This is a genomic window from Spirosoma humi, from assembly GCF_054776575.1.
Genome location: NZ_BAAHBR010000005.1, coordinates 114,578 through 172,248, shown reverse-complemented (window position 1 = coordinate 172,248; position 57,671 = coordinate 114,578). Strand labels below are relative to the sequence as shown.

Sequence of the window (57,671 nt, the reverse complement as noted above, 5' to 3'; positions counted from 1 at the left end):
TTTCGACAACCTGGATGTGCTGATCAATAACACCGATATGCATTCGACCAGCACTCGCTACATTGGCAATATCTACGGCGAATATGACATCGTCCCCGGACTGAAACTGCGCAGTAGCTGGAGCATCGACTACAACAACTACGACGAATACGAATACTGGAACACGCTCACCAACCGGGGAAGCGCCAGCAAAGGACTGGCTACATCGAGTGTCAGCAAAAACACGATCTGGATTAATGAGCAGACGTTATCTTACCGAACAAGCATGGGTGCCCAGCACAATTTTGGCGCCTTAGTAGGTAATACGTTACAGGGTAACGTGTCTACTCAGACACTGGCGCAGGGCACCAATTTCCCGTCGGACGCCTTCAAACAGATTGCATCGGCGTCGGTAACAACGGCATCGTCGAATCGCAACCAGTACAATCTGGTTTCCTACTTTGGTCGGGTCGATTACAATTTTGCGAAGAAGTACTTCGTTGAAGCCAGCCTCCGGGCCGATGCGTCGTCAAAATTCGCCAGGGGGCACCAGTGGGGTTATTTTCCATCGGCCGGGGTTGCCTGGCAGCTCAAGCAGGAGAATTTCTTACGCGATGTTAATTTCGTCAGCGACTTAAAAATCCGGGCCAGCGTGGGCTGGACGGGGAACCAGAATGGGATCGGCAACTACGCGTCGCGGGGTTTGTGGGGCGGTGGCAACAACTACCTGGATAATCCCGGAACGACGCCTGTGCAACTGGCCAATCCTGACCTGAAGTGGGAAACCACCCGACAAAGCAACATCGGCCTTAACCTGGGGTTATGGAACAACCGCATTGGCGTGGAACTCAACGCCTACTCGAAATACACCTACGATCTGCTTCTGCAGGTGCCGCTTGCCCAAAGCTCGGGCTTTGCCAGTATTTACCGGAACGACGGCGAAATAAGCAACCGGGGGCTTGAGTTTGCCATCAACTCCCAAAACATCAACAAAGCGGGCTTCCAATGGAATACCAGCTTCAACATCGCTGGCAACGTTAACCGGATCGAGAAATTATCCATTCCCGTCGATGCCAGCTACGCAGCCGAGCGAATGGCGCAGGGCCAGTCATTCCACTCGTTCTACGTATACAAACAGCTTTACGTCGATCCCAAAACAGGCGATGCCGTCTATGACGATGTCAATAAAGACGGGAAGATCACCGTGGCCGACAAGCAGTTCTACGGCACGGCACTACCTAAATTTTTCGGTGGCCTGAATAACACCTTCGCTTACAAAGGCTTTGACCTGTCCGTCTTCTTCAATTTCACCTATGGAAACAAGGTCTTCAACAACAACCGCTTCTTCCATGAATCGGGCGGTACACGGGACGACCGGCGGGCTATTAACAAGAATCAGTTGACCCGATGGCAGAAAGAAGGCGATATTACGGATGTACCACGGGTCACCACGATTGGCAATAACTACAACCTCAGCCCAATCAGCCGCTTCGTGGAGGATGGCTCGTTCCTGCGGCTGAACTCGCTGGTTCTTGGTTACACAATCCCAAAATCGGTGCTTCGGCGCGTGGGCATTTCCTCGGCCCGGGTTTATTATAGCGGCTCGAACCTATGGCTGTTAAGCAAGTATCAGGGACCCGATCCCGAAGTTAACGTAACGGCCGACCCAACCACCCAGGGATTTGATTTGGGGACGCCCCCGCAACCCCGGACGGCCCAGTTTGGCCTTAATCTGACACTTTGATTCGTTAGCGCTCATTCACCATGAAAATCAAATTCAAGCTAGTTCCCTTTTTTCTTCTGCTAACGGGCTGCCAATCCTTTTTAGATGTGCAGCCTGAATTACAGGTCGATGAATCACAGGCCATTACCAATGCCAGCACGGCCGAGGCAGCGTTGAATGGTTTATACAACCGCCTGGGTAACGATGGCTATTATGGCTCCAACTTTCAGTCGCTGGCCTATCTGTCGGGTGGCGATATTCAATGGACAGGTTCACAGGGTGCGCCCCAGGAGATCACGTCCCGCAAGTTGACCGCCGACAATGGCTATGTTGGTTCGGCCTGGTCGGCTATTTATCGAACCATTCTTCAGGCCAATTACCTGCTGGAAACCGTGCCGACCCTAACAGACCCTGTCCTGACCACCGACCGGAAAAATCAGATTCAGGGAGAAGCCTACGCCTTACGGGCTTTGTCTTATTTCGACCTGGTCCGGGGCTGGGGTGGTGTGCAGGTGATTTTGAAAGCAACCCGTACGTCATCCGACAATACAGGTATCACCCGCGGCAGTGTCGATGACACGTATGCACAGGTGCTCAAAGACTTGACAGCGGCCGAGCCTTTACTGAGCGCCACGACCAACCGAAACAAGGTTACTCGAAAAACCGTCTGGGCGCTGCGGGCACGCTACCATTTGTACCGTCAGGAATGGGATCAGGCCGAAACCTACGCCAGCAAACTCATTGATGATACAAATTACAAACTGGCCAAACCGTACAGTGCTTTTTTCGCGAACAACGCCGTAGCCACGCCAGAATCGGTCTTTGAGATCGCCTACAGCAACTCGTTTAAAAATGGCCATTACAACTGGTGGCTGCCGCCAGCCCTCAGCGGCCGCCGGGAGTGGGCGCCCAACGACAAACTCGTGGCGCTGCTCAATGACCCCAATGTGGGCGGGAATCGAAAAGAATTGATTGCCCAGACGAGTCCGCCGGGCAACTTATGGTATGGCAAGCTATACTACCGCACTCCGCTCGGTACCGATCCGGCTTATGTCATTCGCATTGCTGAACTGTATCTGATTCGGGCCGAGGCACGGGCGCAGCTCGGCAAAACAGCGGCTGCGCTGGCCGATCTGAACGCCGTTCGGGATCGGGCAGCCGTCCCCGCATCGCAGGCCGACACGAAAGAAGCTCTGTTGCTGGCCATTGAAACGGAACGGCAGGTCGAGTTTCCATTTGAAGCCGACCGCTGGTTCAATCTGATTCGCACGGGTCGGGTGGCAACCGTACTGGGCATTACCGATGCCAGTAAATACGTGCTGCCAATTCCGAACAGCGAAATTCTGGCCGATAAAGCATTAAAGCAGAATCAAGGGTATTAAATTGGTGTCTACAAATAACTCCTGACATGAAAAAGCAATTCATTGTACCTCTTCTCATTCTGACCCTACTCGCCGGGAAGCTTTTGGCCCAAACAAGCCAGACCGTAGGCCCTGAAAAAGGGGCACTCGTTATTGTGGGTGGGGGCAGCATGGGCCCCGAACTCTGGAATCGGTTCGTTGAACTGGCGGGTGGACCTGCCAAAGCCAGCATCGTTATTATCCCAACGGCGGGCGAAGATTCATCGGCCAATGGCATTCCGCGCGAAAAGGAAAAACTGCTTAGTCTGGGTGTTAAAGACATTACTGTCCTGCACACCCGCGACCCGAAAGTTGCCAATCAGGAGTCGTTCGTCGCTCCGCTACGCAAAGCCACCGGTATCTGGTTTGTGGGTGGTCGTCACTGGCGGCTGGCGGACTCGTACCTGAATACGCTGGCCCATAAGGAGTTCAATGCCGTACTGAGCCGGGGCGGAGTGATTGGTGGCACATCAGCGGGTGCGACCATTCTGGGCTCCTTTATGGTGCGGGGCGACACGAAAGGCAACTCGATCATGATCGGTGACCACACCCAGGGGCTGGATTTCATTCATAACGTAACCATCGACCAGCACTTTCTACGGCGGAATCGTCAATTCGATCTTATTGAGGTGATCAAAGCACGACCCGAACTACTGGGCATTGCCATTGATGAGGGCACCGCTATTGTCGTCCAGCAAAATACCTTCGACGTGATTGGCAATTCCTACGTGGGCATCTACGAAGCCGGACAGATTGCCAGTAGCACCAAATATCCATCGGGCCAGAACAGTAGCGGAGGTCCGTTTTACTTCCTGGGCAAGGGGCAGAAATTTGATTTGAAAGAACGTAAAGTAATCAGCGCGCAACCACAACGGCCCAACGAGCCCGCGAAGTAGACGGGCTCGTTTGTTCTTGGCCCGGCGTATTTCTGTAGATTCCTGAACCGTACAGCCTATCCCTAGTCCCTGAGGAGGAGCAATCCGAGTCCAGTATGCTCCTCTCCAGGGACTAGGGGTACTCGATCGCCTTATAAGCCAGGATAGAATTTACTACACTATATATTCCATAGAATTTAATCATTATGACAGTATCAACGGCCAAATCAGTTGAATCAGCGCAAACCTGGGGCAAGGGAGAGAAAATAGCCTTTCGCTTCGTCTTTATCTATTTCCTGCTTCAGGCAATTCCGCTCGACTGGCAGTTTTACCGAAACCTGTTGTCCATTGATTGGGGAGCTTACTACTACCGCGATCTATTCAATCTGGCCAGATACGCTCCCCATTTTTTTGGCCCAGCCGATACATTCGTTAACTGGGCCGTTGTCGCCCTGATCGCGCTGGTGGGCACCATAATCTGGACCATTCGGGATCAGAAACGGCTTGCTTATGACCAACTGTATTACTGGCTTCGGGTGGTTGTCCGGTATCGACTGGCGGTGGCCATCCTCGCTTATGGGTTTATCAAACTCTTCCCCATGCAGGCCCCGCTTCCATCCCTGAGCAACCTCAACACGCCTTATGGGGAATTTACGGCCTGGAAACTTTTCTCGCTAAGTCTGGGCATTACGCCTTCGTATGAATCCTTTCTGGGCATTGTCGAAATTCTGGGGGGCCTGCTGCTGCTTAACCGCAAGACAACCAGTATTGGCACACTGATTATTCTTCCATTTCTGGGTAACGTTTTTGTGTCCAACCTGGCCTACGAGGGGGGTGAGTATGTTTATAGTTTACTGCTCATTACGTTTGCGTTGCTGTTGTTTTCTTTCGACGCAATTCGACTTTTTCGCCTGGTTTCACTGGAAAAACTCGCCCTACCCAATCGGTTTAAACCCGTATTCGCCGAAACCTGGCAACGCTATGGTCGGCTGGTTCTCAAGGGTAGTTTCGTTTTTTTTGCTGTATTCTTTTACGGGTATAAGACCTACGCAGCGTATAAAACCGGTCCATATCAGTTCCCAAAAACGCCGGGGTTGCCCGGAGCCGCGGGCGTATACGATGTACAGACGTTTACACTCGCTGGCGAAACTCTCCCCTATTCCCGAACGGATTCGGTGCGTTGGCAGGATGTTGTGTTCGAAACCTGGAACACGATTAGTATCAAGTCGAACCGGCCGGTTATCGCAGATCGGTCGAACACGGAGCAGATTCAAATCGATGATGCCCATCGAACCTACGAGCAGGCGGGCACAACGGGCCGTCACTATTACAGCTATCAGATCGACGCGGCCAAACACGTACTGACGCTTAGGAATCGCAACCCGAATTACCCGAACGAAACGCTGACGCTCCGGTATCAGCAGGCTCCCAATCAACTTGTCTTATCGGGGCTCACCGAAACCCGTGATTCGGTATACGTAGTCCTGAATAAACTCAACAAAAAATACCTGCTGAACGAGGCTGCCAAAGCCGGTCGCCGGGGAACCCTTACTCTCTAATTACGCAAAACAATGGCACTCCCGAATATCAATCCCGAACGGTTGGACTTAGGCCTGGTTTCGCCCGAAGAGCTAACCGCCCCCCAAAGCGCAGACCGGCTATTTTCAGCTAAACAGCCGCCCCTGATCGATCCACAAACGGATAACTACCCAGCCTGGACACGCAGCCAGAAGATTGCCTTCCGCATTGCGTTTGTTTTCTTCATTGTGATGTCCATACCAACCAGTGCGAGCTGGTATAAAAACGTAGCCTCGCTCGACTGGCTGCATCTGCACTACCGCGATCTGTATGACGTAGCCCGTTTTCAGCCAAACATACTGGGCCGGGTAAGCTGGTGGCCTGCGTGGATGGGATACGGGGAGTGGGTTTTCATCCTACTGGTGTCTGCCGTAGTGGGCCTGATCTGGACCGCCGTGGTAGCGCTTCGGCGAACAGAGCCGCGCGATTATAACTGGCTCTACTACTGGCTTCGGGTGGTTGTCCGCTACCGGGCGGGTATCGGCATTATTGGTTTTGGCTTCACCAAACTACTACCCACGCAGTTGCCTTATCCGTCGCTCGGGTTGCTGAATACCAATTTTGGTGATCTTACCGCTCAGAAAATCTACTGGCTGTCCATCGGTATAGTACCCTGGTATGAAGTGTTTACGGGCGTGGTGGAAGTGCTGGCCGGTGCGTTTTTATTTTTCCGGGCAACTACCTTTTGGGGTGCTGTTCTGCTATTCGGTGCCCTGGCCGATATTGTCTATGTCAACCTGGCCTACGATGGTGGCGTGCACGGATACAGCTCCTATTTCGTGGTGCTGTCCGGCTTTCTGCTCGTGTATTACATCCGGGACTTGTACACCCTCCTGATTCGGGAACAGCCTACCATCCCGGTTCATTATTACCCTTCGTTTACAGGTTGGCAACAGGGCGCCCGCATCGGCTTGAAAACCGCAACCATCGGCATTTTTCTGGTTCTTCTCTTCTGGATTCAATACGTTAACTTCCGGTACGATCCGTATAAACAGCCCGCTCAGAAAGGCGTCCGGGAACTTCGGGGCAACTATGCCGTAACCGAATTCAGGATCAATAACCAGGAAATTCCCTATTCGCCCGTAGACTCCGTTCGGTGGCAGGAAGCGACTTTCGAAAACTGGTCGACACTGACGTTCAAGGTGAATCGAGCCGTCCCACTTGACCTTTCCAACGGGGGCGGCTCACCCATGCGCGACATCAACCGAACGTTTGAATTAACAGGTGTGGCCGGTGGTCAGCGAGTGTTTTACTACGATGCCGATCCGGTCAACCATGTGCTGTATTTGCAGGATAAATACCGCCCCGCCACCGGTCGGCGGGGCGAAGGTGGAGAGAGTGAAGAGGGAGCCTCAAAAAAGGCATCAACCAAAAAAAGTAAACGGACCAATGCTGATGATCAGTGGATTCCCGCTTCAGCGCTGGCCAATATTGGCCCGGAAGATCCAAAAATTGCGTCTATTGCCCGCAGTACCCGCCGTACCAAAGGCATAAGATCTGAAGCCCGGCAGGAAGACGGCTCTCGTAAACGCATGATTCTCAACTACCAGACAACTGACGGGTCGCACGTTGTGCTGACGGGTACCAACGAGCATAAAGAAGCCATCTATGTGGTACTGGACCGGATTGATCGTCCCTATGCTCTGTCGAAAAGTACCCTGAATGCGGGGGAGTATTAGATAAAGGCAACCATAGATCATGCCTACGCCGGAACACTTAAGCCGGTAACGGCTGTTATGCTCTCGATTCCTTCTCCTGCGACATGGCAAAACCTGAATATGATGCCGTGGTTGTTGGCTCAGGCCCCAACGGACTGAGTGCAGCCATCACCCTGCAACGCGCTGGCCTGTCGGTCGTGGTGCTGGAAGCCAAAGACACAATTGGCGGGGGGCTTCGCTCGGCCGAGCTAACCCAACCCGGCTTTGTGCACGACATTTGTTCGGCCATTCATCCAATGGCCATTGGTTCACCGTTTTTCCGGACCCTGCCCCTCGCCGAGCATGGACTTGAGTTTATCAATCCACCCATTGCAGCGGCTCATCCGTTCGATGGGGGCACTGCCGCAGCCCTCCGACGCTCCCTCATCGAGACGGCTCAATCGCTGGGTGTCGATGAACAGGCCTATCGAAACCTACTGGAACCGATCGTTCGTGACTGGCCGACCATGGCTCCCGATATTCTGGGGCCGCTGCGTTTCCCGAAGCATCCGATCAACATGGCTAGTTTTGGACTGGATGCCCTTTTACCCAGCACGCAGCTAGTGAAACGGTTCAAGACGAAAGAAGCGCGGGGGCTTTTCGGAGGTATGGCCGCTCATTCTATTCAGCCCCTGAGCAACCTGACCACCTCGGCTATCGCGCTGGTACTGATGACCGCCGGCCACCTCTACGACTGGCCTATTCCCAAAGGTGGTTCCCAAACCATAGCCAATGCGTTGGCGTCCTATTTCCGATCCATCGGCGGAAAAATTGAAACGGGGCGATTAGTCCAGTCGCTTAGCGATATTCCGGCCACACGGGTCGTCCTGTTCGACGTTACACCCCGGCAACTGCTCAGCATCGCCGGAGAGCGCTTTTCATCCCTTTACCGCAGCCAGTTGGCGCACTACCGCTACGGTATGGGCGTTTTCAAAATTGACTGGGCGCTGGATGGGCCCATTCCGTTCACAGCCCCCGAATGCCGACAGGCCGGGACGGTTCATCTTGGCGGTACGTTCGAAGAAATCGCCGATGCGGAACAGGCCACGTCAGCGGGTAAACATCCCGACAAACCCTACGTCTTGCTGGCGCAACAAAGCCTGTTCGATCCCAGCCGAAGCCCCGACGGCAAACAGACAGCCTGGGCCTATTGTCATGTCCCAAACGGGTCAACGCTGGATAGAACCCAGATTATTGAACAACAGGTAGAACGGTTTGCCCCCGGTTTTCGGGACCGGATTCTGGATCGGCATACGATGAATACGGCTCAGATGGAGCGCTATAACCCGAACTACATCGGGGGCGATATCAACGGGGGGATCATCGATATCGGCCAGTTATATACGCGCCCTGTTGTTAGTTTATCGCCCTACAAAACGTCGGCACCGGGCCTATTTATCTGTTCGTCTTCCACCCCACCCGGTGGTGGCGTACATGGCATGTGCGGTTATCATGCGGCTCGGGTTGCCCTGCGCGAAGGATTTGGCATGCCCTCCCCAATACAACTGGCCACTAGTTGATAACCATTGGGCTCAATTGTCTTTACAGACAACGTATCAGGCAGCGCAGGCCCCGAAAAGCAATGATTTCATATCCGGCATTTTATTTGCAGTATGGGTCTTGACGCCCATCTACTGTACCCAAATGCGCCTTTTGTTTCTTGTTCTTTTCCATCTGCTGAGTCTGCTTAATACATTCGGCCAGGGAAAAAGGCCTCTTATCCGGCAACCGGCTGAACGCCAGCACATGCCGTTCACGATTTCGGCCGTAGATGATAAAACATCGGCGGTGATAGCGGCTAAATTCACAATTCAGGCCAAGCAGGCCAAACAGAAATTCATTGGCGAAAGCAAACGGACGAGCCCCTATTCGTTCACGTTAATGCGTACAGATACCATAAACGTTTTGGCCAGTGCCCCCGGCTACTATGAAGTCGAGGAGTTGCTGGTCGTGTCAAGCGATGGGTGTGCCGATTGTGGCTACGTGATCCGGCTTGAAAAAGAAGACCCAAAAGTCGACAGTGTGTTTCGAAACCTGGAAGTCAATCAGGCGTTTCGATTAGACAATGTCTATTTCGACCAAAGCAGCTACGTGCTCCGGCCAGCGTCCTATCCGCAGTTAGATAAGCTGGTCAGAACGTTAATGAGTATGCCTAAGCTGGTTATTGAGATTGCCGGGCATACCGATAATGTAGGCGACCGACGACTCAATCAGGCACTATCCGAAAACCGGGCCCGAATCATTACCCGCTACCTCATCGACAACGGCATTTCGGAACGACGACTACGGCATGCAGGCTATGGCAGTAGCAAACCGGCCGCCCCCAATGATACAGAAGATAATAAACGAAAGAACCGACGCGTTGAATTTGTTGTCTTATCCTTGTAGCGATCAGTTGGTTTTTCCCACACTATTTTCGAATAGACCGTGCTGAAGAACGACTTGATCACAAATGGCTATCGAGACTGTAAATCAATGCATTTCTTCGTCAAACCCGACTCAATCACTCGCCAGATATGGGGCGATGCGGACGTTATTCTTCTTGTTTTTGCCGGTTCGGCCGCCGAATTCGCGCTGAACCGGGCGGTAGACTGGTTATTTTTTACGGGCAAGCTCCCGGCTGACCCCATCGCCCGGCTCTTTTCGACGGTGCGCTACGCGCAGGATATCGTCTTCTCGTCGGATGAGAAAGCCCGGCAGGCCATTGCCCGGATGAGTGCTATTCACGGGGGCGTTGAGCAGAAGCGGGGCTATCAGATTCCCGACTGGGCCTATCGCGATGTGTTGTATATGCTGATCGATTACTCCGTACGAGCTTTCGAAACCCTCCACCGCCCGCTGACGAACCCCGAGCGGGAAGACGTATTCGCCACCTTCCGGGAAGTGGGTGCGGGGATGCATGTGCCTGATCTGCCGACGAATTACGCAGACTGGCAAATCGACCGGGAAGCCCACCTGAACCGCGATCTGGTCAGAAGTGAATTTACGGATAAGCTGTTTCAGCGGTATCGTGAACAACTGGGAAACTGGCGTTATGATCTGCTCCGGCAGGCGCAGGCCGTTTTGGTTCCGAGGCAGGTCAGCCAGCGACTGAACCTACCCCAAAAACCGTTTCTGACGTACACGATCGGCTTGTATAAAGTCCTGAACGTTCTTGGTCTCCGTTCTGTGGTGCAGCGCGTGCTGCTGCCAACGGAATACCTCGATCAAATCAGGGGTTTGGACCGGTGAGTTTACAGTAGTAGGTTTACGGTATTCGCGCACGGGTTCAGCCAACGTGGCCCGGCCCTGCGCCATCAACTTCATCAATATGACCACTTCGCCTATCACCACGTCTGTCTTCGACCTGTTTAAGGTGGGGCCGGGGCCGTCGAGTTCGCATACCATTGGCCCGATGAAAGCGGCCTTTGATTTCCGGCAACGACTGGCTCAGCTACCGGCCGACACCCGGCAGCGAGCCGACGCTATTCATGTGTATCTATACGGCTCCCTGAGTGCAACCGGGAAAGGACATGGGACCGACCGTGCGGTAGTGGCGGGTCTGTTGGGCTGGCAACCCGAAACAACGGACCCTATAGCGATGCTGAAGTTATTACGCGACCCCGCATTTTTATACCCCGTTTCGTTGGGTGACCAAACCATCGGTATTGGCGCGTCACAGATTCATTTCGAACGAAAACGGTATGAATCACCCTACGCCAACACAATGGTGCTCAAATTAACAACGGGCGATCAGGTGTTGGCCGAAGAAGAATATTACTCCATTGGGGGCGGATTCATTATTCGCAAGGGAGAGCCGGAAGCCAGTGCCAGCACCCATACCGTGCCCTATCCGTACAGTACGATGGCCAAACTGAAAGATCATCTAAACACTCATTCCCTGTCGCTGGAGGAGCTCTTGATGGCGAACGAAATGGCGTTGACCAACCGAAGCCGTGCCGAAATAAACCAGCGAATCGACCAGATTCTGGACTTTATGCACAAAGCCGTCCGGCGCGGGCTTAAGCACAAAGGCGTGTTACCGGGCAATATCAGGCTGAGTCGGAAAGCGCCTATCTTATTCCAGCAGGCAAAAGGCATGAACCAGCCGGGGGCGGCTCTCCGCTCGGACAGCTTCCTCATTTTTTTAAATGCTTACTGCCTGGCGGCATCGGAAGAAAACGCGGCAGGAGGCATCGTTGTGACGGCTCCTACCTCGGGCGCATCGGGCGTCATTCCGGGCTTGACTTTTCTGGCCAAACATCATTTTCACTACGACCGGGCGACGATGCGGGCGGGTATGCTGGCGGCCGCCGTTATCGGATTTCTGATCAAGCACAACGCCAGTATTTCAGGAGCCGAAATGGGATGTATGGGCGAAATTGGCTCGGCTTCGGCCATGGGAGCGGCTTTCCTGACCCGTTGCGCCCAGGCTGTCAGCGACATTGGGCCTATCGAAGCCGCTGCCGAAATCGGCATTGAACATCACCTCGGCATGACCTGCGACCCCATTGGCGGTTATGTACAGATTCCGTGCATCGAGCGCAACGCTATGGGGGCCATAAAAGCCTATAATGCTTATTTGCTGGCGACATCGGGGGCGGCTTCGTTTCAGAAAATTTCGCTCGATGCGGTCATTAAAGTTATGAAAGCCACCGGCCGCGATATGTCGACTAAGTACAAGGAAACATCAGAAGCCGGGTTGGCGCTGAGCGCAACCGAGTGCTAAGTAATTCTACCCATTTCGTCATGGGGTCTACCAGGACGCGCGAATAGCGAGGGCGAAAGAGAGACTGCAGTAAGCTTTTCTCTTTTTCGCCCTCGCTTCCTTTTAAGGTTGCCAGTGCCTTGAGTTAAACAATTGCCTGTATTTATTACTTTTTTAATAAATACGCTCATTAATGTGGCATTACGCGAACCTATGAATACGATTTATACACCCCAGCAACAACGCATTTTACTAATTACAAGCCTGATTATTATTGCAGGCTTCATTATTTTCGGCTTAAGTGGCTACATATCGGCTTTTCTGGGAGCTGGCATTCTCTATGTAGTTTTCCGCCCCTGGTTTACGGCCCTGGCCATTAAACGAAACTGGAATCGGCCCCTGGTCACTACGCTGCTGATCATCTTTTCTGTCGTTGTGATTATCATGCCTTTCCTCACGCTAAGCCTGCTGCTGATTGATCGCATCCAGTACTATTCACAACATACCGAAGACATCCTGAACCTGGCCAAGAAAGCCGAAGAGTTAACCGGTTACCAGATTACCAGCCAGCAAAACATCCAGGCCATTCTCCGGCAGGGCGGTACGTATGCCAGTCGGCTGCTACCATCACTGGCAGGTGGTGCCCTGGATTTCATTGTCATTTTGGGCCTGATGTTTTTCACGATGTATTTCATGTTTGTGCAGCAGGAAGCCTTTCAGAAAGGGCTTAGAAAATACCTGCCGTTTAAACACGACACACAGAAAGAACTTGGGGAATCCCTCAAAAACAACGTTAACGCCAATGTGCTGGGACAGGCGCTGGTTAGTTTTGTGCAGGGCTTGCTGACAGGCGTTACACTGTGGATATTTGGCGTTCCCGATGCGCTATTCTGGGGTACGGTCGCTTTCTTTATGGCCTTCATACCCGTTTTGGGCACGCCCCTCGTCTGGGGACCAGCCGGACTGATTCAGCTATCGCAGGGCAATACAAGTCAGGGCATTGGTATTTTGGTGGTGGGCGTTGTCGTTATTATCAACATCGACAACCTGCTTCGCATCATGCTGGCCAAGCGCATGGGCGATATTCACCCACTGGTCACCCTGGCGGGCATTGTGCTGGGCGTTCCTATTTTCGGCATTCTGGGGCTAGTCGTCGGTCCCTTGCTCCTCTCCTACTTTATCGTGTTGATCAACGTATTCGAACGGGAGAATAAGCAGCAGGAAAAAGAAGTAGCTGTAGCCCAGGAGCGCGTAGAAAAAGAAGCCGAGTTGAAGAAATAGGTCGTCTCTGAAAGCTCAAAAAAGAGATAAAACACAGAGGCACGGAGAACACAGAGATCGCTTGTTACATAAAGTAAAACGGTGATGAAATCTCTGTGTCCTCCGTGCCTCTGTGGTTCAAAAAAATATCTGGTTCGATAAAATTTACGATTCATGAAAACGCGATGTATCTGAATGTCATTAATTCAGACTGTGCGAAGGATGCGCGGTTGGAAAAATCACCAGGGCATCGTAACCCAGAATCGTTCTGCGAAGATCAACATCATCGATGTTGATCTTTTGCTTTTGTAATGCTTTACGGATAGGCAACAGGTTGAAAACAACCCAGCTATCCGTGGGCGTAGCGTCAAAAAATGGCTTTACAAACTTTAAATCCCCATTATCAGGATCTAATTTCCGGGCAGGCAACGCCTTGAATGGACTTCCCTGGATGCCGTTTTTCCCGAAAATGGCTATGTGATACGAGCTCTTATACTCGCTCTCAGCCAGGTTGCTAAGCAGGTTTCCGCAGTCATATACAGTCAGGTAACTCTCCCCACGGGCGCAATGCATGGCACCCAGTTTAACCAGCACCTTCTTGTCTTTTATAGCCGACGGAAAGGCCGCCATAAGCTGGTGCTTCATTAACTGTACGCGTAGAGCATGGCTCTGGGTCTTGTAAATACGGGCTGATAGTTGAACCGCGTCCAGTATTTCTTTCTCCTGAGCCGACAGGGGCTCCTTTTTTAGAGCGGCAACATCCTCCTCGAAAGCTGCACTTTGCATGTACATGGGGTGGCTCAAATTCAGCGCGGCTTTGTTAGCCGAGACCTTAGCCCGTTCGCTCATTGCGGTATACCGCTGGCGTGTGCTGGGTCGGGCGGCTCTGTGTGCCAGCTCATCGTAAAGTAGCGGGTCCGACATCATCATGATCTGATCGAGACCGATCAACGATGTGTGCCTACGGCTTGCTTCCCGAAGCATGTGAAACTCTTCCTGCAAGCTGTAAAATGAGAGTGCCGGCCCGGCCTGAACGGCCCATTTCATGAGTGACGCCGTATCTGTCTGAGCAAGCTTTTGGTTCAGTAGCTGCGCAATGTAGGGATCTACTTCCAGCGCGAAGGTGTTGAATGGAGCCGTCTTCAAAACCTGCTCGGTGAAGTAGGGAATTTCAGCCATAAAATGATCTTCCCCAATCAGTACATATTGGTTGTCTTTAACACCCGCCTGAATCAAGTCCCATCCTCTTCCCGTAAAACCGGCTGGACCCGGTTGTAGTAACAGCGTATTCTCCTTCAGCAGGCGCGTCCATAAGGTATCAGGCTGTTGGGCATAGCCTGTCGAGAAAGTAACTAGAGAAGCAATGAGTATTAGTAGATGGTGAGTTCGAGACATGAGTAGTTTATATTTGGATTAATTTTCTTCGTCTCTTTACCCCTACCCCCCTGAAGGGGACTTTACTCACTTGTGAACAAAGTCCCCTTCAGGGGGGGGAGGGGTAAAGAGACCGACAAAAAAGTACGGTTACTGGCTCATTTGAGTTAATTTTTCCGTGAAAAACGGCTGCAGAACTGGCCGGTTTGTCTGGAAATCCTAAACAAAGCCCCGCCACTTCTGCAGCCGTTTTCAAGATAAAGCAATCGTTACTGACGAGTCACTTTGCTGGCACCTGACGTTTCCGAATCAAGTGATCCAACATGACCAAGTGTAGCGTGGCTGGCCCCGCTGGCATCCACCGACGCTTTATCGATATTCAGCCCGGTAGCTTCGATTTTACTGGCCCCGCTCAAATCCGCTTCCAGTTGATCGACATGACCCCGCAACACGGCATTCGATGCGCCCGATAGCTGAATCGTCAGCTTCTCCACCGTCCCGTCGAAAACCGTCCGGCAGGCACCGCTCATGTCGATGTACAGGTTTTTGTAGTTACCGAAACCAACAAGGCTCGCTTTGGAAGCCCCCGACAATTTCAGTTCGTCGATGTTTGGCACGGTGATGGTCAGGCCGACCCGTTTGCGGTTGTTCCAGTCGAACAGGCCTCCTTTCCGATCAATTTTCACTTCCAGCGTGCTCCCGTTTACCCGAACGTCCATGTCACTCATGTCATCCTCACGACCGTCGGCAATCACTTTGTAGGTATCTCCTTTACGGAAACGGACCACAAAGGCACCGGCTACGTTTACTTTCGAGAAGGCGGTTATATTGAACTGGCGCGTATGGTCACTGATGCGGTCAAAATCATCACCCAATTCACTGGCAACGGCACTTTGTACATCGTCGGTCAGATCGGTTACGTCGTTGTCTTCATCGTTGCCATCATGGTCTTTTTCGCGCGGGTAATTGATACAGACGAGACCATTCTCCTTGGTGAATTTCCAGAGGCTGGACGACATGCGGTCCAGTTCACGTTGACCAAACTCGTTCCGGATATAGCGGGCGAAATCTTCGGTCATCCGAAATGGCTTCTCGTACGGAATCATCAAATCCATATCGAGGTCCTGCCCCCTGAAACGCGCTTTGGGCAACAACTCCATCGAATTATCGAACCGCACAACCGAGTCCTTGATGGCATAAACATAACGAATCTGCTTCGCGTTGGCCTGTGCTTCGGCACGGGTACGCCCCTGTGCCCGAAAGGATTGGACAAGACTCAGCGTCGCACCTTCGTATCCTTTCAAATCAATTGACGGACGGTCATTCCAATTGTCGCTGTCATCATCGACATCATTCAGGGCGAACAGCGGGATGGCCGCCGGCACGTTCAATACTTTCGTTTCTTCGACCGTTCCCCGGCGCTGAAAGCTGCTGATCAGTGGCGTTACCGTTCCCCCGAAGACAACCAGCCCCACAAGCCATATACCGCCCAGGGTAAGGGCCGTACGCGTGGTGATGACGGCCCGCGTGGTGATCAGCATGATGCCCAGCACCGCCAGCGCGAAGGCAGGAATAATGCCTACCACAATTCCCGACAGGACCATCGGAGCCGTTACGTCGGCCCGAATCAAGTCGGAAGGAAACCCACCGGGGCCAAAGCCTGTGCTTGACCAGATCCCAATGGCCGCCCCGATAAAGGCGAGACAGGCGATCATGAACGAAAAAGCCAGCAGGAGCATAATGACCCCGGCAAAAACCCGGATCAGCGACACAACACCATTCAACAGGGGTCCCAGCGCCCGGCCAAGGCCGCCAATGACCGTTGCAATGGCTCGAAAGGGAAACAGCAGAATGCGTGTCAGGGCGCTTTCATTCGTTGCCGTTTCGTTGATATTCAGGTTTTGTTTGATGCTGTTCTCGATATTAGACAACGTGATAGGCTGGCCCTGCATCTCCATTTTTTCGGTAAGCGTATTGGCCGTCGGCGCGATCATCCAGAGAACCAGGTACAACAGAAAACCTACGCCAAAAAACACAATACCCAGCACAAACAACAACCGAACAATGCCCGTATCGATGCCGAAGTAGGCAGCAATTCCGGAAGCGACGCCCCCCAGTACTTTATCTTCAGGGTTACGGAAAAACTTCTTGACCGTTTTGTCATCTTCAATCGTCACGACGCCGGGCAGGGCAATCCACATGGCAATGTAAACAATGAACGTAAACCCACTCAGGCCACCGAAAAACTCACCGGGCCCGTTGGACGCTCCACTCAGAGCCGGTAAACCAATGAACAGCGCGACAAAAATGAGCCGTACCCACACCACGTCCATATTGAAATAGTGAGCTAGTCCGGCACAGACACCACCCAGCGTTTTCCGGCGCAGGTCACGCACCAGTCGGCGGGGCTCATACGATACGGCCGGGTTGGGGTTTGGCGCAAATGTCGTTGCAGAGCCGCCCGCCGGATTGCCTTTTGCCTGAGCGCTTCCCGCCGATGTTGCCGAATGGCGGCCCCCGTTGGTAACCAGCACTTCTTCTTCCTCCACGGCTTCGAAGTCCGCTACGGTACCCATAGCCGCAACGAGTTCATTCACATCGTCGAGGGACACAACCTGCTTGTCGGCCGCTTTCAGTTTCGCCAAAAGCTTTTCGGCAATCCGGTTTTCAATATCCGTTACAATCTCCTGGCTGTCTTCGTAAGTCGAGAAATACTGCTGAACCGTAGACAGGTAATTCTTCAATTTGTCGTAGCCATCCTCTTCAATGTGAAAGATGACGCCACTAATATTAATACTGATGGTCTTTTTCATTGCGGTCCGACGTTGCGGTTTTATGAAGGGAATAGGTTAAGCGTTGGCTGGAGGAATGAGTGGATCGGGTGAAGGCGAAACGGCAACAGCCCCGTTTGTAATCTTTTTATGTAGATCAACTTTTCCAATAATCGCATTAACGGATTCGGCAAGTTCCTGCCAGGTGTCGTTGAGGGCTTCCAGCGAATTGCGGCCGAGGTCGGTCAGGATATAATATTTGCGTGGCGGCCCCGATGTAGATTCTACCCATTTATAATCGAGCAGACCGGCATTTTTCAAGCGGGTTAACAGTGGGTACAGCGTACCCTCTACAACCATGATTCTGGCGGAAGTCAGCTCGTCGAGCATATCGGAGGCATATATTTCCCCTCTCGATATGATGTGCAAAATGCAGAATTCCAGAATTCCCTTCCGCATTTGCACCTGAGCATTTTCTATATTCATTGGTGTATTGGCTTTCGTTAATTTCCTGAACCAAAGGTACAATAAGGTACTATGCGATGCAAGGTACCTTATGTTTTTTCTCTCTAAATCCGTACTAATGGCAAAAATTGGGGATGAATGGTTGTGCTGTTGGCAGTTTCCAACGTAAGAGCAACAAATCATCGGAGCACTTCCAAAAATTTATTGAATTCGCTCGTCATTCAGACCGGTCCAAACAAATTCAAGCGTATAAGCCGACTCAGGATCGAGTTTTTGAAGTCCTGTTCTAAGTTGGTATTAAACAAAACCCTTTACCCAAGCCGTAGGCAATGCGACGGGTCCCATTACCTACGGCTTGGGTAATCTTTTACCTTTCAATTCACGCCAAGGCAGATAACTCATAAATCGCTCTACCGTCCAGCACCCTTAGACTAATCAATGTTTAATGCCAAGCTAATGCCGTTTTTAAGTATAAACCCTTCTTTTGGCCTGAGAAGGTTATCGCTAGCCCGTTGTGCTTATGAATAGTATCAGTCGCCGGTTTTTCTTAAAAGCTACCCTAGGCAGCGCATCAGTCGGCGTTTGGACCGCCTGTCGAAGTTCAGTTATGACTGTTCCCACACCCGCTGTTTTGCCCGTACGGTTCGCGGTTGCTTCTGATGGTCATCTGGGCGAGCCATCGACTCCATCAGACCAATATTATACGGATTTACTAGCGGCTTTACGCCTAACCCACCAGACCACACCGCTTCAATTTGTAGTCGTCAATGGCGATTTGGTGCACGAGGGGAACAATGGCTTGCTGCCGAAAGCTAAGGCCTACCTGGATCAATTGCCGGTTCCGTACTACGTTACGCGGGGCAACCACGACCGGGTTAGTGTTGCTACCTGGCAACAACTATGGGGCTATGACACGAACCATGTGGTGGAACGCGACAACGCAACGCTTATTCTGCTCGACACATCCAACGAAGCAGGCGATACGCTCTGCGGGGATGATGTCTGGCTCCGGCAAACCATGAAGTCCGTACGGTCGTCGGTGCCAGCGTTTTTGTTCATGCACATTCCCTTCATTCACAATGCCCAGGCAACGGATATCTGTACAGGCATACTGGGTGTTTTGACCGATTACCCCATTATTCGGGCAGTCTTCCACGGCCACGATCATACCCGGGATTTAGGCATTCTGTACGGCAAAACAGCCTTACTATTCGACGCCCATTTCGGAAGTAGCTGGGGAACTGCTTACCGGGGGTTTCGGCTGGTTGAGCAGTCGGGAGAGGCTTTTACCACACACCAATACGACTTTACCAATAACCAGACGATCAATAGTCTATCCTTCTGATTCACCCGATTGCCTTTTCGATAGGCAGGGTACTGCTGACACGACTCGTTTATTCCGCTTTCGGTCAATCCACCAATACCAGTGATCGGCTTTCAGTCCGCTTCGTCGCCTGTCAGTTAATCAGCTTGCCAGACCGCTTTGTTCGTGTTCAGATCGGCCTTATCGGCCACAACCTGCTTTTTAGTTTCTGCCACAGTAGCCTTTCTTGGCATCCTTAGTTTGACCTGAGTTACTAGCAGATACAGCCAGCGTCATAAAAGAAATAGAGCAGATAAGTACTTTTACTGGGCTCTCAAGAAAAGGACATCCAGACAGGTGTTAAATAAAGGGTAACAAAAATCTGGTTAACTTATTCTGACAGCTTTACGTACCATCCTATCCGGATTGGCCATGCGCACTGACTTTGTCTAAAACGAAAGCCCCGACAAGTACTTGTCAGGGCTTTCGTTTTAGACAAAGTCAAGCAGACTTATTTTTTCACTGAATCGGGCATAGCAATCTTAGCTGTATCCGTGATAACTTCCATGCTGTCACCACTTACGATCGTTTCGCTCTCGACAACTGTCGCTGTATCTTGCCCGGTTTTTTCGGACTCTGTTTTCTTGGACTGGCAGGCGAAAGCCAGCGTAAACATAGCAGCAACGAACAACGCTGATTTAACTGTTTTCATAAGATATATGTATGAGTGATGGTGAATGATTTGCCTTTAATACGGGGGTCTATAAAAAGTAACCCACCGTTAATCACAAATTAATCTCGTTGCCAGTCGCTAACCGGCCAGTAAGTATAATTTCGCATACCTTCCACTCAATTCGTAGTTTTATCGTGCTCGCAATGACGGATTACTTGCCCGTTCTGCACTTGCCTATAAAATCGTCTGATTCTGAACAATACCCTATCAGCTCTGTTCTCATCCTTTAGAGCCATTGGCTTAGAGTGATTTATGAACAAAGTAGGGGTGATTTGTGTGGTGGATGACCAAGCCGATTTTAGATTCATTGTACAGAAACTGTTTAGCTTATCGTTTCCGCAATATCCAGTAATCCTTTTCGAACATGGCCAGGCCCTGCTCAATGCACTCCCACAACTGGAGCAGTTGCCTTCCCTGATTCTGATGGATCGGCACATGCCTGTGATGGATGGTTACCAGACGCTACTTCAGTTAAAACAAAATCCTGCCTATCAACTTATACCAGTTGTGATGATGAGTGCGGAGGCTAATTCGGATGAAATTCGGGATTGTTACCGAGCCGGAGCCAACTCGTTTATTCGAAAGCAGGTTGAGTTTAAAAACCAGTTGGATATGATTACCCAAATGGGCCAGTACTGGCTGCAAACCAATTTGCCCAGCGAATAAGATCCCGCTAGACTAGTCAGGTTTGGCGGGTGTGATGGTATCATCGATCTGATTCCGCTCGGCCAAAAACTTTTTCAACTCCTCTTCAGTAGCAAACAATTTGGGTTCCTTGATGGGTAGATCGAGCTTGATGGGCGTACTCGCTAAGTCCTGGTCTTTGCCAATTGGTTTGACCACATAAATGGCCGTCCTGATATTCATTTCGTAGGACTCGACCGGGTCGGTAATCACACTAATTTCCTCTAGGCGGCCATCAAAGAAAATACGTTCTATTTCGGCTTGAAAATACTCATCTACCGGCCCTGTTTGCTGGTCTAACTGCTGACCATGTTTCTCGTTGACATAAATCGTATCGCCGACTTTGAATGGTAAGGTAACGGCTTCAAAAGTGATGGTCATATCGGATAAAGAGTAAGAAGACAAACGTCTGATCAATATAGAGCCAATTAAGCGGAGATCAATCTAAGCTAGAAGACGATCTAGTCGGAATTGTTTATAAATCGGCAGATTAGGGAGGTGTAGCCACTGGATTAGGTCTTTAGCATGGCGTGCTTGCTATTTTAATCAACGGCTTCCCGTTTTGTGGTAGCGATTGGGGAGGTTCTAGCGGATTAGCCAGTTCCAAAGCTTGCCAGACCCTCTTACTAAGCCGCTGGTTTTAATCCCTTCCCAACTCAATCCATCATACACCATGTTTGAGAGAATAAAAGCGGTAACCAGCTGCATCTTAGCAAGATATTGCCAGGAACTTATAAATTCGCGGCTATGAAACGGCCTCCTGGTTTGCCATCACTTGCCATCATTGGCGTAATTGCCATCTTTTTGCATTGTTCATGTTCATCTCGCCGGGATGAGACGACTCATACGACTGATTCCCAGAGCGACGTAACGACCGTATCGATGCCGTTATTTACCAATGCGGCCCCCATTGTTAAAGATCAAATCCGCGGTTTGGTTAGCAGCTATTTCAAGTTGAATCAGGCATTGATTGGGGATAGCCTGGCTGGCGCAAAGACGGCGGCTACTAACCTGCTGGCAACAATCGAAACAATTGATGTATCGAAACTGACAGGTGAGCAAATGGATTTTTATTTCATTCAATCATCCAAATTGAAAACGGGTTTGGTCGTGATCCGTAGCAGTACCGATATTGACCAGGCTCGATCAGGTCTTGCCGATGTCAGTGAAGCGGTGTATGCCGTTGTGAAAGCATTTCGGGCTAACAATTCTCCGCTCTACTATCAATATTGCCCTATGGCACGCAACAATCGGGGAGCAAACTGGCTAAGTGCAACCGAAGAGGTGAATAATCCCTACATGGGACAAATGATGCTGAACTGCGGCAGAACGCAGGAAAAGCTGGAATAATGCTGAAGCCAACCATCGTACCTATGCAAAGTCCACCATCGCCGACGAAAAAAGGAAATTCACCGCTAGGCAGATTCTCTTCAATCCTGGTATTGCTAGGAGTAATCCTGTTATGGTTTGGTATTTCAGCGATCAACTTGTTTCCTGAGTATGCTTTTCCATCCCCTACCGCTGTATTTCTGAGCTTTAAAGAAGAATTAACCGCAGGTCGTCTGCTGAACGATATTGTTGCCTCCCTTTGGCGTGTCGTCATCGGATTTGTCCTGGCAGTGGGTTTGGGTATACCCATTGGCTTGTGGCTGGGTCAACGTCTTCCGGTGCGCCAGGCCCTTGTCCCCATGCTTAATTTCTTTCGCTTTTTATCGCCACTGGCCTGGATTCCATTTGCCATCCTGTGGTTTCACATTGGCGATAAGCCCGCTATATTTCTGATATTTATGGCCACTTTCTTTCCAATGACACTGGCTACGATGGTCGCTGTAGCTGGCATTCCGAGTATCTACTTTCGGGTAGCGAAAGACTATAACTACAGCGGCATAGAACTCTTATCGCAGGTAACCTTTCCGGCCGTACTTCCACCAATAATTACCGCCTTGCGCATGAGTTATGGGATTGCCTGGGTAGTGATCGTTGCTGCGGAGATGGTTGGTTGTCAGGATGGGTTGGGATATGGTATCTGGGAAGCGCGGAACGGACTGCGCTTAGACTCTGCCGTTTGTTATATGATCGTAATAGGATCGCTCGGTATGGGTATCGATCGTCTTTTGGCGCAGTTAACAAAATTACCGGCTGTACGTTGGGGTTATGAGCGATAAGCAATCAAGCAAGTTGGTAGTTGATCAGGTATCTCATCGCTATGGCGAGGTAGCCGTATTGGAGAATCTTACCCTTACTGCCAAGGCTGGCGAAGTAGTTGTTCTGGTAGGCCCAAGTGGTTGTGGTAAAACAACCATATTGAATTTGCTATCGGGGCATCTAGCTCCCGTGTCCGGAACGATCAGCCGGGAAGGCACTGCCCGAACAGTATATCAACAGGATGGACTGTTTCCGTGGCTAACAGTCCGGGAGAATATCGGCATTGGCCTGCGTGCGGTGCAGGACGAGAAGCGCCGGGACAATGAAATAGAGGAACTGCTTGCGCTGGTAAATCTTACGAGTTTTGCGCATCACTATCCTCACCAATTGTCTGGCGGTATGCGGCAACGGGCGGAGTTAGCCAGGGTGCTGGCTGGTGATTCCGATATTCTGCTGATGGACGAGCCCTTCTCCGCACTTGACTATCAGGCCCGATTGACCATGCGACGGGAGTTGGTACGGGTACTGGAGAAAAAGCCGCGAACGGTTGTTTTCGTGACGCATGATATCGAGGAAGCGGCTCAATTGGCGGATCGCGTTCTGGTGTTATCGAAAAGACCGGCAACGGTTTGCCAGGAACTCCCGATTACCGCTCCTCGTCCACGGGGCTTGGCAGACGATGAGGTCGTTGAGGCCATGCGGATGATCCTGCAGGCGCTGGGCCTCGATAATGACGGTAGTGTGCCTGAATAGCAGCGCGTTGACTCATCAAACGTTTAAGAGTAATTTGCAGACAAGATGAAACGAACAGGTATAAAAATCCTTATAGGTGTAGCCGCTGTGATTACAGTCCTGGGGCTCCTTCGTTATCGGCCCTTCGGCAGTTTTTCGGGCTCTGGTGCGGCAGTTATTCATAAAGGCGGCAACAAAAGTGCCGACCGGGAGCTCACCGTAGGTTTTTTACCCGTAACCTGTCATCTGACCTGCCCGGTTACCGATTTCGCATCCAAGACAACGGCGACCAATACGAATTTTAATTCGCGGGTTTTTACCGATTTCCCGACGGTCGTCAGTGCGCTGGAAGCGAAACAGATTCAGGCCACATTTATGATCGTGCCCCTGGCAATGAAGCTACGGGAACAGGGTGTGCCCGTAAAAATTTGCTACCTCGGACACCGAGACGGCTCGGAGGTAGTGGTTGCCAAAAACAGCAAGATCCGAAGCCTCGTCGACCTTAAGGGCAAGAAAGTAGCGGTTCCCAGTCTGTTCAGCAATCAGAATTTCGTTTTTCACAAGCTGATGGCGGATTATCAAATGCAGCCTAACGACATCAACTTTGTAGTACTGCCTCCGCCTGACATGCCTACCTCGCTGGCTGCTGGCGCGATCGATGCCTACTTTGTGGGTGAGCCTTTCTGCGCGAAGGCAGAACTCGATGGGGTTGGACGCGTGCTTTATTATGCGCGCGACATATGGCCCAGTTTTATCTCTTGTGCGCTGGTTGTCCACGAAGATCTCATCAAAAGCCAGCCAGATATCGTCAAGGATCTGGTGCGTGGTATTGCCCAGTCCGGAGCATGGGCCGAAACGCACCGGGCAGAAGCAGCAAAATTGGTAGCACCCTATTACCGGCAGGATGAAAAAGTCCTGAAATATGTGCTCACGGCTGATCCCAAACGTGTGAGTTATGTAAATCTTACCCCGACCGATAAAGATTTGTCCCGCATTGAGGATATGGGGCTGAGCATGGGGCTATTGACAAAACGAACCCCAATGAATGAGCTGATTGACCGCAATTTTGTGCCTGACGTGATCAAAGAAGCGCAGATCGATGTGGCACAGCTATCCTCTACGAACAAATAGCTATATCGAGTAGCGCTATTATACGTAGAAGTATAAAGCCAACCCCTCTATGTGTGGGGTTGGCTTTTCTATTGACTAGCACTAGGATTGAACAGCCGTTAGGCCAGAAGACCTTTACTTATTCAGTAACTTCAAAATCTCTTCTTGATTGGCCAGAATCTTGTCCAATGCCTCCTGGTTTTTTAGGATAGCATCCTGGTTACCTAAAATTGATTCCTGGTTTTGAATAATGGTTTTCTGGTTAGACAGCAGCGAATCCAGACTCTCCTGATTAGACAGAATTGATTCCTGATTCTTGAGAATGTCACTCTGATTCGCCAGAATTGATTCCTGATTTTTCAGCACTTGTTCATTGGACTCCATGGTCATTTTTATTTTAGTGAAATAAATAAACGGGTAAGAAATTGAGACCCAAAGTTAAGCTAACTCTGGGCTTACTGCCTCATTATAACGTGGTAGAAGGCCTACAAACAGGTGCGATCTCGGCGGAAAAACGAATTGGTTTGAGCGAAACCCGTTCCACATTCGAACTGCCTTCCGTGATACGTAGAAATTGATTGGGACGAACGTTCCGAAATACCTGGACCGTTTTTGAGCCATGCCAGCGGATTTCAATTTTGTCGATCAGCGTGGCTTTGCCAATGCCGATTTCCCGTCGGAGCGGTGAAGCACCGAAACTTCCCCCTGAATTTACGTCACGATAAACGCTCCGCTGCACACCGTTTTCCCGAAACGTTAGCTTAACCTGCGAGCCAATAGCCATCCGGTTTGTATGAGTGCCCTCCAGCGTAAGACAGATCCAATTATTTGCACGCTGGCCGGGATTTAAGTAAAAGGAGTTTGGGTACCGGTCGCCAATGTATGCACCCCCCATTTCGATATACACATCCTGATCCCCGTCATTATCCAGATCAGCAAAGGATACACCATGCCCTTTTTGCAGATGGCCTACCCGCGCCGAGGCTGTTACGTCTGCGAAGGTTTTCCCTCCCTTATTGAGAAATAGTTTGTTAGGAACCAGCGAACGATAGTTGGGGTTGCCCGAACCCAGATACATATCCAGAAACCCATCATTGTCGATGTCGCCAAAATTACCCCCCATCGAGAAGGTTGTTTTTTGCACATCCGCTTCCGCAGAAACATTGGTAAAGGTACCATTTCGGTTGTTCCGGTAGAGGCAAATTTGGCCATTCTTGCCAACAGGCCGCTTCAGGGCTTCGGCAGCTTCATAATAAGCCAGCGATCTCTCGAATGTATAATTGCCAACAAAAATATCCAGCCAACCATCGTTATCGTAGTCCCAGAACCAGGTCGTGAAACTATTATAGGTTTCGTCATTGAGCCCTGCCAGTGCCGTTACATCCTTAAACGAAGGTATTCGTGTAGCTGAGCCTTTGTTTTTCAGCAAATATCGGTTCCCATCCATGGTGGAGAGAAAGAGATCCTTCCAGCCATCGTTATCAAAATCGCCCGACGTAACGCCCTTCACAAACCCGATAATACCGCAGTTTGCCTGCTGCGCTACTTCAGTGAAAGTACCATCCTGGTTATTCAGATAGAGCTCACAGGGATGGACTTTTCCATTACTTCGAAACCAGTTACCGGTTTCATTGCCGATGAACACGTCCAGCCAGCCGTCGTTGTTAAAATCAGCCCAGGTTGCTGTCTGGGTAGGGTGAAAGGACAGTAACCCACTGACGGTTGTCACATCGGTAAACGTACCGTCACCATTATTTTTAAGCAATGAGTTGGGCTGCTCGCCGTATTCACCCTGCCAGGCTCCCCGGAGAACAAAAATATCGGGATATCCATCGTTGTTATAATCGGTTTGCAGCATGTTCAACCCACCCGTCAGTTGGCCAAGCCCCGATTGCTCGGATTGATCCGTGAAGGTGCCATTCGCATTATTTTTAAAATAGTGCATAGGCTCATCCAGCCCCCAGGCCGACAGCGCAATGTCCAGATAGCCATCCCGGTCAAAATCCTCTACAATAACCCCACCCGCCATCGTATTAACGTCGAGGTTCAGGTGCTGAGCGATATCCTGAAAGGCATTAACCCGGTTGGTGGTATCGACCATATTCGAAATAAGCCAGGCTTTAGGGACTTCCTTCGGGTACTTGCCCAGCGTCATGTAGGCCAGGTTGAGCAGCCAGCGCGATTCGATATCATCCGGGTTCTTTTTCAGCAGGGTTTCATAGATTTCGATGGCTTTTTTCGAGCCGGTTTGAGTAGTATGAATTCCCTTTCCCTGAATAGGCAGAATGCACGACTCCGCCGAGTGATTGGCCCGGCAATTGGTCTGCTCGCCTAGCCTGAGATAAGCCAAGGCCAGATCGGACAGGGCTACCTGACTTGCTCGCGGGTTTCTAGCTTCCAGTACTTTACTAACCGTTTCCAGCAGGGGTATTGCTTTTGCCTCCTGGCCTAATTTGAGGAGCGTATTGGCCCTCATGTACATTTCCATTTCGCTGGATTCAAAATTTTTCGCTATCGAGTCCAGGTGAGCGAGTACGGATTCCGGGCTAAAATCATTCCGATAGTCCCGATGTTTATGATTGGCCTGACCGAGCAAATCGATCATTTGTTTATGGGATTTGGGGCGCGATCGAAACCCGCCAACCATAGCCAGCACGGTCGCAGCGCCAACCAGGACATAAAATATTTTTTTCATAATGCATAAGCAGTTTGGTGTCCATCAGGTTAAATGGATAAATGGTTACGGATAGCCTGAAAAGGCTTATTCCGGTTATACTGATTGATTCCTGACCAGGGGAAAGTGAATCAATCAGACATAAAGATTCCTACCGTCTGGTCTATACGCAGACGGGAACTAGCGATCATGGATAAATTACCGCAGGATCGGAAAGGACAATAAAGCCGCTTAAGCTTCTGGCGGGGGCGAGTTGACAGGAAGGACTAAGGTGGGCAGGATAGCCGTAAAGGTGGGGATTAAGACAGGCACCCTCACCGAAGGGTGACAGAAATTGATTACGAATCGAACGCCCTGATAATAATCATTGAGTAAGTTTTTGAGCAACTGATTTGCTTTCTCAGGGAGGCTATTCGAGTCGCTCTCAACTTGCTGGTTAATAAAATCGAGTAAGTTCTGTTGCCAGAAGGAGCCTTGTTTATTGGCATACCCCAGGATGAGCAACGTATCATTTTTTATTTCCTGCCGAACAATGTCATAGTAATTGTCCCGGTAGACAAATCCTTCCGTGGGGTGGGTTTGCAAGCTGTCTTGAACAGCTTGTTGATGAAGAGGAATGTAAAACTCCACCAGACTATCGACTGATCGATACACGCTCAGGCGGCTAGATAAGTCGCTTTCTTCCTGCCAGCTAATCATCCATACGACCAACATGTGGGCCAGAATATGGCACAGCAATAAGCTGAGTAGACCGATGGCAGCAATTTTTCTCAATGGAAGAATGGGTAATTTTTGTCGTTGACTATGACCCACGACCGGAGCAACAAATCCTAAACCGGCCTGATAGCCAGTTTAGGATGAAGTAACAGACTAGGCCAGTTCTTTCTCGGCCAGGGCAGTCCCCTGGATTCGGGCTTTAATTTTGGCAAACGCAATATCGCGAGCGGTGGACACATCATCGGCGAAGGGCGAAAACCCGCAATCATCGGTCGTGCCAAGCTGATTTACAGGGATGACTTGTGCGGCTTCCAGAATCAAATCCCTGATTTCTTCCGGGGTTTCAATGCGAGGATCAAGCACATTGGTTACACCCAGAAACACCCGTTGCGTTGGTTTGATATTCGCTTTAATTGACGCCAGTACGGCCTCTTTATCGGCTTCAGCGGCATATTCCAGGTAGAAGTTACCGGCATTCAGCGAGAACAAATAGGGTAACAGCTCTTTATAGGAAATGTCGGCGCTGTGGGTTGAATCATGATCGCCACCGGGACAGGAGTGCACGCCAATGCGGGCCTGCTCATCTGGACTAAAGCGATTTAAAACCCGATTATTGAGGTCGATAAAAGCCTGCAAAAGGTTTTTGCTATGGTCCAGTTTGATCGCCAGTCGAGCTTCGGTAAAATCAATCTGTACGTTATAAGCCCCCGCTTGAAGACAATGCCGGATTTCTTTCTCCGCTTCGTCAACCAGATCGGCTAAAAATGACTCCTGACTGTACCCATCGATACCATTAGCTGGATAGAGCAAACTCAGAGCTGAAATAGCAATAACAGCTTGCTTGACCGGGCGTTCGGTAAAATGCTGGGCACGTTTAAGGAACGTATCGGCGGAGGTAGTATATCGAAAAGGCCCTTTCGAGATAACGGGTAACTGACGGGTATGACCATCCGCAAAGGGAATGACTACACCATCGGGCAGTAAACCGTCCAGACCCGTAATGGGATAGGTTGCGAAACTAGGTTTCGATTGCTCCCCATCGGTAATGACCGGCGAGCCTGTCGCTTCAAAAGCCTGTATCGTTTCCTGCAGCGCCCGATCTGTGACTTGATCAAGGTCTTGTTGACTAATTCGATTATGCTGGAAGGCGTTCATGGCTTCCAGTAAGTAGGCAGGGCGAGGCACGCTGCCGATAGGTTCAGTTGGTATATAAGACATGGTTTATCAATGGGTGTGCGACGACGAACAGCTTGTATTGAGTGCAATCATTATAGCTGACAACAGACGATAGTACGTAACCTGGTAAGGCTAATCAGATACTCGCTCCGTTGGTTACTAAACGAGGATACTGCTCGTGCCCTATCTTCGCGTTGGCTTCGGGTTGCGGGCTGGGTGCTTGCTCAGGTCCCTGTCCGGCACGCGCTTGTATCCAGTATTGAAAACGCCGGTTCAGAAAAGGCAAAGCAATAAAAACCATGTAGGGAACGAGCATGCAGGTCAGGCAAAAGGCTCGAGCTATCAGGGGCCAGTCGGCTATAAACGGTAATTGTGCCAGACCATAATGGATCGCGGTGCTGTAGGGGAACATTGCCAGCCAAACCAGCAGCGCCATCTTCCACTTATTTGTTTTCATGAGATTTATAAAATAAAAAACGCCACAAATCAACACATCTTCATCAGAGCTGTAGGTATTTATTAATCAGACTAGTAAGTTTGCGGAGGACAATGTCCTCACCGGGTTAAACCCGGTGAGGAACATGGAATACCAACCTATGATAAAAAAGTATGCCGGATCAATAGGCCCTATTGATCCGGTTTTTTCGTTTTAAACGGGCTGTGCTTCATTAGCATGCACATATCCTTTTGTGGCTAGTGCCTCACCCATATCTGCGTAGATAGCCCTATCTTCAGGGGCCCAGGTAGCAAGCCCATCTACATAGCGGTTATACATACAAAAAGCGGCTGCAATCAGTACAGTATCGTGAATATCCTGGTCACTAGCGCCCACTTCTCGTGCCTGGGCAATTTGCTGAGCTGTAACCTGCTTGCCACCTTTCTGCACGCTACCCGCAATGGCGAGCAGTGCTTTCATTTTGGCTGAAACGGGTGCTGTTTCCGGATCAGCCCATGTTTGAGCAACTACCTGATTTTCCCGCCCTAACAAATAGTCAGCGGCTGCCCCGTGGCTGGTCGAACAGAAGAAACAGTCATTTAATCGGGATGTATAGGAAGCAATCAGCTCACGTTCACCTTGCGTGAGAGAATCACTGGCTCGGGTGCGGAGTAATACTTCGGCTAATTCGTTGAGAGGCTTAGTGGTCTGCGGACTAAAAGCCATTGGTCCTAAAATACCAGGTAATCCTTCGGGTAATTGAATATGTGCCATGTTTGTATTCGGAAAGAAGATGAGGATAATGGAGTAGGCAGACCAGCCGTATAGACCAATCTGAACATAACTTTCCCTAACCAATTGTTGGATGATCACAACAGCTCCGGCCAGCTCTAACCAAGAATTGAACAGCTTGAGGCATGCCCACCCTATCTTCCTGAAAATCATTCGATAACAGAAAAAGATAGAAGGGCATATCCTCAGCGCTTAGCTCTTGGATAAGCTATACGCCAGCTATAGCGAAGAGATCAAAAAATAAACTCTTGGCACCAGCTTGAGCGGAATCACCATCAATAAAAACTCAGGGAAAATAAAACGGCTACCCAGCATGAGTGCGTCATGTGCCAGGTAAGCCAAAGCCTTACGCCTGTCTGGGAGGAGGGGAAGGAATAGATGCCGAACGCGTGGTGAATCTAAAAGAGGCATCCGGTATGCGCTCGGATTGATACTTGCCAGGATGCAAAAAACAGAGTGAAATCGGGTTATTGGGGGAGTACTCTTTGAGTAGGAATTTCAGCAATAAACTGGTTTTATGACCCGTGTCTGAAGATGTCGCCAAATGATCATTGAGAAAGGCGAGTAGATCATCTTGCCACACCGAATGGTTACGCGTTTCAAGACCGGCGATGAGCAGCATATTACCCTTCGCTTCCATGCTGACAACGGTGTAGTAGCGCCCCCGGTAGCTAAACCCATCTTCTGTTGTGCGAGTTATCGACGCTCCTTCCGCTGGATCAGTCAGCGGAACTTGAAACTCTACAATACTATCCACGGATCGATACACTAATAACCGTTCCGAAAGGTCATTTTCGGCCCGCCACCAACTACTAAACCCTACAATAGCACTGGCTAGTGTATGGCATAGCAGGAGGGCAAATAAGCCAATCGAAACCTTTCTTGACAGCATGATGGTATCGTGTTCAAAACAAAGATAACATCTGCCAGACATAATCAACACAAATACAGGATTAAATCTTGATTTTTTTGGCTCTAGGTGGTTTTCAGGCTAGGTATTTACTGGCAACGCACAGTACCACGCCTACAACTAGCCGACGATCATTGATGAATTGCCCATGCCTTCAAAAAGCTTCTTATCCGGGTTAAGTGGCTCTTTCACTACGAGTTGCGTTTCTACAGAACCCTCCTATTTAAGACGATTGGCTAGCTGTAATTAGCTGCGAACCGTCGCTACGGTATAGTATAAACTAGGTGGTCATATAATTACAGCTAATCGCATCCACGAATCGGTCGGCACTAGTTTCGGGATGGCCTGAGCCGTATTGTTCAGGAAACGAAATGCAACGTATTGCAGCCCTGCCCTTTGGATGGGGAAATTATTGAAGGGCAGGGCTATTTTTGTCGATTCCGCATGACTCCAAGACTATTGAACGATAAAACTCGTGTTCGGGTCGGCCTGTACCACAAACGTTCGGTTCAGGGCCTGGGTACCTGCCACCAGCGTTAACCGGTAGGTGCCAGTACTTAAATTAGCGAAATTGAATTGCTGGTTCAGCCCTTTTTGCAGGTTCACGCTTTCGGTGTAGACGGTCCGCCCGATCGCATCCTGTATCGATAGCTGACCTTTCGTCTCCAGGGGTTGCACATAGAGTTTGATCGTATGGGCGTCAGTCATCACCAGGCGGGTCTGAACGGCTGCGGGTTTGCTGGGCTCATTGGATGTGGCGAACGATGCGGTACTGGCTACCAGGCTCAGCATCAAAATAAGTATGTTTTTCATGGCTTTTTTAGTTGATTAGTTATCCCGGCTAACCACTTTGGCGGCCGGTGAAACAAAGTTGCCATGAGATTTACAGGTCAGAAAACGAAAGGCGACGAGCCCACAAATCTGGTTGATGAATGAGGCCATTGGCGGGACGAATCAATACTAGATAGCAGATAATCAGGGAGCTTACCCAAATTTTGAGCGCTAGCGATCGTTCCTACATTGGCAAGCGGCAAGCAGGCAGTAAAGCTTGGTTGCCCTTTTTACTGTTTACAGCCTCTACGAACCCCGCCCTAGCGTAGCGGGTGAGTAGCGAATTTGTCAACAATCCTTTTTGACTAGGTCGGGCAGGAACACTTCCTGCTTAAATCAGTAAACCAAATGAGCTAAAAAGCTTGTCTGCCATTTTACTTGGCCCCATTCCTACTCTGACATTTTCACCAAAATTTATGCCTTCAGTTACGTCCTTTTCACCGATTCGTATCCGTCTTCATGTAATCGGACTGCTTCTCGTGAGCCTCCTGGCAAATCAGGCGACCGCCCAGCCTTCTTCTCAGCAGGTGCGGCCACGCATCGTTATTACGGCGGATCCGGAACTCGATGACAACAACTCGCTGATCCGTTTTTTGCTCTACAGTAGCGATCTGAACATAGAAGGGCTCATCTATGCCAGTAGCCAATTTCACTGGAAAGGAGACGGGAAAGGAACAAAGTGGTTTGTTCCCGGAAGAGAATATTCCCGGTTTGGCTTGAAGCTGTGTCCTTGTGAGTCATGGCGGTGGGCTAAAGACGAACGGTTTATCCATGATGCCGTCGAAGCGTACGCGAAAGTATACCCGAACCTGAACGTGCATAACCCTGGTTATCCCCCACCGGGTGAACTCCGGTCGAAAATCCGGTATGGTAACATCGATTTCGACGGGGATATTTCTAAAAATTCACCGGGCTCAGACCTGATCAAAGCCCTCATGCTGGATGATAAGCCCGGCCCTCTCTTTCTTGCCGCCTGGGGTGGGCACAGCACGATTGCCCGAGCGCTCAAATCCATTCAGGAGCAGTATGAATTCACGACGGACTGGGAAGCCATCAAGAAAAAACTAGAGCGAAAAATAGTCCTGCTGCCTTCCGGCGATCAGGATGATACCTATGCCACCTATATTCAACCGAATTGGCCTGCGATAGCGTACCGGCAATTTAGTGGGGGTCCAAACTATGGGTATGGAGCACAGTTGTCAGCCAAACCAGAGAATGCACCTTACCTGACGGCATCCTGGATGAAAGAAAATATACTCGATCGTGGCCCGCTGGGCGCTTTATACCGTGTTTGGGGCGATGGCAAACAGATGGTCAAGGACGACATCATGGACTACTTTGGCCTGTCGGGCCACTCGACTGACGAACTTAAGAAAATGGGCTACGTCGTGTGGATGCCTGTGCAGCCGAAAAACTCCTGGCTGGGAGAAGGTGACAACCCTACCTTTATGAATATGCTGGGCAATGGGTTGCGTGCCTACGAAGCAGGTTCGTACGGTGGCTGGGGCGGACGAGAAGTAAGCAACCGGAAGGCCGCTACGAGTTCTTTCCTTCCGGCTACCCAGGATACAAGTGCCAGCGCAATGGCCACTACACTAAGCACCTTAAACAACCAACTAGCCAAAAGCGCTACGGAATTAGCCTACCCTAATTTCTTTCCGCAGGCCCAGCGCGACTTTGCGGCCCGATTGAAATGGTCCGTCACGCCCAAGTACGCCAATGCCAATCATGAACCCGTCGTAAACGTTGAGGGGCCATTAACGATAATGGCTTCTGCCGGAGAAAAAATACGGCTACACGGGGCGGTTTCAGATCCGGACGGGAATGCAGTATCCACCAATTGGTGGCAGCTCCGGGTAGGCAGCTACCCCAACAACGTGAGTATCTCGAATCCGGCTTCGGTGCAGGCTGACGTTCTTATTCCCTCGGATGCTACGGGCGGCCAAACGATTCACCTGATCCTGGAAGCAACGGACAACGGAACGCCATCGCTGACAAGGTATCAGCGGGTCATTATAACCGTAAGAAACAAGTGATCGCTCATCATTTTCACCATCATCAGGGTATGCTTCCTGGTTCAGGAAAATACGCTTCACTAAAAATCCGGTTGGCCCATCCTGACCAATTAGCGCATAGTTGACGATACGTTGCCCAGCCGCTTCCACAGTGCTGGCTCCCTGCTGGTTGGTGAAATCGGTTTGGGTGTATCCGGGACAAACGGATCTTGTCTATTAATCCCTTTGTCTCCTACACGTCTTGATCTTTACGCCAGATACAAATGTAAGCGGGGAAAAATTTGCCGTCAGACCCACGTTTATTGCTGAGCACCCAGCAGGTTTATAGGCGAAGAAGCTTTTCAACGTCCAGGCAATCAACGTTTGCCCATCGCTTCTACAAAAGATGCTAACAGTGAACGCGTTGCGCCCTGCTGGTCAGTATTCGGTCCGTTTGGCAACGCAGCAGCGATACATAACTTACAATTTAGTCGATACCTCTGCGTTGGAAGAACGTCTCTAGTTCAACAATTCCAATGCCTTTCACGCTGCCACTTAAGGCAGCCATGCGAGCAAGCAAACCTACTTATGCGTCGTAAAACGTTTTTAACCGCTGTTTTGCCAGGCTTCACAGCGCTGGCAATTTTATCCATTTTCACTTCCTGTGCCAGCCACAAACCATTTTCGAAGACAGGCATCGTTCAGCAAATCGAGCCGGGGAAAGACGGTTATACCGCGAGCCTCCGTGATCCGGAGGGCAGCGACTTCGACGCCCTGGTGAGCCGGGTACGGATGCAACAGGCGTACCGACTGGTGAAGGTAGGCGAAAAAATAACGGTAACGGGTGATACCATTCACCTGAATCAGCGTGTCCGGGTGCTGGCTCAAAAAATCCAGTAACGTGTCGATCAGATGCGGATCAGGTAGCGACGATCAATCGTCAGTTTTTGCTTCGAAAGAGGTCAGATCGCAGTCCAGTTCCTTTCGGTTCCAGTGAGCGGTCGACACGGCGGCATCGTAGGTCGTTTGCAGGAAAGCCAGTAATGTCTGTTCCGCGTCGGCCGACTGGCGGACCACATCGTAGGGGAGCAAAAACTCGCCCATTTCGGGACTAAAATAGGCTTCGGCGGGTTCGACCGGCTGCTGACCAAAGTCCGACGGGGTAGGATAACAGTACGAATAAAAGACTGCCTGAGGAAATTGCTCGCTGCCGGGCCAGAATCCCACGGAGCTTACTTCGTGGGAATAGGCTTCCTGCATCACCCGGGTCGACATGTTAGGGGCTCCTCCCGGATGAAGCGGTGCCCGACGGCCCGAAAAGCGTGTAACGGCCAGATCGAAACTGCCCCAGAAGAAATGAACAGGGCTGCATTTACCCGTAAAGCCCGCCCGAAATCGGGTAAACACCGTGTGAATGCTAACCAGTGCCTGCCAGAACCGCCCCACCATGGGCGCATCGTACGCGCAGTGAATTTCGTCTTCATGAAACGGAATGGCGACCTCCACCTCATTCGGCGTCCCCTGAATGGTTACGTCGATGGCGAGTCGATCCAACTGTTCCATCAGTTCCTGATAAAAACTGGCAACTGAACGGGGATATAGCTTCACGGCCGCTTGTGCACCCGTACTGGTGCTGATTCGCAGGTAGTGAGTCAGAAAATCGAAATCCAGTTGAAAAACACCCTGCTTGTAAGGCACACTACCGGTCGTAAGTCCCGATGGCGACACATATAAAGAGACGTGCCAGGAGTGATTGATCCAGGGCATTTGCCGAAGTCGCACCTTCCCGACAATCTGCGTCCAGAGGTGTAATGTTGTCAGTGTTGGGCTCCAGGCAGCAAAATCCAATTGGGGCCACCGGTCAATCGGGAGTGAGTTGGTTTCCATGCGTTGTTGAGTTACTGGTGTTTTATCGACCTGGGAACAAAGCCTCCCGATGGCCTTCATCGGGAGCCGGGTCAGCGATCCTTCTCCTTATAAACGCCTAATTCGGCAATGGCGGGGGGCGCGGTGAACGCATCCATCAGTACCCGAACCCGGCTGCCCCGAACCGACTTGAAGCGATGAATTTTGGCCCGGCCTAGAGTGGCCCGGCCGGGAACTACTGCATTAAGGTTACCAGCGCTGGTCCCTGGAATGGGTTTCCAGACGTTGCCGGAGAAATACTCCAGCCGGTAAGCGGTTATACTCGGCTGTTTCTCCACGATAGTGATCAGGTTAAACGCTTGCTCCTTTCCCAGTAAGACCTCATAGATGGGTTTGGCCACGCTGGGGTTCGATTCCCAGGCTGTTTTAAAATTATCGTCGTTACCGAAATCCATAATCCACATGTCGTCACTCCAGGTAGCATTACTAGGCTGGTGTTTAGCCATGTTGTGCGAAATCACAGGTGCTTCGAAAGGCGGCAGTTTCGGCGTTTGTGGGTCGGCCTGCCAACTCTTCCCAATTTGGGTCAGGGCGGCCAGCGCGTTATCGTCGATCAATCCTTTGCGGTTGGGAGCCACATTGAGCAAAAATGTACAGTAGGCTCGGTTGAATGGAATCAGATTCTTTTGTACCAGTTCGTTGGGGTCTTTCACCGGCTCATCCGGAAAGCTGCTCTTCCAGAACCACGCTTTATTGATAGGCAGACAGGAGAGGGCAGGCAGTTGGTTGGTTTCTTTGGAAATGTGCTGTCCGGCGCCCTGCTCGTACGATTTGATATCGGTATAAAACAGCGCTTCTGCCGGATACTTAGCCGCGTTAAGGTCCATGACCAGGCAGTTGGGCTGAATCGATTTAATATGCCGGTAAATTTCTTCGAAGGGGATATCATCGTACGAAATCCGGGACCAGGGCGCATCCCAGCCGTCGATGATGAGCGCTGAAATAGGGCCGTAATTGGACAACAATTCGGTAAGCTGGGCCTTTACCATCGTAATGTGCTGTTTGGTAATGAAGCCTGGCCGTAGTTTATGATGAGTATCCAGAATTGAATAATACAGCATTACATTTAGTCCATTGGCCCGGAACGCATCGACATATTCCCTAACCACATCGCGTTTGAGGGGGCTGTTAATGACGTTGTAGTCCGTCGTTTTCGTATTCCAAATGCAGAAGCCACTATGGTGTTTGGTCGTCAGTGCGCCGTAGGTCATTTTGGCCGATTTGGCCGCCTTTGCCCATTGATTGCAGTCGAGTGCGGTAGGATTGAAAAGCGAGGGTTTCGCATCGGGGTCCGCCCAGTCATCGCTCATAAACGTGGGTATGTTAAAGTGGATGAACATACCGAAACGTTGATCGACAAAGTCCTGCTGAAGCTGCGGCAGGGATTTAGGGCCTTGCGCGTTGAGTAAAATGGGGAAAGCGGCAAAAACCAAACAGAGCAAAAAACGGCGAATGAACATCAATATAGGGATATAAGACAAACAATTACCTGCATACAAACCAAATCTCTTTTAGTCCAACCGCAGCACATTGGCCCCGATAGCCGGGTCTTTCGCGCGATTGAGCCGGTGCGGGTGAACGGTAACCAGTAGCTCGACCGAGCCCATGCCAACCGTCGCGGCTAGCAGGTGTCCGCCATGGGCCGCAAAGGATTTATCGGTCACAACCCCGTGCAGATGCAGCGAAACATTCTGGCCCTCCCAGGCAATTGAGCCATTCAGACTAGCCAGCTCCACATCAGTAAATTCCCTGGGATCGTACTCCTTCGTTTTCTGATTGAAATAGCCAAACGTAGCGCTAACGAAGCCCATACCCGACACCGTCGCCGATGGGATTTTTTCCTCTTTGGCCAGCTTCTCCAATTGGGCAAATACGTCGTCGCCCTGTCGGAGCACCATCAGATAGCCCGCAGGCACCTTCTTGTATCGCTTTGTATCGTCGCTGGGCATAGTGTGGTCTATTGACTTGAGTGGACTAAAAGACATCAGGAGAAAGAGCAGGCTAAGGTACCAAAGTGCTTTTCCGGACCGAAGATAGTGGGTCGTATTCATGATAAAACGGCGATAAAGAGTGAGCAAATCTACACGGCCGACCAGCGCCGTGCCGCTGTTAGTTAGCTATTTCTGCACTTGGACCTCTTCCCGATCCAGTTCGTTTTCAAACTCATGAAACAGGTCAACGTCGATTCGCTGGGTGTCCCGCAGGTCCAGCAACGCCGTCCGTTGCGCCTGAATGGAAGCTAACAGTAATTTTTCACGGACTTGAACTTGATCTATAACCGTTTCAGGATCGCCCTGTTCAAGCTCCCTGACCTGCGCCTGGTGCCGATCGATGACTTTCCGGACGATATCCCCGGAAAGCCCCTCCTTATCGACTACCCCCAGAATCGCGGCCAGAGCCTGTTTCGAGAGCCGCCGACGCACTTCTTTTTTGGAAAGATAATCGGTGGCCTGCTCGCCAAAATGCAGCCTCCGAATGAGAGCAGGCAAAAATACCCCCTGCCCGACCAGAGTAAACAGAATGACGCAAAAGGTAATGAAGACGATCAGATTGCGCTCCGGAAAAGGAGTGCCGTTGGGTAGCCGTTCGGGAATCGACAAGGCTGCGGCCAGCGATACAATACCCCGCATACTGATGTAGGCCAGCAACGTGGTGTGCTTGCCGGACGGGAAAAGCGGGGGTCTATGCAGCACCTTGTGTACCTGATTGGAAAGCAGATCGGCCAGGAAGATGTACACGAAGCGAATCGCTACTGCCGTTAGACTGATCAGCAGACCAATCCAGACAAGGTGCCCCAGCGACTGATCTCCGATGTCGGTCACTATATCGGGCAACTGCAATCCAATCAGAATAAAGATCAGGCCGTTCAGCAGGACAACCACAAAATCCCAGACAGCTACCGCCTGCATCCGCGTGGCTGCACTATGCAGTCTCGATTGCTTATGGCCAACGACCAACCCGGCCGAAACTACGCTCAATACGCCACTTAACGCGAGGTGTTCAGCCGCTAAATAAGCCGAGTAGGCTGTTACAAACGTCAATACCGTTTCCAGAGCCGGCTCCAGCTTCGCATGTTTATGCAGCCAGAACGATAGGTAGCCTACGACTAATCCAGTCACTATACCGCCCCCGGCGAGCCGCACGAAATCGAGCAGTGAGTCCGCCATCGAGAAGCTTCCCGAACCGACAACGGCAGCTAAAGCCAGTTGAAAGATCACCAGGGCCGTCGCATCATTCACCAGACTTTCCCCTTCCAGAATAATGGCAATTTTTCGGGGCACCGCCAGCGTCTTCATCACGGCCGTTGCCGCTACGGCATCGGAAGGCGAAACAACGGCTCCCAGCAACAAACCCGTTGCCAGCGTAAAGCCCGGAATAAACATGCTGGCTACGTAGGCAATACCAAGGCTGGTAGCCAGCACCAGGCCCAGGGCAAGCACGACAACCGGTTCCATCTGTCGGCGAAAATCGCTCCAATTGGTGTACCAGGCCGCACTGTAGAGAAGGGGCGGTAAGAAAACCACCAGAACAACCGATGGATCCAGGTTTACGTTTGGCAATCCGGGGAAAAAGCTGATCAACAGCCCCCCAACGGTCAATAGTATCGGAAAGGCCAGATTGAGTCGTCGAGCTACGACCGCCAATCCGATGACAAACGTTAATAATAAAAGAACCGTTTCCAGTGGATGCATCCCGTATTATACGATTTGGCTACGCTAAAAAAGAACAAACCTACACCGTCCAGCACCGGCCGAAGCGGTACAAATCGACGATTTTGCGGTAAAAAGTGAGGGATTTGAAAAGGAACCGTTCTAACTAAAACCACTCATCTTTGGGCGAAATCGTTGATTTTTACCAGGCAATCGTCACCTATTCCACTCCCAGGTTCGTATCCGGGTAGTCTGCTCACCCTGCGGCTTCGAGGTAGGCGTAAATGTTGGCAGGCAGAGAAAGTTAAGCTGAGTTTGCCCATTTCTCGAATCCAACACCAAGTTGTGTGGACAATCAAGAAAGGGGTATGCCTTGTCATTTAAACTACATCATCAACCACAACGGCTACACTTCGCTTATTCGACCAACCGAACTTTGCCCTCGAACTTATCGATAGTATTATGAAAATCGGAATTGAGGGAAAAGTAGTAGCCATTACCGGCGCTAGCAGTGGTATGGGCGAGGCCATGGCCGAATTACTGGCAGGTTATGGCGCGAAAGTGGTTCTCGGTGCCCGGCGGACCGACCGTCTGGTATCGCTCACCAATCGGATACGGCAGGCAGGTGGCCAGGCAGCTTACCGGCAAACAGACGTTACGAAGCGGGATGATGTGGTCCAGTTGGCAGCCTTAGCCCAACAACAGTTTGGCAGACTCGATGTCATGGTGAACAATGCAGGAATAAGCCAGCTTCACTACATGGACGAGTTGGATATAGAGGGGTGGGAACAGATGATTGATGTAAACCTGAAGGGCACCCTCTACGGTATTGCCGCGGCATTGCCCATCTTTAAAGAGCAGGGATCAGGTCATATTATCAATATCATCTCCGTAGCCGGCATCAATATTGTCCCGACGATGGGCGTTTATGCCGCCACCAAAAATGCGATTCGTACAATTGGTGAAGCCCTGCGCCAGGAGTCAGAAGGTCGTTGGCGGGTAACGGGTATATCGCCCGGTTTTGTGGCAACGCCGTTTGCCAGTAATATCAAGAATGAACAGATAAGAAACACGATTCAGGAGAAAGCCAACCAGATTGCCATTCCGGCAGAAGCGATTGCGCGGGCGGTAGCCTATGCCATTGAACAACCCGACAATGTGGACGTTGGTGATATTGTGATTCGCCCAACGATTCAGGGTTAAATTAGACGTTTTTGTAAGGCAACCCCCTTCTGTAGAAACACAAACTAGTATGAAGTCCGACGCCACAACCCAGCCCCTGATTTTTGACAGTATCGACGATCTGATGCAGCGGCTCAATTTGCCCCGACCGCTGCATCCGCTCATCGCCTTACTTGATTACAAAAAGGTAAAGCCCGACCTAACTCAAGCCGGTTCGCGCTTTCTGTTGACCTTTTATAAACTATCATTCAAAACCAGTTTCAGCGGTCAGGTAAAATATGGACCGGGCTACTATGATTTTAAGGAAGGGGGTATGGCCTTTTTGAATCCGCATCAACTTGTTGAATTGTCGGGCGAGGACGAGGAGTATCAGGGCTATGCGCTGTTCTTTCACCCCGACCTGATTCGTAATTACCCGCTGGCTCAAACGATTCATCAATATGGTTTCTTTTCCTACACCGTGTCGGAAGCGTTGTTTTTGTCGGCAAAAGAGAAAAAAGTGATGGCCTCATTGTTCAAAGCCATCGCTTCCGAACTAGCCAACAGAATCGACTCGTTCAGTCAGGATGTACTGGTATCGCAGATTGAGTTGCTTCTGAATCACAGTAACCGCTTCTATAATCGGCAGTTCCTGACCCGAAAGGTCGCGCACACGGACCTGATTGATCGAATGAACACCTACTTGCTGGATCGTTACGACACGAAGAAGGCCGTCATAGCGGGCTTGCCATCTCCCCAGGAAGTAGCGGCACACCTAAACGTATCTCAACGCTATTTATCCGACATGCTGAAATCGTTGACCGGCAAAACTACGCAGCAGCATATTCATTTGCAGCTGATTGATAAGGCAAAAGAGTTGTTGACGCAAAGCACACTGAGCACCGCCCAAATAGCCTATAGCCTGGGATTTGAGCATCCACAGTCGTTTAACAAACTGTTTAAGCAAAAAACCCGGCTCTCCCCCACTACTTTCCGGCAGCTTCTTCACCAGCAATAAGGCAACCAGGAACGGCTCGGCTCATTGAACCGGGCTGTCGGAGTCGTCAGCAAAAGGGTGTTCGGCCTTCGTTATGATCCGTCTCAAGTAGGTCATATTCCGAAAAAGCGGGCTGGAGCCGATAGAATCGGAGCTACGAACATTCAAATTGAGGCACAGACAACAAGAAATTACTTCTACAAGAAAACCTAATTTTTATTCTCCATAAAATATAAATAATAGAATTTTATTAATAAAAATCAAAATTAATATTAATTATATTTTGCATAAATAGATATTTACTTACATTGATCATCTTTTTAAGTTTCTTCTGTTTAGTATAATAATCTGCTCGTAAAAGCCGATGCTAACTAAACTAATCCGTTTTAAATTCAACCGTAAGAAATGCCCCTGAATCGACGAGATTTTATGCAAGTGGCGGGTAAGGGTGCCAGTGCGCTCATGCTGGCACAGATTCCCATTTTCGGTCGGTCAGTTTCGGCTGAAGCCTTACTCATTCCGGGCCTGGATGTAGCCATCAAGAAACGGTTGGCCGATGCCGCCTTAAATGCCGCTAAGTCAAAAGGAGCATCCTACGCCGATGTGCGCATTGGCCGCTACCTGAATCAATTTATTATCACCCGCGAAAACAAGGTTCAGAATATTATCAATACGGAGTCGTATGGTGTGGGGGTCCGGGTCATCGTGGATGGCTGCTGGGGATTTGCAGCCGTTGGCGATGCCAAAACAGAGGCTGAGTTAGCCAAAGCAGCCGAAAAAGCGGTGGCAATGGCTCAGGCGAATGTATTGCTATCCGACGAACCCGTTCAACTGGCTCCCCAGAAAGGTTTCGGGGAAATTAACTGGAAAACACCGATTCAGAAAAACGCGTTTGAAATTCCCATTAAAGAGAAGGTCGATCTACTGATGGCCGTCAATGGAGCCGCCATGACCCAAGGCGCTAACTTCGTGAACTCGCAATTCTTTTTTGTTAATGAGCAGAAGTACTTTGCGTCTACGGAGGGGTCGTATATCGATCAGGATATTCATCGACAATGGCCTGGCTTCACGGTAACCGTCATCGACCCTAAGAGCGGTAAATTTGAAACGAGGGATGCGTTAAGTGCCCCCGTAGGGATGGGTTACGAGTACCTGCAAACAAATCCGTCCGACAAGATAACGGGCATTACGACCCGATATAACAAAGGGTACGATATGCTGGAAGATGTGGCAGCGGCTGCCAAACAGGCCAAACAAAAGCTTACCGCTAAGTCTGTCGAAGCGGGCAAATACGACTTAATTCTTGACCCGTCGCACACCTGGCTAACCATTCACGAATCGGTGGGTCATCCCCTGGAACTGGATCGTGTGTTGGGCTATGAGGCCAACTTCGCCGGCACTTCGTTTGCGACATTGGATAAGTGGAAAAGCAAACGCTTCAACTATGGCAGTCAGCACGTCAATCTCTTTGCCGATAAAACGCAGGCAGGTTCGCTGGGAGCCGTTGGTTACGACGATGAAGGCGTTCAAACAAAGCGTTGGGATCTGGTTAAAGATGGCATTCTGGTCAACTATATGGCCATTCGTGATCAAGTGCACTTACTGGGCGAAAAAGAGTCGCAGGGCTGTGCATATGCCGATAGCTGGGGAACCGTTCAGTTTCAGCGAATGGCCAATGTATCGTTGGCAGCTGGCAAAGAACCGCTATCCGTCGATGACATGATCAAAGGCGTAAAAAAAGGCATTTACATTATCGGTGACAGTTCCTATTCAATTGACCAACAGCGGTATAACTTTCAATTTAGTGGCCAATTGGCGTACGAAATCAAAGACGGGCAGATTGTTGGTATGCTTAAAGATGTAGCCTACCAGTCCAACACGCAGGAATTCTGGAACTCCTGCGTACAGGTATGCGACGAGCGCGATTTCCGGTTAGGCGGATCATTTTTCGACGGGAAAGGGCAACCGATTCAGAGCAATGCCGTGTCGCATGGTAGCGCAACAGCACGTTTCAACGGCGTCAATGTCATTAATACCGGTCGTAAAATTTAAGCTCCTCCGACATGGCTATCTTATTATCAGAAACAGAAGCGAAACTATTGCTACAGAAGGCATTGGCTTATTCCAAAGCCGACGAATGCGAAATAAATTTGCAGGGTGAAGAATGGAGCAACATCCGATATGCTCTTAACAAAGTCTCAACCTGCGGATCCAAAGCCTATAAAACGCTGTCGGTTCAGTCGGCCTTTGGCAAAAAGGTTGGCGTTGCAACCATCGACGAATTCGATGAAACTTCGCTGGAAAAAGTTGTCCGTCGTGCAGAAGAAGTGGCTCAACTGGCCCCGGAAAATCCTGAGTATATTGGCCTTCTTGGGCCACAGACCTATTTACCATCAACCGGCTTTTTCGACTCGGCAGCCAATATGCTGGCCGTTGACCGGGCCAAAGCAGTAAGCCAAAGTATTCAGATAGCCCGTTCGCAAAAACAGACCGTAGCGGGCTATCTGGAAGACCGCGTTGGTTTTTCGGCAATGATGAACAGTAAAGGACTATTTGCCTATTACCCAAGTACAGAGATCAATTTTAGCGCAACCATCCGTACGGGGACCGGAACGGGTTCTGGGTTTGCCGCTCAGGGCGTAAGTGATTTCTTAAAACTGAATACGGCATCAGCCACACAGGTTGCCCTTCAAAAGGCGCTCGGTTCGGTGAATGCCCGCGCTATTGAACCCGGCAAATACACCGTTATTCTTGAACCGCTGGCGGCTGCGGTACTGCTGGAACATTTATTCCGTGCTCTGGATGCCCGCAGTGCCGATGAAGGACGCTCATTCCTGAGCAAACCCGGTGGCAAAACGAAACTTGGTGAGCGACTTACAGACGAACGGGTAACAATTTATTCGGATCCAACTAATCCTGAATTGCCCGCTTCACCCTGGGGATCCGATGGTCGGGTACAGGAAAAAATAAACTGGATTGACAAAGGCGTTGTCAAAAACCTGTCCTATTCCCGCTACTGGGCGCAGAAAAAGGGAGTAAAAGCCGTGCCAGCACCCACCAATTTCATGATGGTGGGAGGTGATGCAACCCTGGATGAGCTAATAAAAACCACGCAACGTGGTATTCTGGTAACCCGATTCTGGTATATCCGCTCCGTTGATCCACAGTCTCTATTGGTCACTGGCCTGACTCGTGATGGTACTTTTTACATCGAAAACGGCAAGATTAAATATCCTATTAAAAATTTCCGGTTTAATGAAAGTCCGGTTATCATGCTTAATAATCTGGAAACATTAGGAAAAGTAGAGCGGGTCGTGAGTAGCGAAGGCTCCTTTACCAATTACCTCATTCCATCGATGAAAATTCGGGAGTTTACGTTCACTTCTCTTTCCGATGCTGTGTAAGAATATACATTGACTTTCCTTCCTTCTTTTCACGATCAGTTACTTAACTGCGATATGTCAACCGATGCCCAGAACGAACGTAAGCCCGCGCAGATTAACCGACGCCAGTTACTGAAGTACGGCGTTCAGGGTACTGCATTAACTGCTTTGGGTGGGACTTTGCCTCATCCTGCGCAAGCCGGTGTTACCAGTTTCATTAAAAAGCCAGCAAAGAATGGAAAACTTGTTGTTGTCGGCGCTGGTGCATTTGGCGGTTGGACGGCGCTGCATCTGCTGCGAAAAGGCTATCAGGTAACGCTCATTGACCAATTTGGTGCCGGGAATAATCAGTCGAGTTCAGGTGGGGAAACCCGCCTGATTCGAGCCTATTATGACGACCCGATTTATGTTGACATGGCAATACGAGCCATGACGCTCTGGAAGGAAAATGAGCCACGCATGGGTCAGAAAATGTTGCACCAGAACGGGTTGCTCCTGTTCAATTACCCATCCAGTAAAGCCGAATCCGAAACGGCCGTTTCGATTTACAAAAAAGCGGGTTTGCCCCTCGAAAAAGTCAGTCTGGATGATGCGGTCAAGCGGTGGCCTCAGATTGGAACAGAAGGCCTCGACCACGTCATGTATGACCCCAATGCCGGGTATCTGGATGCCCGCAAGGGTTGTCACGCCGTTTGTGATTTGTTCATTAAAGAAGGCGGTATATTCCTGCAAAAACAGCTTCAAAAGGAAACCATCAAGGGCGGTAAAGCGACATCTGTCACACTTTCTGACGGGAGTACATTGGAAGCCGATCAGTTTATAGTTGCCTGTGGCCCATGGCTGGTTCGTTTATTCCCAGAACTCACTAAAAAACTCAAAGTGACGCGCGCGTTGTGTTTCTTCTTTGCGACTCCGCCCAGTCAATCTGACTTGATGGAGAATAAACTGCCTACCTGGATGGATCGCGACATGACAGGTCCCTTCCGCTCTTTTGGCGTGCCGGGAAGCGATTCCAGAGGGTTTAAAATAGGGCTAACGCCCCCTGACAACAACGTAACCGACCGGTTTGACACCTATCACCGTATGGCAAAACAGGAGGAACTGGATATGGCTCTGAACATACTTACCCGACGGTTTCCTAAAATGGTAGGTCAGCCCCTGATTGAGCAGCGGGTTTGTCAATACACCGTTACACCCGATAGCAACTTCATTCTGGATACCCATCCCGAAGCCGATAATCTTTGGGTGATGGGCGGTGATTCTGGGCATGGCTATAAACAAGGTGCTTCATTTGGTGAACTGGCCGCTAATACGGTTGTTGGCGAAAAGGAGAAACTGAAAAAATTTGCGCTCAAACGGTTGATTGGCTAAACCTGCCCTCTACTCATTACCAGTACATATTCCCTTGACGATGTTTACAGGGGAACAAATTCATGTTGCGAGTCAACCAGCTATACGTGGCATTCGTATATGCTGTACTGCTTTCATTCTGGCTGTTTGTAGCATTAACAATCTTTTTTTGTGCGATTGTCAGGCTGGAATGGCATGATGATGGATTGTATCCCTCCTTTCTGTATGGGTTAGTGTTGGCTCATGGACAGTTGTGGATACCACTGCTATGGTTGGCTGCGTGTTTCCTCTTAAAATAAGCCTTAACGACAGGACTGCCTGGTCAATTCAAAGATATTCACTTTACGGCGACGGGCAGAGTCAATGAGTGGCGGAGAAAGCACAAAAACTAACGTGCTGTTTAACAGAAAAGCGGTGCTGAGAAAACTCAGCACCGCTTTTCTGTACTCAAAATTATTCTGCCCAATTATTATGACTAGAGAAAACTTGATCGAAGCAAGTTACTTGTCTTAATAACCAGGGTTTTGCTTCAAAATAGCCGTGCTACCGTTCTGCAGGTCAAGCTGCGTTTGTGGCAGCGGCAAGTACTCGTTCTTGCCCGCCGTGAATACAGCACCACTGTAAGCATTCGACAGCTTCGTCTTTTCGTACGCCAGGAACGCATTCAACGTCGGTGCCGCAATGCCCCACCGCACCAGATCGAAGAAACGCTGACCTTCTTCGGCTAGCTCGATCTTACGCTCGAACCGAACCGTGTTACGAGCCACATCCTTCGACGCAAAGGCAGAAGCCGGATAAGGAGCAACTACATAGTTGGCAGCCGGCTTGCCGTCGGCAGTCACCACGAAACCAGCTGGGTTGGCAGCCCGGTTACGCACCTGATTGACATAGTTCATCGCCGTTGTCAGGCTACCCACTTCCACTTCGGCTTCGGCCGCCATCAGCAGCACATCCGAGTAACGCATCAGAACGACGTTCGTAGCGGCCCAGCCTTTCGTCCAGTTCGATACGTCGGCCACTTTGCCTTGCTGAGCCAGATAGAAAACATACTTCTTCGTCGAGTAGGGACCACCGAAGGCCTGGTTACGCGTCCAGGCGCTGGTGAAGTTGCCATAATCCAGATAAGGAATACCCCGACGACCAACCGTATGGTCAAGACGAGGATCGACCGTGCGGGTGTCGGGCGTGAACGCATCACCGGGCAGCAGGCCCATGTCCGTTTTCAATTCGTTGGTCGCGTTATCATACGCCCCGTTGGCCTGGGCCATGTCGATCGGTAGACCCGTAGCATCGGTCCGGAACGAGTTGGCCAGATCGAAGCTGGGCTTGAAGAAGTCACAGCAGGTGGCCCCAATGCCGGCGCTGTAGGGATAGTTCAGGTTCAAGTCACCCGAGGCTGCATCCGAGCTACCTGCGTTGGCTACGTTCTGGGTCGAGAAAACGGCTTCTTCGCTGTTCTCGTTGGCTGCGTTGAACACCTGAGCGTACTGCGCCACCAGGCCATACTTCTTGCCGTTGGTGGTTTTGCCGTTGGCGATGATCAGATCGTACAGGGCTTTGGCTTCAGTGTACTTCTTCTGGTACATGTAGGTTCTGGCCAGATAGGCAGCCGCAGCCCACTTGTTGACGCGGCCTGCCGAGGTGTTGGTCTCAGCCAGGTTGTCGTAGGCAAATTTGAAGTCAGCTTCAATCTTAGGCCAGATGTCGGTGTCATTCTTCACCGTGGTAGCTCCCGTTCCATAATCCAGTGTTTCATCGATGTAGGGAACCATGTTGAAAGTCCGCTTGAGGTCGAAGTAGTAGAGCCCTCTGAGGAAGCGGGCTTCGCCCCCAATCTGCTGCTTGGTAGCAGCGGTCACGGTTGGATCAGCCGTAGGCAGGAGCCGGAGTACGGAGTTGGCCCGGCTTGCGCCTTCGTACAGGGCTTGCCAGCGGGCGTTCAATTCTGCACTGGATGCGGCCACCAGGTAGGTTTCGAAGGGGGTGATGGCGTTGAAATCGGAGGGGTCGGAGCCTTTGTTGGCGTCGCCCCCCATGATGCTGCCGTACACCCAGTTGGTTGGGCTGGCCGTCTGCGAGTAGCCCCGCCCGTTCAGTTCCGAATAAGCACTGATCAGCAGCCCCTGCAGGCCGGCATTCGTTGTCAAGAGAGAGCTAACCAACTGACCCGTTGGGGCTACATTCAGGAACGAATCTTTACAAGCCAGCGAAATTACCGTCAACAGCACTGTAAGACCCACCCCTTTTGTGATTGTCTTTTTCATCTTATATTTTTTTCGAGAAACAGATTTGTCATGTTTTCGAAACGCTGACTTTTTTGTTTGGTAAGAAGTCAGCGTTTCGAGTTTATTTATTAAAATCCAACGCTTAGACCTACGTTATAGCTCCGCGTGATTGGGTAGTTACCGATGTCGATACCAAAGTTTGAGTCAGCAGCACCACCAACACCCGGATCCAGTCCTTTGTAGCCTGTAACCGTGAAGACGTTGTTTGCCGAAACAGAGAACCGAACACGACCTAAGCCTACTTTATTCAATAAGCTTGCTGGTAAGGTGTAACCCAGCGTAATATTCTGCATCCGCAGGTAAGAGCCGTCCTCAACGTAGAATGAGTTAGGAACGGTGTTGGTGCTGATATTCGCTACATCTTCGAAGATCGGCTGTGTTGTGTTCGTGTGAGTCGGTGTCCACGAATCTTTTACCCGTGCGCTGACAGCCGCTCCCGAGAAGGATGGATAGAAGTCGGTATACCACTTAGACAGGTTGAAAATTTTATTTCCCAACGAAGCATACAGATACGTTGCAACGTCGAAGCCTTTGTAATTAACCGACAGGTTCACACCGCCCGTAAATTTCGGCACCGGACTACCGATGAAGGTACGGTCGTTGTTATCGATGATACCGTTGCCATCGATGTCAGCATACCGGAATCGGCCCAGACCAGCGCCTTCCTGGGTTGGAGCTGCTTTAATTTCCTCTTGTGAGTTGAACAGACCAATTACTTTATAGCCGAAGAACGAAGCAATTGCCTGACCGGGTTGGTTACGAGTAGCTGGCAAGGATAACCGGTTAGAAGCAGGAGTAACGTCAAAGTAAGGAACACCCGGTGCCAAAGTCTGAATCTGGTTGCTCAGGAAGCTACCCGTTACGTTCACTTCGTACCCAACATCGTTTGCTACTTTACCACGGGTAATCACCTGAATGTCGATCCCCTGGTTCCGCATGCTGGCAATGTTCACCGAAGGAGCCGTTGCCCGCTGACCAATAACACCTGCGATGGGCACTTGATACAAGAGGTCTTTGGTGTCTTTGCGCCAGATATCGAAAACTACTTCCAGTTTGTTGTTCAGGAACGAACCATCAATACCAACGTTAGTGGTCGTACTGGTTTCCCATTTGGCATTGGGGTTACCGATCCGGCTCCGGAAGAAGCCAGGGTCTACCGCCGAGTTGCTGCCCGTAATATCGTACGAGTTAGCAATATTCGATTGGAACAGGCTGTATTGGTTGTTCGGATCTACGTTGTTCGAGTTACCCATCTGGCCCCAGCCGCCCCGGATTTTCAGGTCGGTAATAAAGGGCAGGTTTTTCATGAAATCTTCACCCGATACGCGCCAGGCCGCCGAAAAAGCGGGGAACACGCCATATCGGTTGGAAGCACCAAAGCGAGACGAACCGTCTCTACGAACAACCGCGGTAACCAGGTATTTATCCAGCAAGCTATAGTTAACCCGTCCGAACTGCGAGTAGAATGTTACACCGCTGAACAAGTCACTGTTCGATTGGCGACCGGAAGCTGACGAAGTCGTGATGCTGGCGTAGCTTGGATCGGTCGAGAACGGGTTCAGACCAACACCGCTGATATTCCGGCCAAAGCCCGTATTCAGGGCTTCGATACCGCCCAGAAGGTCGATGCTGTGAATACCGAATTTCCGCTTGTACTGAGCCGTGTTCGTGAACGTCCAGGCAATGTTATAGCCCGCTCCTTCATTGATCCGGAAACCACCGTTGTTTCCTTCGGCATTTTCGTAGGTGTTCCGGGAAGTCGTTTTGTTGTAATAGTTACTCAGTGAGCCACCAATGCTGCTCCGGATTGTCAGATCGGGAATGATGTCATACTCCAGATAAGCGTTTCCAAAAAGACCCAGGTTAAAGTTGCGGTTATTTTTAGCCGCATCCCGGTTAGCAACAGGGTTTGATGGGTTGTTAAATCCTTTAGCGGCTGTACCGGCATAGCCACCAAATACGTCATAGACGGGAATAATTGGTGCCATCCGGAAAGCAAGCAGAATATCATTCTCCTGCTGCGATGCATTCTGTCCGCTATTATCACCGAACTGACCCGTGTTGTCAATATACGTAGCCTGGATATTCTCGCCAAACCGCAGTTTCTTATTCTTGAGGATGTCAAAATCCGAGTTGACGCGGAAAGTATACCGGGTAAAGTTGTTGTTTAAGATAATACCAGGCTGTGATTGCTCACTAAAACCAACATAGTAACGACCACTTTCGCTACCGCCTGAGAAGCCTAAGGTGTGACGCATCAGAATGGGTGTCCGTGTAATGGCCTTGTACCAGTTGGTCCCCTCTTTGTTCGCGCGAGTTACCTGATAGATAGGTCCATTGGCTGCGTTGATGTTGTACTTGGCTGCTTCAGCGGCTAAATCGACACCGCCCGTTACCCCAAACCGGTTGCCAACCTGCAGGTATTCAGGCAACACGGGCGTTGCGCCTGCCCCATATTGGCCACTGGCGATACCCGAGAAGTCGATTGGTTGGCCCAATGCGATTTCTCTGTTGCGAATTGCATTCCAGGTCCAGTCAGCCTGCTCCTGTGGATTCAGTACGGCTGGCGCTTTACCCGGATCCGTAAATCCGTAAAGTCCATCATACGTAACGCTCAGTTTTTGAGCCCGGCGCTGTCCTCGTTTGGTTGTAATAACAATGACGCCGTTAGCCGCACGAGCACCGTAGATAGATGCCGCTGCGGCATCTTTCAAAACGGTTGTTGATTCGATATCGTCTGGGCTTAGGAGCGCACTGCCACCTGTTGGTACGCCATCGATAATGTACAATGGTGTGTTACCACCGAATGCCCCGAATCCCCGTACCCGAATCGTGTTGTTAGCGCCAGGCTGACCACTGGCAATAACGGTAACCCCGGCAACCCGGCCCTGAAGCTGGGTTTCAACGTTCGCAGAAGGAATCGCTTTTAAGTCCTTCGCTTTCACGGTAGATACAGCACCCGTATTGTCCCGCTTGCTGTCGGTCGTATAACCCGTTACCACAACTTCATTCAGTGTAGAGGCTTCCTCTTCAAGCTGAATGGCAATGGCGGTCTGATTGCCTACCGTCACCTGGGTTGCTTTGTAGCCAATGGCAGAAACAGCAAGCACGTCGGTTGCGCTGCGTACTGTTATAGTATAAGCGCCATTAGCATCCGTTGTTGTACCAATGGTTGTTCCCTTGATAACTACGTTAGCACCCGGTACCGGTTCGCTGACGCTGGTCACAGTACCTGTAACCCGAATACCCTGTGCAAAAACGTTTACGTTCCACAGGAACATAATAGCCCCCAGCAGTGAAAACTGAAAGGTCTTGTAAAACTTTGTGTACATAGAGGTTGGTATAATTAGAAAAATAACGAATCAATATTAGCGGGTTAAGTTCATTTTTCAAAGTTTATATTGCCATTTTCCAACGCCAAAATAGTCCTATAGTATAAATAAATCTGCTCTAAGTAAAACCCTAAGAATTAAATTGCTTATTATCAGAATGTTAACAAGTTAGCAGTAACAAATAGTTACCGTATAAATATTCTAGTATTGTTTAGAATTGTAGCGTTTTTTTTGTGTCGGCAGTGCCATTTTTAGAGCAGATACCCACTGAGGGCATCATTTGCCCCCTTTTAGCATAGTGGCATTATCCTGCATTAATGTGTATATTAGCTGTTTATTTATTAATTTATCTATGTTTCACCGTTACCTGCCTCTTGCGCTGACTGGCTTGCTTATCTGGTTTATCACCGCCTGTCAGTCTTCCTCCAATCAGTTATTTACCTTGCTGCCCGCTGAAGAAACCGGGATTAACTTTTCCAATCGGATCACCAATAATGACTCGATGAGTATTCTTGATATCGAATACTTTTACAACGGTGGTGGCGTTGCGCTGGGCGACTTCAATAACGACGGCTTGCCCGATGTCTTCTTTACCGGCAATCAGGTAGCAAACCGCCTTTATCTGAATAAGGGCAATTTTAAATTTGACGACATCACAGCCTCAGCGGGGGTAGCAGGAAACGGCAAATGGTGTTCGGGCGCTACGTTGGTTGATATCAATAGTGACGGTAAACTCGATATTTACGTAAGTGCTACTCTCCATAAAGCAGCTAAACAACGGGAGAACCTACTTTACGTGAACCAGGGGATGCGCGACGGGAAACCGGTCTTTCGGGAGATGGCTCACGAGTACGGAATTGCGGATGATACGTATACGACCAATGCCGCTTTCTTTGATTACGATAACGACGGTGATCTGGACCTTTACCTGCTTACCGACCGCATTGAGGATTCGCCCAATGTGTATCGAGCCAAAATAAACGATGGATCTTCCCTGAATACGGATCGGCTCTATCGCAACGACTTCGATGCCAAACTTGGTCATCCATTGTTCACGAATGTCTCGAAGCAGGCAGGTATTTTGCACGACGGGTATGGACTCGGACTGAATATTACGGATATAAACCGGGATGGCTGGAAAGACATTTACGTAACGAACGATTACCTGTCCGACGATTTGATGTACATCAATAACCACGATGGCACGTTTACGGAGCGGGCCGCGGAGTACTTCAAACATACCAGTAATACGGCGATGGGGAACGACGTAACCGACATCAACAACGACGGCCTGGTCGATGTGCTGGCGCTGGATATGATGCCCCGGGAGAATCGCCGGAAGAAGATGTTGCTGGCGCCTAATAATTACCAAACCTACCTATATAATGACGAATATAAATATGGCTATCAGGTTGTCCGTAATACGCTTCAGCTTAACCAGGGGCCACGGCCTAACTCAACCACGCCGGCTTTCAGTGAAATAAGTCTGTTGGCGGACATAGCCGAAACGGATTGGAGCTGGGCCCCCATGGTAGCTGATTTCGACCACGACGGCTACCGTGACCTGATCGTCACGAATGGGTTTCCGCAGGATGTTACGGATCGTGATTTCATGACGTTTCTGACGGAGAATGCACAGATTGCTACGAAAGATTACAAACTAGCTCAAATCCCGATTGTCAAGATCAACAACTACGCCTTTCGGAATACGGGTGATCTGAAATTTACCGATGTTACTGAAAAATGGGGCATCAACAAGCCCTCTTTCTCCAATGGAGCAGCCTATGGTGATCTTGATAACGATGGTGACCTCGACTACGTGGTTAACAACATCAATGATTCGGCTTTTGTGTACCGGAACAACCTTATCGAGAAAAAACCCGAGAAGGCTAATTACCTGCGCATAAAATTTGCCGGGTCGGGCACTAATCCAATGGGGCTTGGCACTTTTGTAGAGTTGCACTATGGAAAGCAGAATGAACAGCAGCAGGTGTATGAACATAGTCCCTACCGGGGTTACCTCTCAACGGTTGAGCCAGTTGCCCATTTTGGCCTGGGCGCGGTGAGCACCATTAATGAAGTCCGCATTATCTGGCCCGCTCAGGGCACTGAGCCTGCCCGGCAGCAAACACTGCGTAATATAAAACCCAATCAGGTGCTGCTGGCCGACAGGCGCAACGCCCATGAGCCAGTCACTGCCCCGACCCGACAGCCAGCCAGCCTTTTCAACGAAGTTACGGATTCATTGAAAGTGGCCTTTCAGCATCAGGAACCGGAATACATTGACTTCAATACGCAGAAACTCCTGCCGCATAAGTTTTCGCAGTATGGCCCCGGCCTGTCGGTCGGTGATGTAAACGGCGATGGCCTGGACGATCTATTTATTGGTGGTTCGAGAGCCAACAAAGGCCATTTCATGATTCAGACAGCCGCCGGAACATTCGTAGAGCAAGACCTGCTACCCGATCAGACGGGTCCTGGCGGAAAGCTTGAAGAAGACATGGGTACGCTGCTTTTTGATGCCGACGGGGATGGAGACCTCGACCTGTATGTGGCCAGCGGAGGGTCGGAAGGACAACCAAACTCGCCTGCTTTTCAGGACCGGCTTTATATAAACGACGGTCCCGGTGGAAAAGGAAAATTTACCTTAAGCGCCAATGCGCTTCCCCCCAACATGACCAGTAAATCGTGCGTCAAAGCCGTCGATTTTGATCGGGATGGCGACCTGGACCTGTTCATAGGCGGACGCGTCGAACCGGATCATTACCCCAAACCTGTATCGAGTTTCATCCTGCGCAATGACCACACGGGCGGCCCATCCGGCCAGGTTCGCTTTACGGATGTGACCAAGACGGTGGCACCGGCATTGCAAAACATCGGTCTGGTGTGCGATGCTCTCTGGACGGACCCCGACAATGATGGATGGCCTGACTTACTGCTGGCGGGCGAATTTATGCCCCTCACACTATTAAAAAATCAACACGGTAAGTTGACGGAAACCACAACCGGGCTCGAATCGCAGAAAGGGTGGTGGAACTCGCTGGTAGCCGGCGACTTCGACGGGGATGGCGACACGGATTACATTGCCGGTAATCTCGGCCGCAATGGCCGGATGCAGGCCAGCGACAAGGAACCTGTACGCATCTATGGCGGTGATTTCGACAACAACGGCTTCTACGATGCCATACCGACTATTTTTATTCCTGATTCGACGGGTCGTCGGCAGGAATATACGTTCCACGGCCGGGAAGACCTGATCAAACAAATGATTGCGATGCGTCGGCGATTTCCTTATTTCAAAGATTTTGCCACCGCCAACATCGACAAGCTGCTTACCCCCGAAGAACGACAGAGTGCGCTGGTACTGGAAGCCAACTACCTGGAATCTGCCTATATTGAAAACAAAGGCGACGGCACGTTTGCTATGCGGCCCCTACCCATCCAGGCTCAGTTGGCCCCCATCTTTGGCATGGTCGCCGACGATGTAGATCGCGATGGTAACCTGGACGTAATGCTGGTCGGTAACGATTTTGGGGGTGAAGTGCTGGCCGGGCGCTATGATGCCATGAACGGGTTGTTTCTTCGGGGCGACGGTACCGGAAATTTTGCGGCTCAGTCCATTGCCAGTAGTGGTTTTTATGTGCCCGGCAACGCCAAAGCCTTGGCACAACTTACGGACAAGCAGGGCCGCGAATTATTGGTAGCGACACAAAACCGGGGCCGCCTGTGCATCTTCCGCAATCACAAACCGGCCACCAGCCTACGACTTCGACCTACCGATGCGTCGGCGCTGCTGACTTTTGCCAATGGCAAGAAGCAAAAGGTAGAGTTTAGCTACGGGAATTCATTTCTGTCACAATCGGCTCGCATCCTGTTGATAAGTCCATTCGTGAAGACCATTGAAATAACGGATTCGCAAGGGCACAAACGGCAGGAACTCAGCCCGGCCAAGCTGGCACAGCGGTAAAAAACGCCCCGGTAAGGCTGAATTCGGCGAAAGTCAAGGCTGCGTGCATTGACCGCGGCTGTTGAGCAGCCGGATAAACGACTGTGCGCTGGAAGCACAGAAAAAGAAGAATACGTTGTCTAATGATTTATAAAAATTTGTCTTTTTACCGAGTATACCTCGGCCTGTTGGCGTTCGTGTCTTTGTGCATCGTTATTGAAAGTTGCTATTCTGGAAATGAAGCGGCCTTGAGCGATCCGTACATTGCGGCCGGTCAGAAACTGGCCTTGCAACATTGCAGTACGTGCCACCTGGCCGTCTCACCGAATACGCTGGATAAAGAAACCTGGGAAAAGCACGTGTTGCCTGCCATGGCCCCCAGGCTGGGGCTTGAATCGTACGATGGCGGCCTCTATTATGCCGGTAATAAAGCGGTGATTTCCTACGATGACTGGCAGAAAATTGTGGCGTATTACCTGACATTGGCTCCGCCAAAGCTTAAGCCCGCTCAGCCATCCGCGGTGAATGACTGGGCTATTTTCTCCCTGGAAAAACCCCAGCGGGATACATCAAAAACGGCCGAAACAACCCTGGTGACAGTGGATACGATTAGCCATCAACTCTACACGAGCGATGGGTTACGCAATGATCTTACCCGCTGGGATCAGCAGCTACGACCAACCTTACAGAAGCAACTGAAATCCCCCGCGGTAAATGCCCAGTTTTTTCGGGATAAACAGGGCAATGAGCAGGGGTTATTCACGTGCCTGGGCACTATGCTGCCAGATGACAACGCAAAGGGTGAATTGGTCGGATTAGCGATTTCGGGAACGCAACCAGCAGAACCGGCTACCCTATTCGCCAATTTACCACGCCCTTTACAATCCCTGCCCGCCGATCTCAACAAAGATGGCCTGACAGACTGGGTGGTTTGCGGCTTTGGGCACCTGGTAGGCGGTTTATACTGGCTGCAACAAGGCCCGAATCATGCCTTTACGAAACACCCCATCCGTGAAGTGGCGGGAGCAATCCAAGCGACCACCGGTGATTTTAACGCCGACGGCTGGCCCGACTTGATGGTCTTGTTTGCGCACGCTGACGAAGGAATATGGCTATTTCTGAACGATAAAAAAGGTGGTTTTACCGAACAAAATCTGCTTCGGTTTCCACCCGTTTCCGGTTCGACCAGTTTTCAGTTAGTCGATTTTAATAAAGATGGTCGACTGGATATTCTCTATACCAGCGGAGATAATAGCGACTACTCCCAGATTTTAAAGCCTTATCATGGCGTATATGTTTACCTCAATGAAGGCAACTTTCGTTATAAGCAAACGTATTTTTATCCGATCAATGGTTGCGTCAAAGCCATGGCTGCTGATTTTGATCTGGACGGGGATTTGGACATAGTGAGTATTGCTTTCTTCGCTGATTTTCTGGACAATCCGGCCGAAGGTTGTGTTTATCTGGAGCAGGAAAAAACGTTACAGTTTCAAGCCCATACCCTGCCCGTTTCCAGCTATGGCCGGTGGATCTGTATGGATGTGACTGACTGGGATCAGGACGGCGATCCGGATATACTATTGGGTAATTTTTCA

At 50.4% G+C, this 57,671-nt stretch carries 44 protein-coding genes (2 of these 44 running past the window's edge); 25 read left to right on the top strand and 19 right to left on the bottom strand.

Features of this window, described 5'->3' with window-relative positions:
- The 10 genes from ACYU8Y_RS07650 to ACYU8Y_RS07605 all read left to right on the top strand — a co-directional run.
- Positions 1-1,723, top strand: the 3' portion of a protein-coding gene (locus ACYU8Y_RS07650; RefSeq protein ID WP_460935841.1) for a SusC/RagA family TonB-linked outer membrane protein. It extends 1,277 nt beyond the left edge of the window; the window shows 1,723 of its 3,000 coding nt (coding positions 1,278-3,000); its start codon lies beyond the left edge, outside the window; it ends in the stop codon at positions 1,721-1,723.
- A 20-nt stretch (positions 1,724-1,743) separates the two neighbouring features.
- Positions 1,744-3,084, top strand: a complete 1,341-nt coding sequence (locus ACYU8Y_RS07645; RefSeq protein ID WP_460935839.1) for a RagB/SusD family nutrient uptake outer membrane protein — start codon at positions 1,744-1,746, stop codon at positions 3,082-3,084.
- A 26-nt stretch (positions 3,085-3,110) separates the two neighbouring features.
- Complete coding sequence (locus ACYU8Y_RS07640) at positions 3,111-3,998, top strand: cyanophycinase (protein ID WP_460935837.1); 888 nt, start codon at positions 3,111-3,113, stop codon at positions 3,996-3,998.
- 185 nt (positions 3,999-4,183) lie between these two features.
- Entirely contained in the window at positions 4,184-5,536 is a 1,353-nt protein-coding gene (locus ACYU8Y_RS07635; RefSeq protein WP_460935835.1) for a DoxX family protein, read from the top strand.
- A gap of 12 nt (positions 5,537-5,548) precedes the next feature.
- Entirely contained in the window at positions 5,549-7,234 is a 1,686-nt protein-coding gene (locus tag ACYU8Y_RS07630; protein ID WP_460935833.1) for a hypothetical protein, read from the top strand.
- A gap of 83 nt (positions 7,235-7,317) precedes the next feature.
- Complete coding sequence (locus ACYU8Y_RS07625) at positions 7,318-8,772, top strand: phytoene desaturase family protein (RefSeq protein ID WP_460935831.1); 1,455 nt, start codon at positions 7,318-7,320, stop codon at positions 8,770-8,772.
- A gap of 124 nt (positions 8,773-8,896) precedes the next feature.
- Entirely contained in the window at positions 8,897-9,640 is a 744-nt protein-coding gene (locus ACYU8Y_RS07620; protein ID WP_460935829.1) for an OmpA family protein, read from the top strand.
- A gap of 87 nt (positions 9,641-9,727) precedes the next feature.
- On the top strand, positions 9,728-10,483 hold the full coding sequence (locus tag ACYU8Y_RS07615; protein WP_460935827.1) for an oxygenase MpaB family protein: 756 nt from the start codon (positions 9,728-9,730) through the stop codon (positions 10,481-10,483).
- Between the two features lie 79 nt (positions 10,484-10,562).
- Entirely contained in the window at positions 10,563-11,960 is a 1,398-nt protein-coding gene (locus tag ACYU8Y_RS07610; protein ID WP_460935825.1) for an L-serine ammonia-lyase, read from the top strand.
- Between the two features lie 192 nt (positions 11,961-12,152).
- Complete coding sequence (locus ACYU8Y_RS07605) at positions 12,153-13,220, top strand: AI-2E family transporter (protein WP_460935823.1); 1,068 nt, start codon at positions 12,153-12,155, stop codon at positions 13,218-13,220.
- Between the two features lie 180 nt (positions 13,221-13,400).
- Here the strand turns inward: ACYU8Y_RS07605 and ACYU8Y_RS07600 are convergent, their stop codons facing one another.
- From ACYU8Y_RS07600 to ACYU8Y_RS07590, 3 genes are all read right to left on the bottom strand, one after another.
- A complete protein-coding gene (locus tag ACYU8Y_RS07600) occupies positions 13,401-14,594 on the bottom strand; it encodes a hypothetical protein (protein WP_460935821.1) in 1,194 nt (397 codons plus the stop codon).
- Between the two features lie 248 nt (positions 14,595-14,842).
- Entirely contained in the window at positions 14,843-17,386 is a 2,544-nt protein-coding gene (locus ACYU8Y_RS07595; protein ID WP_460935819.1) for a PspC domain-containing protein, read from the bottom strand.
- Between the two features lie 36 nt (positions 17,387-17,422).
- Positions 17,423-17,830 (bottom strand): PadR family transcriptional regulator, encoded by a 408-nt coding sequence (locus tag ACYU8Y_RS07590; RefSeq protein WP_460935817.1) that lies wholly within the window; start codon positions 17,828-17,830, stop codon positions 17,423-17,425.
- Positions 17,831-18,416: 586 nt separating this feature from the next.
- On the opposite strand from ACYU8Y_RS07590, the gene ACYU8Y_RS07585 reads away from it, so the two are divergent.
- The gene (locus tag ACYU8Y_RS07585; RefSeq protein WP_460935815.1) at positions 18,417-19,154 is read left to right on the top strand and encodes a metallophosphoesterase family protein; all 738 of its coding nucleotides are present in this window, start codon (positions 18,417-18,419) and stop codon (positions 19,152-19,154) included.
- Positions 19,155-19,623: 469 nt separating this feature from the next.
- Here ACYU8Y_RS07585 and ACYU8Y_RS07580 read toward each other — a convergent pair whose 3' ends face one another.
- Positions 19,624-19,824 (bottom strand): hypothetical protein, encoded by a 201-nt coding sequence (locus ACYU8Y_RS07580; RefSeq protein ID WP_460935813.1) that lies wholly within the window; start codon positions 19,822-19,824, stop codon positions 19,624-19,626.
- Positions 19,825-20,097: 273 nt separating this feature from the next.
- On the opposite strand from ACYU8Y_RS07580, the gene ACYU8Y_RS07575 reads away from it, so the two are divergent.
- On the top strand, positions 20,098-20,511 hold the full coding sequence (locus tag ACYU8Y_RS07575; RefSeq protein ID WP_460935811.1) for a response regulator: 414 nt from the start codon (positions 20,098-20,100) through the stop codon (positions 20,509-20,511).
- A 12-nt stretch (positions 20,512-20,523) separates the two neighbouring features.
- Here the strand turns inward: ACYU8Y_RS07575 and ACYU8Y_RS07570 are convergent, their stop codons facing one another.
- Complete coding sequence (locus tag ACYU8Y_RS07570; protein ID WP_460935809.1) at positions 20,524-20,910, bottom strand: hypothetical protein; 387 nt, start codon at positions 20,908-20,910, stop codon at positions 20,524-20,526.
- A 366-nt stretch (positions 20,911-21,276) separates the two neighbouring features.
- On the opposite strand from ACYU8Y_RS07570, the gene ACYU8Y_RS07565 reads away from it, so the two are divergent.
- From ACYU8Y_RS07565 to ACYU8Y_RS07550, 4 genes are all read left to right on the top strand, one after another.
- Entirely contained in the window at positions 21,277-21,879 is a 603-nt protein-coding gene (locus ACYU8Y_RS07565; RefSeq protein WP_460935807.1) for a DUF3347 domain-containing protein, read from the top strand.
- Between the two features lie 92 nt (positions 21,880-21,971).
- Complete coding sequence (locus tag ACYU8Y_RS07560) at positions 21,972-22,694, top strand: ABC transporter permease (protein WP_460935805.1); 723 nt, start codon at positions 21,972-21,974, stop codon at positions 22,692-22,694.
- Complete coding sequence (locus tag ACYU8Y_RS07555; protein ID WP_460935803.1) at positions 22,684-23,427, top strand: ABC transporter ATP-binding protein; 744 nt, start codon at positions 22,684-22,686, stop codon at positions 23,425-23,427. The genes ACYU8Y_RS07560 and ACYU8Y_RS07555 overlap by 11 nt, the downstream gene beginning before the upstream one ends.
- Before the next feature lie 45 nt (positions 23,428-23,472).
- Positions 23,473-24,537, top strand: coding sequence for an ABC transporter substrate-binding protein (locus ACYU8Y_RS07550; protein ID WP_460935801.1), 1,065 nt, complete (start codon positions 23,473-23,475; stop codon positions 24,535-24,537).
- 114 nt (positions 24,538-24,651) lie between these two features.
- On the opposite strand, the gene ACYU8Y_RS07545 is transcribed toward ACYU8Y_RS07550, so the two are convergent.
- The 8 genes from ACYU8Y_RS07545 to ACYU8Y_RS07510 form a co-directional block, all read right to left on the bottom strand.
- Positions 24,652-24,900 carry a hypothetical protein gene (locus ACYU8Y_RS07545; RefSeq protein ID WP_460935799.1) on the bottom strand — a complete coding sequence of 83 codons (249 nt, stop codon included), beginning with the start codon at positions 24,898-24,900 and terminating at the stop codon, positions 24,652-24,654.
- A gap of 82 nt (positions 24,901-24,982) precedes the next feature.
- The gene (locus ACYU8Y_RS07540) at positions 24,983-27,211 is read right to left on the bottom strand and encodes an FG-GAP-like repeat-containing protein (RefSeq protein ID WP_460935797.1); all 2,229 of its coding nucleotides are present in this window, start codon (positions 27,209-27,211) and stop codon (positions 24,983-24,985) included.
- 210 nt (positions 27,212-27,421) lie between these two features.
- Entirely contained in the window at positions 27,422-27,964 is a 543-nt protein-coding gene (locus tag ACYU8Y_RS07535) for a hypothetical protein (protein ID WP_460935795.1), read from the bottom strand.
- A gap of 96 nt (positions 27,965-28,060) precedes the next feature.
- Positions 28,061-29,125 carry a cobalamin-independent methionine synthase II family protein gene (locus ACYU8Y_RS07530; RefSeq protein WP_460935793.1) on the bottom strand — a complete coding sequence of 355 codons (1,065 nt, stop codon included), beginning with the start codon at positions 29,123-29,125 and terminating at the stop codon, positions 28,061-28,063.
- 94 nt (positions 29,126-29,219) lie between these two features.
- Positions 29,220-29,540 carry a hypothetical protein gene (locus ACYU8Y_RS07525; RefSeq protein ID WP_460935791.1) on the bottom strand — a complete coding sequence of 107 codons (321 nt, stop codon included), beginning with the start codon at positions 29,538-29,540 and terminating at the stop codon, positions 29,220-29,222.
- Positions 29,541-29,732: 192 nt separating this feature from the next.
- A complete protein-coding gene (locus ACYU8Y_RS07520; RefSeq protein ID WP_460935789.1) occupies positions 29,733-30,293 on the bottom strand; it encodes a carboxymuconolactone decarboxylase family protein in 561 nt (186 codons plus the stop codon).
- A 364-nt stretch (positions 30,294-30,657) separates the two neighbouring features.
- Positions 30,658-31,203, bottom strand: coding sequence for a hypothetical protein (locus ACYU8Y_RS07515; protein WP_460935787.1), 546 nt, complete (start codon positions 31,201-31,203; stop codon positions 30,658-30,660).
- Between the two features lie 474 nt (positions 31,204-31,677).
- Positions 31,678-32,034 carry a T9SS C-terminal target domain-containing protein gene (locus ACYU8Y_RS07510; protein WP_460935785.1) on the bottom strand — a complete coding sequence of 119 codons (357 nt, stop codon included), beginning with the start codon at positions 32,032-32,034 and terminating at the stop codon, positions 31,678-31,680.
- Positions 32,035-32,468: 434 nt separating this feature from the next.
- Here ACYU8Y_RS07510 and ACYU8Y_RS07505 point away from each other — a divergent pair, with 434 nt between their 5' ends.
- Complete coding sequence (locus ACYU8Y_RS07505) at positions 32,469-34,088, top strand: DUF1593 domain-containing protein (protein WP_460935783.1); 1,620 nt, start codon at positions 32,469-32,471, stop codon at positions 34,086-34,088.
- A gap of 546 nt (positions 34,089-34,634) precedes the next feature.
- Complete coding sequence (locus ACYU8Y_RS07500; RefSeq protein ID WP_460935781.1) at positions 34,635-34,946, top strand: hypothetical protein; 312 nt, start codon at positions 34,635-34,637, stop codon at positions 34,944-34,946.
- A gap of 33 nt (positions 34,947-34,979) precedes the next feature.
- Here ACYU8Y_RS07500 and ACYU8Y_RS07495 read toward each other — a convergent pair whose 3' ends face one another.
- From ACYU8Y_RS07495 to ACYU8Y_RS07480, 4 genes are all read right to left on the bottom strand, one after another.
- On the bottom strand, positions 34,980-35,933 hold the full coding sequence (locus ACYU8Y_RS07495; RefSeq protein ID WP_460935780.1) for a DUF5996 family protein: 954 nt from the start codon (positions 35,931-35,933) through the stop codon (positions 34,980-34,982).
- A gap of 71 nt (positions 35,934-36,004) precedes the next feature.
- A complete protein-coding gene (locus ACYU8Y_RS07490; protein WP_460935779.1) occupies positions 36,005-37,432 on the bottom strand; it encodes an alpha-L-fucosidase in 1,428 nt (475 codons plus the stop codon).
- A 51-nt stretch (positions 37,433-37,483) separates the two neighbouring features.
- A complete protein-coding gene (locus ACYU8Y_RS07485) occupies positions 37,484-38,023 on the bottom strand; it encodes a PPC domain-containing DNA-binding protein (protein ID WP_460935777.1) in 540 nt (179 codons plus the stop codon).
- A 66-nt stretch (positions 38,024-38,089) separates the two neighbouring features.
- A complete protein-coding gene (locus ACYU8Y_RS07480) occupies positions 38,090-39,664 on the bottom strand; it encodes a Na+/H+ antiporter (protein WP_460935775.1) in 1,575 nt (524 codons plus the stop codon).
- Positions 39,665-40,084: 420 nt separating this feature from the next.
- Here ACYU8Y_RS07480 and ACYU8Y_RS07475 point away from each other — a divergent pair, with 420 nt between their 5' ends.
- The 5 genes from ACYU8Y_RS07475 (at position 40,085) to ACYU8Y_RS07455 (ending at position 46,534) form a co-directional block, all read left to right on the top strand.
- Positions 40,085-40,825 (top strand): SDR family oxidoreductase, encoded by a 741-nt coding sequence (locus ACYU8Y_RS07475; RefSeq protein ID WP_460935773.1) that lies wholly within the window; start codon positions 40,085-40,087, stop codon positions 40,823-40,825.
- A gap of 49 nt (positions 40,826-40,874) precedes the next feature.
- Positions 40,875-41,801 (top strand): helix-turn-helix domain-containing protein, encoded by a 927-nt coding sequence (locus ACYU8Y_RS07470; protein ID WP_460935771.1) that lies wholly within the window; start codon positions 40,875-40,877, stop codon positions 41,799-41,801.
- A gap of 390 nt (positions 41,802-42,191) precedes the next feature.
- Complete coding sequence (locus ACYU8Y_RS07465) at positions 42,192-43,832, top strand: TldD/PmbA family protein (protein ID WP_460936054.1); 1,641 nt, start codon at positions 42,192-42,194, stop codon at positions 43,830-43,832.
- Between the two features lie 11 nt (positions 43,833-43,843).
- Positions 43,844-45,184 carry a TldD/PmbA family protein gene (locus ACYU8Y_RS07460; protein WP_460935769.1) on the top strand — a complete coding sequence of 447 codons (1,341 nt, stop codon included), beginning with the start codon at positions 43,844-43,846 and terminating at the stop codon, positions 45,182-45,184.
- A gap of 54 nt (positions 45,185-45,238) precedes the next feature.
- Positions 45,239-46,534 carry an NAD(P)/FAD-dependent oxidoreductase gene (locus ACYU8Y_RS07455; protein ID WP_460935767.1) on the top strand — a complete coding sequence of 432 codons (1,296 nt, stop codon included), beginning with the start codon at positions 45,239-45,241 and terminating at the stop codon, positions 46,532-46,534.
- A 488-nt stretch (positions 46,535-47,022) separates the two neighbouring features.
- Here ACYU8Y_RS07455 and ACYU8Y_RS07450 read toward each other — a convergent pair whose 3' ends face one another.
- Together ACYU8Y_RS07450 and ACYU8Y_RS07445 are read right to left on the bottom strand one after the other, a co-directional pair.
- Positions 47,023-48,777 (bottom strand): RagB/SusD family nutrient uptake outer membrane protein, encoded by a 1,755-nt coding sequence (locus ACYU8Y_RS07450; protein WP_460935765.1) that lies wholly within the window; start codon positions 48,775-48,777, stop codon positions 47,023-47,025.
- Between the two features lie 89 nt (positions 48,778-48,866).
- Positions 48,867-52,130, bottom strand: a complete 3,264-nt coding sequence (locus tag ACYU8Y_RS07445; RefSeq protein WP_460935764.1) for a SusC/RagA family TonB-linked outer membrane protein — start codon at positions 52,128-52,130, stop codon at positions 48,867-48,869.
- 352 nt (positions 52,131-52,482) lie between these two features.
- On the opposite strand from ACYU8Y_RS07445, the gene ACYU8Y_RS07440 reads away from it, so the two are divergent.
- The gene (locus tag ACYU8Y_RS07440) at positions 52,483-56,097 is read left to right on the top strand and encodes a VCBS repeat-containing protein (RefSeq protein ID WP_460935762.1); all 3,615 of its coding nucleotides are present in this window, start codon (positions 52,483-52,485) and stop codon (positions 56,095-56,097) included.
- 122 nt (positions 56,098-56,219) lie between these two features.
- Positions 56,220-57,671, top strand: the 5' portion of a protein-coding gene (locus ACYU8Y_RS07435; RefSeq protein WP_460935760.1) for an FG-GAP repeat domain-containing protein. Its footprint extends 111 nt past the window's final position; the window shows 1,452 of its 1,563 coding nt (coding positions 1-1,452); it begins with the start codon at positions 56,220-56,222; its stop codon lies off the right edge, out of view.

Coding starts and splice junctions, on each gene's coding strand:
- ACYU8Y_RS07455 (WP_460935767.1), top strand. CDS start 45,239: ATGTCAACCGATGCCCAGAACGAACGTAAGCCCGCGCAGATTAACCGA.
- ACYU8Y_RS07635 (WP_460935835.1), top strand. CDS start 4,184: ATGACAGTATCAACGGCCAAATCAGTTGAATCAGCGCAAACCTGGGGC.
- ACYU8Y_RS07470 (WP_460935771.1), top strand. CDS start 40,875: ATGAAGTCCGACGCCACAACCCAGCCCCTGATTTTTGACAGTATCGAC.
- ACYU8Y_RS07515 (WP_460935787.1), bottom strand. CDS start 31,203: ATGCTGTCAAGAAAGGTTTCGATTGGCTTATTTGCCCTCCTGCTATGC.
- ACYU8Y_RS07480 (WP_460935775.1), bottom strand. CDS start 39,664: ATGCATCCACTGGAAACGGTTCTTTTATTATTAACGTTTGTCATCGGA.
- ACYU8Y_RS07580 (WP_460935813.1), bottom strand. CDS start 19,824: ATGAAAACAGTTAAATCAGCGTTGTTCGTTGCTGCTATGTTTACGCTG.
- ACYU8Y_RS07615 (WP_460935827.1), top strand. CDS start 9,728: ATGCATTTCTTCGTCAAACCCGACTCAATCACTCGCCAGATATGGGGC.
- ACYU8Y_RS07520 (WP_460935789.1), bottom strand. CDS start 30,293: ATGGCACATATTCAATTACCCGAAGGATTACCTGGTATTTTAGGACCA.
- ACYU8Y_RS07565 (WP_460935807.1), top strand. CDS start 21,277: ATGAAACGGCCTCCTGGTTTGCCATCACTTGCCATCATTGGCGTAATT.
- ACYU8Y_RS07490 (WP_460935779.1), bottom strand. CDS start 37,432: ATGTTCATTCGCCGTTTTTTGCTCTGTTTGGTTTTTGCCGCTTTCCCC.
- ACYU8Y_RS07485 (WP_460935777.1), bottom strand. CDS start 38,023: ATGAATACGACCCACTATCTTCGGTCCGGAAAAGCACTTTGGTACCTT.
- ACYU8Y_RS07500 (WP_460935781.1), top strand. CDS start 34,635: ATGCGTCGTAAAACGTTTTTAACCGCTGTTTTGCCAGGCTTCACAGCG.
- ACYU8Y_RS07600 (WP_460935821.1), bottom strand. CDS start 14,594: ATGTCTCGAACTCACCATCTACTAATACTCATTGCTTCTCTAGTTACT.
- ACYU8Y_RS07550 (WP_460935801.1), top strand. CDS start 23,473: ATGAAACGAACAGGTATAAAAATCCTTATAGGTGTAGCCGCTGTGATT.
- ACYU8Y_RS07620 (WP_460935829.1), top strand. CDS start 8,897: ATGCGCCTTTTGTTTCTTGTTCTTTTCCATCTGCTGAGTCTGCTTAAT.
- ACYU8Y_RS07445 (WP_460935764.1), bottom strand. CDS start 52,130: ATGTACACAAAGTTTTACAAGACCTTTCAGTTTTCACTGCTGGGGGCT.
- ACYU8Y_RS07645 (WP_460935839.1), top strand. CDS start 1,744: ATGAAAATCAAATTCAAGCTAGTTCCCTTTTTTCTTCTGCTAACGGGC.
- ACYU8Y_RS07575 (WP_460935811.1), top strand. CDS start 20,098: ATGAACAAAGTAGGGGTGATTTGTGTGGTGGATGACCAAGCCGATTTT.
- ACYU8Y_RS07460 (WP_460935769.1), top strand. CDS start 43,844: ATGGCTATCTTATTATCAGAAACAGAAGCGAAACTATTGCTACAGAAG.
- ACYU8Y_RS07440 (WP_460935762.1), top strand. CDS start 52,483: ATGTTTCACCGTTACCTGCCTCTTGCGCTGACTGGCTTGCTTATCTGG.
- ACYU8Y_RS07530 (WP_460935793.1), bottom strand. CDS start 29,125: ATGTCTTATATACCAACTGAACCTATCGGCAGCGTGCCTCGCCCTGCC.
- ACYU8Y_RS07475 (WP_460935773.1), top strand. CDS start 40,085: ATGAAAATCGGAATTGAGGGAAAAGTAGTAGCCATTACCGGCGCTAGC.
- ACYU8Y_RS07545 (WP_460935799.1), bottom strand. CDS start 24,900: ATGGAGTCCAATGAACAAGTGCTGAAAAATCAGGAATCAATTCTGGCG.
- ACYU8Y_RS07495 (WP_460935780.1), bottom strand. CDS start 35,933: ATGGAAACCAACTCACTCCCGATTGACCGGTGGCCCCAATTGGATTTT.
- ACYU8Y_RS07525 (WP_460935791.1), bottom strand. CDS start 29,540: ATGAAAACAAATAAGTGGAAGATGGCGCTGCTGGTTTGGCTGGCAATG.
- ACYU8Y_RS07605 (WP_460935823.1), top strand. CDS start 12,153: ATGAATACGATTTATACACCCCAGCAACAACGCATTTTACTAATTACA.
- ACYU8Y_RS07505 (WP_460935783.1), top strand. CDS start 32,469: ATGCCTTCAGTTACGTCCTTTTCACCGATTCGTATCCGTCTTCATGTA.
- ACYU8Y_RS07540 (WP_460935797.1), bottom strand. CDS start 27,211: ATGAAAAAAATATTTTATGTCCTGGTTGGCGCTGCGACCGTGCTGGCT.
- ACYU8Y_RS07630 (WP_460935833.1), top strand. CDS start 5,549: ATGGCACTCCCGAATATCAATCCCGAACGGTTGGACTTAGGCCTGGTT.
- ACYU8Y_RS07590 (WP_460935817.1), bottom strand. CDS start 17,830: ATGAATATAGAAAATGCTCAGGTGCAAATGCGGAAGGGAATTCTGGAA.
- ACYU8Y_RS07510 (WP_460935785.1), bottom strand. CDS start 32,034: ATGAAAAACATACTTATTTTGATGCTGAGCCTGGTAGCCAGTACCGCA.
- ACYU8Y_RS07450 (WP_460935765.1), bottom strand. CDS start 48,777: ATGAAAAAGACAATCACAAAAGGGGTGGGTCTTACAGTGCTGTTGACG.
- ACYU8Y_RS07595 (WP_460935819.1), bottom strand. CDS start 17,386: ATGAAAAAGACCATCAGTATTAATATTAGTGGCGTCATCTTTCACATT.
- ACYU8Y_RS07625 (WP_460935831.1), top strand. CDS start 7,318: ATGGCAAAACCTGAATATGATGCCGTGGTTGTTGGCTCAGGCCCCAAC.
- ACYU8Y_RS07640 (WP_460935837.1), top strand. CDS start 3,111: ATGAAAAAGCAATTCATTGTACCTCTTCTCATTCTGACCCTACTCGCC.
- ACYU8Y_RS07610 (WP_460935825.1), top strand. CDS start 10,563: ATGACCACTTCGCCTATCACCACGTCTGTCTTCGACCTGTTTAAGGTG.
- ACYU8Y_RS07555 (WP_460935803.1), top strand. CDS start 22,684: ATGAGCGATAAGCAATCAAGCAAGTTGGTAGTTGATCAGGTATCTCAT.
- ACYU8Y_RS07585 (WP_460935815.1), top strand. CDS start 18,417: ATGACTGTTCCCACACCCGCTGTTTTGCCCGTACGGTTCGCGGTTGCT.
- ACYU8Y_RS07570 (WP_460935809.1), bottom strand. CDS start 20,910: ATGACCATCACTTTTGAAGCCGTTACCTTACCATTCAAAGTCGGCGAT.